Raw genomic sequence first — 50,857 nt, forward strand, 5'->3', positions numbered from 1 at the left:
ATCGCGCCCACCGACGGCCGGTCCGCGCAGGCGGCCGACGCGGGAGCGCTGGGCGCCGTGGTCCCGCGGCCCGCCCTCGTCCGGCCGAACGCGGCCGCCGAGTACGCCCTCACCTCCACGACGGTGATCCGCACCGCCGACGGCTCCGCCGAGGCCGCCCGGATCGGCGGCTACCTGGCCGACCTCCTGCGCCCCGCCACCGGGTACCCGCTGCCCGTCCGGCCGGCCGACCCGGCGGCAGAGCCGGGCGACGGGATCTCCCTGCTGCTGACGGGCGCGGACCCGTCCGTCGGCACCGAGGGCTACCAGCTGGACGTCACCACGACCGGTGCCGTGGTGCGGGCCGCCCAGCCGCAGGGCCTCTTCAACGGCGTCCAGACGCTGCGCCAGCTGCTGCCCGCGCAGATCGAGGCGGCCACCGCGCAGCCCGGGCCGTGGCGGCTGCCCGGCGGCCGCATCGTGGACCACCCCCGCTACCCCTACCGCGGCGCCATGCTGGACGTGGCCCGCCACTTCTTCACCGTGGACCAGGTGAAGCGCCACATCGACGGCCTCGCCCGCTACAAGATCAACTACCTGCACCTGCACCTGACGGACGACCAGGGCTGGCGGATCGCGATCGCCGGCAGGCCCGCACTGACCGAGATAGGCGGCTCCACCCAGGTCGGCGGCGGCCCGGGCGGCTACTACACCGAGGAGGACTACCGGGAGCTCGTCGGCTACGCCGCCGCCCGCAACATCACCGTCGTCCCCGAGGTCGACCTGCCCGGCCACGTCAACGCCGCCCTCGCCTCGTACCCGCAGCTGAACTGCGACGGCCAGGCACCTCCCCGCTACACCGGCACCGACGTCGGCTTCAGCTCGCTCTGCCTGTCCACCCCGGCCGCACTGCAGACCGCGAAGGACTTCGCCGACGCCGTGATCGGCCGGCTCGCCGCCCTCACCCCCGGCCCCTACCTCGCCATCGGCGGCGACGAGGCGCACCGCACGGATGCCGCCCAGTACGCCGAGTTCATGACCTGGGTGCAGCAGGACGCCGCCCGGTACGGCAAGGCCGCCACCGCCTGGAACCAGGTCGTCGGCTCGACCCTCCAGCCGTCCACCCTGGTCGAGTACTGGGACACCGCCCGCGACAACACCGCGGTGGCCGAGGCCGCCGCGCACGGCACCGGTCTGGTCCTGGCTCCCGCCGACCGCGCCTACCTGGACCAGAAGTACACCGCCGACACCGTGCTCGGGCTCTCCTGGGCGGCCTCCTCCGGCCTGGACGTCCTGGCCGCGTACGACTGGGACCCGGACAGCCACCTGAACGGCGTGCCCGCCGCCGCCGTCCGCGGCATCGAGGCACCGCTGTGGACCGAGACCGCCGCCACCCCGCAGGACCTCGACTACCTGACGTACCCCCGGCTGCCCGCCTACGCCGAACTCGGCTGGTCGCCCGCGGCCGCCCACGACGTCGCCGACTTCGCCGACCGGCTCGCGGCCCACGGCCCGCGCTGGGAGCTGCGCGGCATCCGCTACCACCGCTCACCCGGCATCCCCTGGCCCGCCCCCACCGGCCCGACCGGCCCCACCGGGCCGGTGACCGCAGGCCCGGACGGCACCTGCCTCGCCGTCACCGGAGACACGGCCGCCGACGGGCCGGCCGTCGACGGAGCGGCGACCTGCGACGGCAGCCCCGCCCAGACCTGGACCCTCGGTGACGACGGCACCCTGCGCGCGCTCGGCAAGTGCCTGGACGCGGCGGGCGGCGGCACCGCCGACGGAACCGCGGTCCGCCTCTGGCCCTGCAACGGCACCGCCGCCCAGAAATGGCAGTGGGCCTTCGGCGCCGGGCCGGCCCTGCGCAACCCGCAGTCCGGCCGCTGCCTCGACAACTCCGACCCGGCCGCCACCGGCCTCCCCCGACTCCGGCTCCACGACTGCGAGAACACCCCGGCCCAGGTCTGGCACCTGCCCTGACGGGCCGCCGCCCCCGGAAGACCGGGCCCGGGCAGAGCGCCACGTGCTGATTCCGCGCGCGGCCGTCCGCTCCTCGCGATGTGACGCGGGTCATATCGGCCCCATGTCACGAACGGGAGGGCAGCTTGCGTCTGGTGGTCGTCCGCACAGCGGGAACGACCGCCACGAAGGAGACAGCAGAGCAATGAACGCGACAGCAGCGCAGCAGCACGAGGTCCTGGTCCTGGGCGCGGGCTATGCCGGGCTCTCCGCCGCGATCCAGCTCGCGGCCCGCACCAGGAGGCGTGGGAACCTGCGTGTGACGCTGGTCAACCCCTACAGCACCTTCACCGAGCGGCTCCGCCTGCACATGACCGCCACCGGCCAGGAGACGGCCGAGATGAGCATTCCGGAGCTGCTGAACGGCACCGGCGCCGCCTTCGTCCGCGGCTGGGTCACCGCCGTGGACGCCGAGGCGAAGACCGTCCGGATCGACGACGACCGCATCCTGCACTACGACACCCTGGTCTACGGCCTGGGCAGCATCGCGGACACCGTCGCAGTCCCCGGCGTGGACGACCACGCCTTCACCCTCGACAGCCCTGAGGACGCCGTCCTCCTCGCCGAACGGCTGACCCGGCTCGACGGCGGGACCGTCGTGGTCGGTGGCAGCGGCCTGACCGGCGTCGAGGCCGCCGCGGAGATCGCCGAGCGGCACCCGGAGCTCCAGGTGGTGCTGCTGGGCCGGCGGGAGCCGGGCGCGGGCATGCACCCGAAGGCCAAGGCGTACCTGGACGCGGCGCTCGCCCGGCTCGGTGTGCGGGTGCGCAGCGGCGTCGACGTGGTCAAGGTGCTGCCGGACAGCGTCGAGCTCGCGGACGGCTGCAGCATCCCGGCGGTCGCGGTGCTGTGGACCAGCGGTACCCGCGTCTCGCCGCTGGCTGCCGCCGCGGGCCTGAGCGTCGACGAACGCGGCCGTGTGGTCACCGACAGCGCGCTGCGCTCGGTCTCCCACCCGGACGTCTACGCCGTGGGCGACGCGGCGGCGATCCGTCAGGGCTACGGCGTGATGCACGGCACCTGCCAGAGCGGCATGCCCACCGGTGTGCACGCGGCCCTGTCGATCCTGCGGACGCTGGCCGGCAAGGAGCCCAGGCCCTTCCGCTTCGGCTATTACCACACACCTGTCAGCCTGGGCCGGAACGATGCCGTCGTGCAGTTCACCCACCCCGACGACAGCCCGCGCCGGATCGTGCTGACCGGCAAGCGGGCCGCGAAGTACAAGGAGACGGTCTCCGCCGCGCCGTGGGCGACCTTCGCCCGCATGAAGAAGATGCCCGCCTCGGGCGCGTTCTGGCCGCACGGCGGCCGCTACACCCGGATCAGGAGCGCCAAGTGACCCAGCCGCAGCAGGCCGGCCCCGACCAGCTCGCCTTCCAGCAGTACCGCACGCTGCTCTTCTCCGTCGCCTACCGCATCCTCGGTACCGCCGCCGACGCCGAGGACGTGGTCCAGGACGCCTGGCTCAAGTGGTCGTCGGCCGACCGTTCCCAGGTTGCCGACCCCAAGGCCTATCTGACCCGGATCATCTCCAACCTGGCGATGGAGCGGCTTCGTTCGACCCGCCACCAGCGCGAGACCTACGTCGGTCCATGGCTGCCCGAGCCGATCCTCACCGGCCCGGACACCGCCGACGGCGTCGCCACGGCGGACTCGGTCTCCATGGCCCTGCTGGTCGTCCTGGAGACGCTGAGCCCCCTGGAGCGGGCGGTCTTCGTGCTGAAGGAGGTCTTCGCGTTCAGCCATGCGGAGATCGCGGAGGCGGTGGAACGTTCGGAGCCGGCCGTCCGGCAGGCCGCGCACCGCGCCCGCGAGCACGTCCAGGCCCGCCGGCCCCGTTTCACCGCGGACCGCGCCCGCCAACGCGACGTCACCGAGCGCTTCTTCGCGGCGACGGCGGGCGGCGACATCAACACCCTCATGGAGCTGCTCTCCCCGGACGTGACGCTGTGGACGGACGGCGGCGGCAAGGTCCGCCAGGCCCTCAAGCCGGTCGTCGGCCTGGAGACCGTGGCCCGCTGGTTCTCCGCGCTCGGCACCGTGACCTACCAGGGCATCGAGCCCGGGCAGATGCGGGCAGAGCTCACCTGGATCAACGGCGGCCCGGGCGTGGTCTTCCGCGGCCCGGACCGTGTGGTCGCCACGCTGACCTTCGATTTCGATCCGGAAGGCCGTATCGCGACCATCCACAACGTGGCCAACCCGGACAAGCTCCACGCCGTCGCCGACGGCACTCGGCTCGAACTCTCATGAGCCGCACGATCGTTGTGCCGGACGGTCGTCCGCACTGCGGCTACTGCTGCTGCCACTGCTCCTTGGTGATCTCGTACCGTACGCCTCCGTGCTCGGAGCCCTCGATCATCTCCATGTCGGAGGGGGTGGGGATGGTGTCCGCGAGCGTCATGTCGAGCTTCTTCATGACGTTGCGCGAACCCTGGTTCACGGACATCGTCTCGGCCCAGACCATGCGCACACCGAGCTCCGTGAACGCCTTGCCCAGCAGGGCCCGCGAGCCCTCGGTGGCATAACCCCTGCCCCAAGCCGCCCGCCGCAGCCGGTAGCCGAGTTCGACTTCGTCCGGCGGGCCCTCCGGCTCGGGGCGCAGGACGAACCAGCCGATGAACGCGTCGCCGTCCTTCTCGTGCGCGGCGAACAGTCCGAGGTCGCCGCCCCACTTCTCGTAGCCGGCGAGGATGTTCGGCAGGTGGCGCTCGCGGACGAGCTCCGGCGCGGTCGGACGGCCGCCGGTCAGGTAGCGCATCACCGCCGGGTCGCTGTCCAGCTCGATCAGCAGGTCCGCGTCATCGGCGGTGAAGCGGCGCAGGGCCAGGCGCTCGGTCTCCAGGTAGGCGTCCACGAGTCGATCATGCCCGAAGCAGGTTGGGCAGCCCAACGGCTTTCCTCGGCAACTCGAAGGCGTTGCCGAGACGTCGCAGGATTCCTCCGCCCGTCTCGGGGCCTAGGCTGCTGTTGGGCCCGTGTCGGCGCGGCCGGGCCCGGCCGGGAGAGGCTGTCGGATGGGTGACGCGATCGGCTCGATGCTGGCCTCGGCCGTGGGTATCGCGATCAGCCCGGCGGCCCTGATCGCGGTCGTCCTCCTGCTGGCCACCCCGCGGGGTCGGACCAACGGGCCGGCCTTCGCCGCCGGGTGGGTGGTCGGTCTGTCCGGCGTGGTCGGCATGGTGGTCGCGGCCGGTACCGGGCTCGGCGGCGGCAGCGGGCGGCCGACCTGGGCGTTCTGGCTGCGGCTCGCGCTCGGCGGAGTCCTGGTGCTGCTCGCGGCCAGACAGTGGCGCGCACGGCCCCGCGCGGGCCACGTCACCCCGCCGCCGCGCTGGATGCAGGCCGTCGACCGGTTCACCGCCGGCCGGTCCTTCGGCCTCGCGGTGACCCTGGTCGTCGCCAAGCCCAAGAACCTGGCCCTCGCGGTCGGCGGCGCCGCGTCCGTGGCGGCGAGCGGCGCCGGACCCGGCGGTACGGCGGTCGCGGCCGCGCTGATGGTGGTGATCGGCTCGCTCTGCACCCTGCTGCCGCTCGGTGTCGGCCTGCTCGGCGGGAGCGGCGCGGCCCGCCTCCTCGGCGAGTGGAAGGCCTGGACGGGCGCCCACAACGCCGCCGTCACGGCCACCGTGTCGGCCGTCCTCGGTGTCGCCTACCTCGGCGACGCCCTCACCGGCCTGTCCTGAAGCCGGGCCCGAAGCCCCAGGGCGCTGTCAGTGGCGGCCCGTAGTGTCGCCGACATGAGCCCGATGACCGTCTCCGCCCACCGACCCGCCGCCCTCGCCGAGGAGTCCGCGCTGCCCGCCGACCGCCCCGCGCCCTCGCTCGCGGCCCCCGCCGCAGCAGCGGCCCGCGTGCTCCCGCTGTGGGCCTCGCCGCTGGCCGCCGCCCACCCCCGGCCCGCCGCGGTCTGAGCCGCCCGCCGGCTCGGTACGGCGCGTGAACCGTACGCCGACTCGCGTCGTACCCGAAGTACCCATACTGGGAGTGAAGGGTCCCCGACCGGTGGAGGCGCGGATGGCGGGAGGTCTTGACGGCGGCGGGGTCCTCGACGACGTCGTGACAGCCCTGATCGACGGCCGGGGCACGGTGCTCACCTGGTCCGCCGCCGCGGCGGAGCTCACCGGGCGGTCGGCCTCCGAGGTCTGCGGCCGGCCGCTCGCCGAACAGCTCGCGGGCACGGAGAGTGACGGGTCGCCCGCCGACGGCGCCCTGCACCTGCGCGGCCCCACCGGCGAGGCCGTCCCCGTGCACTGCCGCCTCCTGCCGCTGGACCGGCCCCCGGCCGGCGGGCACCGCCTGCTGCTGGCCGTCCGCACGGACCTGGCACAGGAACTCGAACAGGGCGCCGCGCTGCTGCGCGCCCTGCTCGCCCAGGACCGGATCGGATTCGTCCTGCGCGACACCGACCTGGTGGTCGAGCGGACCAACGCCTCGCCCGACCTGCCGAGCCTGCGCGGCATGCCCACGCTGCCCGTCGGCAGCACCCTCGGCGACGTGATGGCCGAGCCCGACGCCGACACCTCCGAGCACATCCTGCGGGCCCTGCTGGAGACCGGCCGCCCGCAGGCCGCCCACGAGCAGCGCGTCCGCTCGGTCACCGAACCCGGCCTCGAATGGTCCTTCCTGGTCTCCGCCGTCCGGCTGGACGACCGCCACGGGAAACCCGCCGGCACCGCCGCCCTGCTCACCGACGCCACCGCGCAGTGGCGGGCCGCCCGCCGGCTGGAGCTGCGCCACCGGGCCGTCGCCGGGATCGGCGTGTCCCTGGACGTCACCACGACCGCCCGGGAGATCGCGAACGTCCTCGCACCCGCCTTCGCCGACCTGGTGACCGTCGACCTCGCCGAGCCCGTCCTCACCGGCGACGAACCGCCGAAGACCTCCGGCGGCGGCGACCTCCACCTGCGGCGCGCCGCGATGCACTCCGCCGGCGAGATCGGCCCGCCGGGCGACCTGCGGACCGGCGACGCGATACCGCCGCTGCCGGACCGGCCGCAGGTCCGCCGCCTCCAGGCCGGCCACACCGTCGTCCTCGGCCGTGCCGAACTGCTGGAGGGTCTCCAGGACCCCGAGCTGATCCGGCTGATCGTTCCCGAGCGGGCCCACTGCCTCGCCGTCGCGCCGCTCTTCGCCCGCGGCCTGGTCCTCGGCACCATCGCCGCCTGGCGGATCAACCGCACCGACCGCTTCGACAGCGGCGACAGCGCCCTGCTCGCCGAGATCGCCGCGCACGCCTCGCTCAGCGTCGACAACGCCCGCCGCTACGCCCGTGAGCACCGTGCCGCGGTCGCCCTCCAGCAGCGCCTGCTGCCGCGCTCCGCGACCCGCACCTCCGTCCTCGAGACGGTCGGCCGCTACCTGCCCGCCGCCGACGGCGGCGAGATCGGCGGCGAGATCGGCGGCGACTGGTTCGACACCATCCTGCTGCCCTCGCTGCGGGTCGCCCTGGTCGTCGGCGACGTCATCGGCCACGGCCTGCACGCCGCCGCCACCATGGGACGGCTCCGCACCGCCGTGCAGACCCTCGCCGACCTCGAACTGCCCCCCGACGAACTGCTCACCCGGCTCGACGACCTCGTCGCCCGCCTCGCCGCCGAGGCCGACCCCGCGCACCGCGACACCATCGGGGCGACCTGCCTGCTCGCCCTCTACGACCCCGTCACCCGGCAGTGCACCCTGGCCAGCGCCGGCCACCCGCCTCCCGTCGTCGCCGAACCGGACGGCACCGCCCGCCCGCTCCCGGTGCGCCCCGGCCCGCTGCTCGGCGTCGGCGGCCTGCCCTTCGAGACCACCACGGTGGAACTCGCCCCCGGCTCGCTGCTCGCCCTCTACACCGACGGCCTGCTCGTCCGGCAGGGCGGCGACCTCGACTCCGCCGTCCGGACCCTAGAAGGCCGGCTCGGCCGGCTCGCCGCCTCCGGGCAGAGCCTCGACGCCGTCGGACGGGAACTGATCACCGGCCCGGGCGCCGCCACCGTCGCCGACGACACCGCCCTGCTGCTCGCCCGCACCATCGCGCTCGACCCGGACGCCGTCGCCGAATGGCAGTTCCCCGCCGACCCCGCCACCGTCGCCGACGCCCGGGCCGCGGTCGTCGCCCGCCTCTCCGCCTGGGGGCTCGACGACCTCGCCTTCACCACCGAACTGATCGTCAGCGAGCTGGTCACCAACGCCATCCGCTACGCCGGAGGGCCGGTGGGCCTGCGGCTGATCCTGGACACCGTCCTGATCTGCGAGGTCAGCGACCCGAGCAACACCCAGCCCCGGCTGCGCCGCGCCCGGATCACCGACGAGGGCGGCCGCGGGCTGTTCCTGGTCGCCCAGCTCAGCCACCGCTGGGGCAGCCGCTACGGGCCCACCGGCAAGACCATCTGGTCGGAGCAGCAACTGGAGGCGTGACGGGTGCGCGGCGCCGTGCACCGGCCGGGCCCACGTAGGCGCGGGCCCGGCCGGCGGGTCAGCCGAGCGTGCAGGGTGTGCCGTTGAGCGTGAAGGCGGTCGGCGCGCCGGTGTCGCCGGTGTGGGCGGCCTGGAAGCCGAGGGACACCGAGCCACCGGGGGCGACGGCCGCGTTGTAGGCGGCGTTGCGGGCGGTGACCGCGCCCGAGGCCGGGCTGTAGGAGGCGTTCCAGCCGGAGGTGACGGTCTGTCCGGCCGGCAGCGTGAACGCCAGCGACCAGCCGTCCACCGCGGTGCCGCCGGCGTTGGTGACGGTGATCGCCGCCGTCAGCCCGGTGTTCCAGCCGGTGACGGTGTACCCGACCCGGCAGGCGGCGCCCGTGGGCGGCGTCGTCGGGGGAGTCGGGGTCGACGGGGGACTGGTCGGGGGAGTGGTCGGGTCGGTGGAGTCCAGGCCGAAGAAGGCGATCGCCTGCGCCGCCATGCCGGACGTCGGCAGGGTGTGCCCGGCGCCCTGCACACTGACCGCCTCGACCGGGGCACGGGTGCCGGTGCCGCCGTAGCGGGTACGGGTCCAGCTCGGCTGCGGCTGGTCGGTGAGGACGGGTGTCCGGCTCACGCCCAGCACGTCCGTCCACTGCTTGATCTCCTCGGCGAGGTTCGGGTGGCGCAGCGTGGTGTCCTCGGTGCCGTGCCACAGCTGCATCCGGGGCCGCGGGCCGCCGTAGCCCGGGTAGGCGGCGCGCACCAGGTCGCCCCACTGCTGCGCCGTCCTGGTGACCGTGCCGTTGGCGCAGGCGCTGTTCCACGAGGAGCCGTCCGTGGTGGCGAAGCAGCCGAACGGCACCCCCATGAACGCGGCGCCGGCGCTGAACACGTCCGGGTAGTCGCCGAGCAGCACATTGGTCATCATCGCGCCGGAGGAGGCGCCGGTGACGAAGATCCGGCCCGCGTCGACGGCGTAGTGCTGCTGCACCCAGCCGACCATGGACCGGATGCCCACCGGGTCGCTGCCGCCGTCCCGCTTCAGCGCCTGCGGTGACGACACGTCGAAGCAGCCGCCGCTCCTGGTCGCCGACGGGTAGACCACGATGAAGCCGTACCGGTCGGCCAGCGCGGCGAACTCCGTCCCCGAGTAGAAGGCCGGACCGGAGCCCGTGCAGTAGTGGACGGCGACCAGTACGGCGGGCCGCGGCGCCACGTTCGCCGGCACGTACAGGTACATCCGGAGGGTGCTGGGATTGCTGCCGAAGCCGGTGACCTCGGTGAGGGCCGCCGCCCGGGCGGTCGGGGCCGTCACCAGCAGTGCGGCCAGCAGCGGGAGCAGCGCTCCCAGCAGCAGGGCGGGCAGTGCGCGCAACCGCTGTCCGGGCGGCGCCGATCGGTGGTGCAGGGGACTGTCGGGCATGTCCCTGTCCTTTCTAGACTGCGGGCTGTGAAGGGCTTGCTGCTGCGCCTGTCGGCCTTGGACCCGGACGCCGCCGCGGCCGTCCGGGTCATCGCCCACTACGAGGCGCTGCTGGCCGGCGGCACGCTCGACGCGGCCGCGCTGGTGCGCTCCACCGCGGGACTCGCCGAGTGCCCGGCCGGCTGGCAGCCGTCCGGCGGCGACCCGGTGCGCTTCGCGGCCGACGGCGGTGAGCTCTCCGGTCCGCCCGGCCGCCCGTCCTCCGCCGTGAAGCTCGGCGCGGCCGGCCGGGTCTGGCTGGAACGCCCGGGAACGGCGGGCCCGTTGGACGAGCTGCTGCTGGAGTGGATGGCGATCGCCGCCCGGGTGGTGGCCGGCGGCGCTGCGGCCTGGCAGGTTGCGGATCCGGCGCTGGTCGAGCTGGTGCTGTCCGATCGGGAGGCGGTGGCCGATCGGGCCCGGGCGCTGCGGCTGCTCGGGCTGGCGCCGGAACGGCCGCTGCGGGTGGTCGCCGTGGCGGGCGGTCCGGAGGCGGACGCGGGGTCGGAGGCGGCGGCGCTCTTCGGGTGCCTCACCGTGCCGGGCATCGTCCGGGTGGCGCGGCTCGGGTCGGTGGGCGCCGTCCTGCTCCAGCAGCGGGAGACGGCCGACGGGGCGTCACCGGCCGAGCAGCTGCGGGCGGCACTGGGCGTCCGCAGCCGTCGCAGCGGCGGGCCGCGGCCGCACCGCGGGGCCCCGGCGGCCGCGCACGGCACCAGGGTCGGGGTCGGCGGGCCGGTGGACGCCCTGGCGGCGGGGGAGTCCTGGCAGCAGGCCCGCGCCGCCCTGCGGTTCGCCGTCGCCGGCACCCCGGCCGAGGCGGTGGCCGACCACGAGGCGCTCGGCACGGTCGCCCTGCTGGCGGACCTCCCCGCCGAACGGCTCCGCGCCCGCCCGGACGTGCGGGCCCTGGAGCTGCTGGCGGCGCGCGAGGAGGGCGCACCCGCGGTCGCCGCGCTGGCCGCGTTCTGCCGGACCGGTTCGCTGCGGCAGGCCGCGGCCGAACTGCACCTGCACCACAGCTCGGTGGCGTCCCGGCTGGCCCGGGTCGAGGAGGAGACCGGCTGGCGGCTGCGCGACCCGCAGGACCGCTTCCGTGCCCAACTGGCCTGGTACGCGTGGCGGCTGATCTGCTCCGCGGCCGACTGACCCGCGGGTCGGTCGGGTCGCGGGGCGGTCGGTGCCGGCCGCGCGTTCACCGGCCGAGCGCCCGGCGGAGGACCGCGACGGCCTCGGCCCGGGCCCGCCGCACGACGCCGGCGTGCGCGACCATCCCGGCGCCGTGGAAGGTGCCCGGCAGGACGTGGAGTTCGGTCGGCACCCCGGCGGCCAGCAGGGCCCGGGCGTAGTCGATGCCCTCGTCCCGCAGCGGGTCGAACTGCATCACCGTCACATGCGCGGGCGGCAGCCCGACCAGGTCGGCCGGCTCGGCGCGGGCGGGCGCGGCGTACCGGTCCGCGATGCCGTCCGGGCCCAGGTAGGCCGCCCAGGAGAGCTCGGCGTTCCGGCGGTTCCACACCGGGGTGTCGGTGTACTCGACCGCGCTCGGGGTGGCCAGCCGGTCGTCGAGGGCCGGGCTGTGCAGCTGCTGCAACCGGACGGCCGGACCGCCGCGCTCCCGGGCCAGCATCGCCAGCGCGGCGACCAGCCCGCCGCCGGCGCTGTCGCCGCGCAACGCGACACGGGTCGGGTCCGCGTCCAGCGCGGCGGCCCGGTCGACGACCGCGCACAGGCCCGCCCAGCAGTCCTCCAGGGCCGCCGGGTAGGGGTGTTCGGGGGCGAGCCGGTAGTCCACCGACACGACCAGGGCCTGCAACTCCCGGCAGAAGTGGAGGTTCTCCTCGTGGTCGACCTGCGGCGAGCCGAGCACGAAGCCGCCGCCGTGCACCGTGTACAGCACCGGCAGCGGCCCCGGACGCTCCTGCGGCCGGTAGGTGCGCAGCAGCACACCGGGCCCGCCCGGAACCCGGACGTCCTCGACCTTCACCCCCGAGCTGTCCGCGCGACCGTCCACGTCCGCCAGCTCGGCGGCCTGCGCGGCCCGGGCGGCGGCCAGGTCGGAGATGTCGACCGGGGCCCACATCGCGAGGGCCGCGGCCAACTCGGGGTCGAAGGCGTGCGCCACGCCGACACTCCCTCCGGAACGGGGACTTGGGGGCGGTACGGGCGGCGCCCGCCGGAAACCCTCGTGATCCGGCGGGCGCCCGGGAAAACCGTCCCACGCCCCGCCCGGCCCCGGCATCCGACAGGCGTCGGACGATCCGCGGCCGCGGGCCGACACCCGCGCGGCCCGATCGCCAGGGTCCGAACGTCGGGGCCCGATCGCCAGGGTCCGAACGTCGGGGCCGACGGAACGTCAGGTCCGGTGGGGCGGTAGAGCGCCGTCGGCCGGGGGTATTCCACCGGGGCACGCGCGCCGCGCGGCCGGAGGAGGCAGACATGGACGGTGCTGGGCAGGGGTACCTGTGGCTCGCCGCGGAGGCGCCGTCGGCGGGGCTGTTCGACCTGCCGGTGGTGAGCGCGGCCACGCTGGTCGCGGTGGTGGTGGCGCTGGCCGTGCGCGCCGTCTCCTGGCCGCTGCTGACGCGCAGTCGCCAGGGCCTGCGCAACCGGGCGCTGGCCGCCGAGACGGCCGATCCGTCCGAGGACCTGCCGCTGCACCCCGGTGCGGTGGCAGGGGAGCGCCTGCTGGCGGTGGTGGTGGCTGCCGTCACCTTGCTGCTGGTGCTGAAGGTCTTCGACCCGGTCCACCTCTACCCGGTCTGGCCCGCCAGCCCGCTGTCGTTCGGCCCGGACTACTCGCCCGTCGGCGAGCGCCTGGTGGGTCACCTCGTGTCGGCCGTCCCGCTCCTGCTGGGCTGGCTGTGGCTCTGGTACGCCAACCGGCGCGAGCTGTGGACCAAGGGCACGGCTTCGGTGCTCTGGAACGCCCCGGCGACGCGCCGCACCATCGCCGTCGGCCTCGGGGCGGGCGCCCTGCTCGGCGTCCTGGTGCTGCCGCTCGGTGTCGTCGCGGCGCTGCTGGCCCTGCAACTCGCGGAGTTCGCGGTCGGCCGCCGCCGGCGGGGTGCCGCCGCGCCCGACCCGGGCACGCCACCCCCGGTCGCGCCCGACCGGAGCACGCCGTCCGCCGCCCCGGCGGCCCCGGTCCGGACACCGCCGCAGACCGCCGCGCCCGCGGCCTCCGCCGTGCCCCACCAGCTGCTGCGCTCGCACGAGCCGCGCCGGCTCGGCGACTACCACCTGCTGGGCCGGATCGGCGCGGGCGGCATGGGGACGGTGTACCTCGCCCGCCGCGAGGGCTCGGCCACCCACGTGGCACTGAAGACCATCAACCCCGAACTGATCGAGGACGAGCAGCTGCTGCGCCGCTTCGAGCGGGAGGCCGAGGTGCTCGCCATGGTGCCCGGCGCCTACACCGCCCGGGTCCTCGACGCGGGCGTCGCGGAGGGGCGGCCCTACCTGGCGATGGAGCTGCTGGACGGCCGTCCGCTCGACGCTCACCTGCGCGACCTGGGCCCGATCGGCTCGCCCGAGGCGCTGCGGGCGCTGGCTCTCGCGCTCGCCGCGGCCCTGGCCGGTGTGCACCGGCTGGGCCTGGTGCACCGCGACCTCAAGCCGGCGAACATCATGCTGACCTCGGCCGGGCCGCGGCTGCTCGACTTCGGGATCGCGGCGATCGTCGACGGCACCCGGCTGACCCGGACCGGTGGCGGCCCCGGCACCCTGACCTACATGGCGCCCGAGCAGTTCGGCGACGATCCGGTGGGCGCGCCGGCCGACGTCTGGGCCTGGGCCTGCTGCGTGGTGTGCGCCGCGCACGGGGCCAGCCCGTTCGCGGCGGCGAGCACCGGCGCCGTGATCCGCCGGATCGTCGACTCCGGGCCCGACCGGGCGGCCATCGACGCGCTGGCCGCCCGGGACCCCGCGCTGGCCGACGTGGTCCGCCGGTCCCTCGCCCCCGAGCCGGCGGACCGCCCGGCCGACGGCGCCGCCCTGCTCGTCCGGCTCAACGGCCCGCAGGGCCCCGGGCACACTGCCCCGGACGCCCGCGCGCTCGGCGACGAGATCACCCGCGGCTGGCGCACCCTCGTCCTCTGACCGCCGGGCGCGGGACGCATCCGGGGCGCGGCGGTCAGCGGAACGCGGCGGCGTTCCGCCGTGCCCAGGCGGCGAACGGCCGGGGCGCCCGGCCGAGGATGCGCTCGACATCGGGGCTGACCCGCTGCTCGTCCGGGGTCGGGGTGCCGAGGACGGCCAGGGTGCCCTCGACCACGGGCGGCGGCATGAACCGGGCCAGCTGCGCGCGGGCCTCGTCCGGGGTCTGCTCGGTGAAGGCGACCGGTGCGCCGATCGCCTCGGCGATGGCGGCCGCCCGGGAGCGCGGGGTGGTCGCCTCGGGCCCGGTGAGGACGTAGGTGCGGCCGTGGTGGCCGTCCTCGCGGAGTGCGGCCGCGGCGACCGCGGCGACGTCCTCCGGGTCGACGAACGGCAGGCCCACGTCGGCGAAGGGCCCGGTGGCGGTGCGGTGGGCTCGGATCGGCTCCGCCCAGGCGAAGGCGTTCGAGGCCAGGCCGCCGGAGCGCAGCACGGTCCATTCCGGGCCGCCGGCCGCGACCGCCGCCTCGAAGCGTGCGGCGTGCCGGTAGCTGTCCGGCCGGGTGCCGACCCCCTGCGAGGAGAGCAGCACGACCCTGCGGACACCCGCGTCGCGGGCCTGCTCCAACAGACCGTCCGGGTCCTCGCCGGCCACCAGCAGGAAGAGGGCGTCCGCCCCGTCCAGGGCGGGCCGGACGGCGGCCGGGTCGGCCAGGTCGGCGGCCACGTGCCGTACCCCCGGCGGCAGCGCGCCCTCGGGCGTGCGGCGGGACACGGCGGTCACCCGCTCGCCCGCCTCGACGAGCTGCCGGACCAGCGCCCGGCCGATGTTCCCGGTGGCACCTGTAACGACGATCATCTGATTCCCCCTGCGTGAGTTAGTTGGCTGACTCACTTGCTGAACGGCTGTGAGCCTAGCCCGGGCGGGACGGCTCTGTCTATAGTCAGTCGGGTGACTGACTCACAGGGCCTGTCGAGAGCCGAAGCAGCCGCCGCCAAGCGACGGCGCCTGACCGCCGCCGCCGCGAAAGTGCTGCACGAGAAGGGCGTCGAGCGCACCGCGATCGCCGACATCGCCCAGGCCGCCGGCGTGCCGGTGGGCAACGTGTACTACTACTTCAAGACCAAGGACGAACTCGTCGAGGCCGCCCTCGCCGAACAGACCGGACACCTCGACGCCCTCACCGCGCGGCTCGGCGAGCTGCCCGACCCCCGCGACCGTCTCAAGGGCCTGGTGACGGCCTGGGTCGACCAGCGCGACACCACCGCCCGCTACGGCTGCCCCACCGGCACCCTCGCCGCCGAGATCGACAAACGTCCTCCGGGCGGCCTCGACGAGTCCGCAGCGCGGGTCGTCCGCCGGCTCCTCGACTGGGCCGCCGACCAGTTCCGGCAGCTCGGCCTGCCCGATCCCGACGGACAGGCCGTCACCCTCATCGGCGCCTACCAGGGAATGTCCCTGCTGGCCAACGCCCTGCGCGACCCGGAGATCATGACGAGGGAGGGCGCCCGCCTGCTCGACTGGCTGGACGGCCTGCCCGTCGGCACCCCCCGGCTGAGATAACCGCCGCGCGGCTGCACCGAGCCGCCGCCGGTGTCGCCGCTCATCCGGCGGAGCACTCCGAGGGCGGTGGCACGGCCGGCGCCGTCGCTGCCCCTGCGGCTCCGCCCCGCAGGTCCCCGTCGGCGGCCCCGTCGGCGGCCGACCGCAGGCTGTCGGTCGCGATGCGCTCCGCGAGAATCGGCACGAAGGCGCGGATCCGACTGCCGTCGAAGCGGTGCAGCGCCTCGTCCAGGGCCCGGTCCACGGCCTCGGCGCCCGCGGTCGCGTCGAAGCGCTGGTGCAGCCGCCGGCCGGCCGCCGCCCAGGTGGCCCGCTCCTTGCCGTCCGCCTGTCCCGGTTCGGCGGACTCGCCGGACTCGCCGGGCTCGGCGGGCTCGCCGGACTCAGCCGGGTGCTCGGGCTCCGCCCGGCCGGCGGGAGCGGCCTCGACGGTGGGTTCCGGATCCATGTCGGCCTCGCAGGGGAATCGGGGGGGTCGGCCGGGTGCCCGGCTCAGGCCCGCGGGAGGCGTACGGCCGCGGCCAGGCCGGGCAGCCCGGCGACGGCGAGGGTGCTCATCGCCGCGCCGTAGCCGCCGCGGTCCAGGCCGGCCACCAGGATGGTGCCCGCGATCGCCGTCCCCCAAGACGAGCCCGGGTTGGACGCGCTCCGGGACAGGCCGGAAATCTCGCCCTGCTGCGCTCCGGGCTGCGTCCGCGGCGGTGCTCCCGTCACGCCGGTCCCGCTCATGCGTGCCGCCTTCTCCCGAGACCGGGGCAGCACGAGACCCCGGATGTTCCGCCCGACCCGCCGCGCGGCGGGTGCGCCGGGCCCGTCCCTGCCAGCTTGGCACGCCCGGGCGAGGGGATCCTGTCGACGGCGCGGCCGCACTCCGGATCCGCCGCCCCGGCCGGTGCGGCGGATCAGTGCGCGGCGGTGGCGGAGGCCGTGGCCGAGGGGTGGACGGTGTCGGGCGACGGACAGCCGGTCGGCACCGTCGCGGACGGCGACGGCGAACCCGACGGCGAGGGGGCGGCCGTGGGCGAGCCCGAGGGCGAGGGTGCCGCGGTCGGCGACGGCGTCGCGCTCGGTGCGGGGGAAGCCGTGGGAGTGCCGGTCGGTGACGGCGTGGCCGTGGGCGACGGCGAGGCGGTCGGAGCGGGCACCGTCGGGCAGGAACTCGGCGACGGCGAGGCCCCGCCGCCCGGCGTGGCGACGGGAGTGGGCTTCGCGGTGGTCGGCGACGGGCTCGGCTGCGCCGTCGGCGAGGGCGAGGGCTGTCCGGCCGGGGCGGTCGGCGAGACGGAGGGGCTGGGTGCCGGCGCCGGCGTGTGCACCGCAGGGCGGGGCGGCAGCACGACGTCCGGGGTGGCGACCGCGCCGGAACGGTAGTGCGCCAGCCAGCCCTTGACGGTGCGCAGGTACTCGGCAGAGTGGTTGTAGCCGAGGATCGCCGCATCGAGCTGCGCCGGCTCCGCCAGGTCGCGCGAGCCGGCGCACAGGTAGCGGCCGGCCGCGAGCGCGGCGTCGTGGACGTTGTTGGCGTCCCGGCGCCCGTCGCCGTTGCCGTCCGCACCCCACTGCGCCCAAGTGGAGGGGATGAACTGCATCGGGCCGACCGCGCGGTCCCAGCGTCCGTCGCCGTCGACGGCGCCGCCGTCGGTGTCGGCGATCGCCGCGAAGCCGTTGCCGTCCAGTGCCGGGCCGAGGATCGGGGTGGCCGTGGTGCCGTCGGAGCGGACCCGGCCGCCGTCCGCGTGGCCGGACTCGACCCGGCCGATCGCGGCCAGCAGCTCCCACGGCAGGTGACAGCCGGGATCGGAGACGGCGACGGCGGCCGCCGCATTGCGGTAGGCGGCGAAGACGGTGGCCGGCAGGCCGGCCGGACCGTCGGCAGGCTCCGGCACGGCCGCCCGGTTTCCGGCCGGTGCCGCGGGCGCGACCGGCGCCGCGGCCGCCGGGGGCTGCGGCCAGGCCCGGCGCCCGCCGCCGTCCATCGGCAGCGCGGTCGACTCGGCGGACACCGCCGCCCCGACCGCCCCGACCGGCTCCGCCCGCTCCGGACCGGCCGGTCCGCTCGGCGCGGCCACCGCCGCCAGTACCACCGCCGCGGCCGCGGCCCGCAGCAGCCCCGCCCACTTCCGCCCCACCGTCATGCCGGTCCCCCTCCCATGATCACGACTGACGCATTAGATCATCACCGCACGTCGGCCCGGTGAACGCAGTCCTTCCCGCAGCAGCCCGGGCGTGGTCGGTCAGGGCCGCACGGCGCCCATGTACGGCATGTACTCGATCGGCGTGATCTCGATGTTCTTGCCGGTGCGCGGGGCGTGGATCATCTTGCCGCCGCCGATGTAGATGCCGACGTGGTGCAGGTCGGAGTAGAAGAACACCAGGTCGCCCGGCTGCAGGTTGGCCTTCGACACGTGCTGGCCGGCGTTCCACTGGTCCTGCGAGACCCGCGGCAGCGAGACACCCGCGGCCCGCCAGGCGCCGCCGGTCAGCCCCGAGCAGTCGAAGGTTCCGGGCCCGGTGGCACCCCACTCGTAGGGCTTGCCGAGCTGGGCGTAGGCGAACTGGACGGCCGCCGCCGCTCGGCCGGTCGCCGGGCCGGTGTACGTCTCCCGGGCGGAGGCGCGGGAGGAACGCGGGTCCTGGCCGTTGACCTTGGCACGATCGGCCGCCGACAGCGTGTTCAGCAGTCGGGTGGCCTCGGACAGCCGCGACTGCACCTGCTTCTTCTCGGCGGACAGCGCCCGGTCGGCCTGGTCGAGCTGGGCCAGGACGGTGGTCGCCTCGGCGCGCCGCTGGTCCAGCCGGCGCTGCTGCTCCTGGAGCAGGTGCAGCAGGTCGCTCTGGGAGCTGGCGGCGATGTCCTGTGCGGAAGCCCGCTGGAGATACTTGCTCGGGTCGGCGGAGAGCATGAGGGCGACCGTCGGGTCGACGTTGCCGCTGCGGTACTGGTCGGCGGCGACGGCCGACAGGCGCTCACGAAGACCCGTCATCTTCTCCTGGGCCGCGGCGACCTGGTCCTGCAGCTGGGCGGCATCCTTCTGGAGTCGCTGCTGGTCCTCCTTGAACTTGTTGTACTTCTCGGTGGACGCCTCGGCCTGCTCGTTGAGGTCGTCGACCTGGGCCTTGACGGTGGCCAGGTCGGCGGTCGGCTCGGCCTGCGCGCCGCCGGCCGAGCCGAGCAGCGCGGATCCGGCGGCGGCCGTGGTCAGCAGCGCCATGCGGGTGCGGCCGGGCTGGGCGGGCTTGCGTCGGGTCCCCATCGTCTGCGGTCACTCCCTGGCTCGGGCGGCCGGCCGCGGTGGCGGCGGGCCGTCGTCGGCTGTGCGGCGGCGACCGCCGACCGCGCATGTGCGAAGTAACTTAGTAGATCGGGGTGGGGTTCTGGCAAGCGCCCCCGGAGGGACGGGACGGCCGTTGCGCCGAGAGCGGCCTGATGACGGGTCAGCCGGCGGACGGGTTCCTGCCGGCGGTGAAGGGTTTCCCCGGACGCGGGCAGGGTGGCCCGAGGGCCGTCCCGCAGAGGCGGGACGGGGCCGGGAGTGCCCCGAGGCCCCGGTGGGGTCAGGGGCCGCAGCCGATGAGCAGGGGGAGCACGGGCAGGGTGGCCACCGCGATCCAGCAGGCGGTCCGGGCGGGTGCGGAGAGGGCGGTCCGGGGGTGGGTCAGCCGGCGGACCCGTTCGAGGGCGGCCTCGGCGCCGGCGGCGAGGGTTCCCTCAGGTGCGGGGTGGGCGGCGACCCGGCAGAGCGCGCGGGCCACGGCGTCCCGGCCGACGGAGCGGACCGCCGCGTCGTCCGCGGCCATCTCGCACAGCACCGGAACCCGGCGGGCGGCGGCGCGGGCCAGCGGCACCCAGGCCAGCGGGCGGCCCAGCGCGCGGACGCCGGCCACCAGGAGGTGATGGTGGCCCGCCAGGTGGGCGCGTTCGTGCGCGACGACGGCGGCCCGCTGCCGGTCGGTGAGCGCCACGGCGGCGCCCCGGGTGAGGACGATCCGACCGCCGCGGCCGGGCACGCACCAGGCGGCCGGCCGTGGGTCCTCGACCAGCAGGGTGCCGTCGGCGTCGGGGCGGGCGACCAGGTCGAGCAGCCGCCGGTGCCTCGCCCGGGCCCGGGCGGCCCGCGCGCAGCCCGCGGCGGCGACGCCCCCGGCCGCGGCCATGACCAGGGCGGCCAGGGCGAAGGCCTCGGTGTGCCCGGCCAGACCCTCCGCCCGGTACGGGCCGGGGGCGCCGGTGAGCGGGCCGAGCAGCCAGCCGGAGCCGTGCCCGCCGGTCAGGGCCTGGTGCAGCCCCATGGCGAGGGCGGTCGCGCAGAAGCCGAGCAGTGCGCACCACAGGGCGGCGGCGGCCCGCGGGGCCCGCAGGGTCCAGGCGGCCCGCTCCAGCCGGGCCGGGGCCCACCAGCCGGCGGCCGCGGTGAGTGCGGCGAGGACCGCGGCGGCGGTCACCGGTCGCCGTCCGCAGGCCGGTCGGCGAGTGCCTCGCGCAGCACGGCGGCCTGGCCCTCGTCCATGCCGTCCACGAACAGCATGAGGGCGGCGCGCGGGTCGCCCGCCCCGCCGAGCACCTCGCGCATCACCTCGGCCGTGTAGGCCTCGCGGGAGCGGACCGGTTCGTAGACCCAGGCCCGGCCCTCCTTGGCGCGGTGCAGGAAGCCCTTGCGGAACAGGATGTCGGCGACCGTGTTGACGGTCGTGTAGGCCACCGGGCGCACGGCGTTCAGGTCGTCGACCACCTCCCGGACGGTGGCGGGCCTGCCCCAGGACCACAGCCGTTCCATGATCTCGGCCTCCAGCTGACCGAATCCGCGCACCGATCCACCCGAACCCTTCACCACCCCGCCACGACGACGCAGCACAGCGTGCCAGGCCGGGCCCCTGCCGCCAACTCGCGGGGGCCGCCGGGTGCGCACCCCCGTCAGGAACCGGAGGCCGCGACGGTCCGGCCGTGGGCACGGGCCGTGCCCACCGACGCCGACACCGGCCTCCCCGACCCGGACGGGCCCGCCGCGTTCAGCCCCTGCGAGGCCCGGCGGCGCCACCGACTGATCTCGTGCGCCCCCGCCCGGGCCGCGGCCGCCCGATCGATGATCACTAGACTGTCGCCGTGAACGACAGCACACAGCGGATACGGATCCGCCCGGGCGGCCCCGCCGACGTGCCGGCCGTCCTGGGCCTGCTCGACGCCGCCGTCGCCTGGATGAACGAACGCGGCAACACCGAGCAGTGGGGTACGACGCCGTACTCGCAGCAGCCCGGCGCGGCGGAGCGGGTCGAGCGGTACACCACCGAGAACTCCCCGTTCATCGCCGAGGCGGACGGCATCCCGGTCGGCGCCCTGGTACTGGACTCCGGGCCCAGCCCGCAGCTGCCGATCGCCCCGGCCGGGGAGCCCGAGCGGTACGTCCGACTGCTGGTCTCGGACCGGCGGCAGGCCGGCCACGGCATCGGCGCCGCGCTGCTGGCGCACGCCGCCGAGGAGACCCGGCGGGCCGGTGTGGCCCTGCTGCGGGTCGACTGCTGGGCGGGCGGCGGAGACGAACTGGTCGCCTACTACGAACGGCACGGCTTCACCCGCACCGACCGCTTCCTGTCCGGCTCCTGGCCGGGCCAGGTGCTCGCCCGCCGGGTCGACTGACACCGGCCCCGACCGCCCTCGGCCGGCTCGCCGGTCCCGGCCGGCTCACCAGTCGCGAGTGGCGATCAACTCCTCCACGTCCGCGTCGGAGAAGCCGTAGGAGGACGCCACGAACCAGAAGTCCTCGGCGATCGCCTCGCGCGCAACCGTCTCGATCTCGCTCCCGGCCGCGTGGAACTCGTCGGCCAGCACGTTGAACTCGTCGGTCGCGGCCCGGGAGAGCGCGTACAGCGCCGGCAGGTCGGCGGGCCGCTCCGCCTCGATCCGCTCGCACAGCCGCAGCAGGATCGCCCTGCCCAGGTCGACGACGTGATCGGGGTAGTACGAGTCCCGGTACAGCTGCCGCAGGAAGGCGTACTCCGCCACCCGGCGCTCCGTGATCGGCACGATGTGCTCCCGTTCCCTTCGAGGAGTTCGACGGGCCGATCATGCGTCACCCCACTGACAGCGGCGCGGCGGTACCGCGGTCAGCGCTGCGCCCGGGCCGCCGCGGCCCGGCCGAGGGCGGCGAGCACGAGGGCGGCGGCGATCAGGACGGCCGCCACCGCGAAGGTGGTCCGCATGGCGGCGGCCACGGCGGCGGGCCGCGCCGCGGCGAGGTCGGCCGTCCCCGCCGCGGCGGAGAAGACGGCACCCATCACGGCCGTGCCGGTCACCAGACCGAGGTTGCGGGACAGGTTGAGCACGCCCGAGACCAGGCCGCGCCGGTCCGCCGGGACGTCCGCCATCACCCCTGTGTTGTTGGCGGTCTGGAAGGTGGCGTAGCCGACCGTGACGACCACGATCGGGACGAGGTAGCCGACCGTGCCGAGGCCGGTCGGGGCCGTGGACAGGGCGAGGCAGCCCGTCGCGATGGCCGCCAGCCCGGCCACGGTCGTCCGCCGGGTGCCGAGCCGGTCCACGATCCGCCCGGCGGGCACCCCGGTCAGCGCGGTGACCAGCGGCCCGACCGACAGCACCAGCCCGACGGCGGCCGCGGGCAGACCGAGCCCGCCGGACAGGTAGAACGGCCCGACCACCAGCGTCGCCATCATCACCGTCGACACCAGCGCACTCATGGCGAGGCTCGCGCTCAACGCCCCGTCCCGGAACATCGCGGGCCGCACCAGCGGCGCGGCCGTCCGCCGCTCCACCAGCACGAAGAGCACGGTGCCGGCCCCGGCGGCCGCCAGCAGCGCCAGCCCGAGCAGGCCGAACCGGCCGCGGCCGACCGTCATCGCGAGCGCGTACGCCGCAAGGGCCAGCGCGAGCAGCAGCGTGCCCACCCGGTCGAAACGCGGCCGTTCCCCGGCCGGCACCGCCCGACCGGACGGCAGGTGACGGTACGCCAGCAGCAGGGTGACGAGGCCGAGCGGCACCACGACGAGGAACACCGCCCGCCAGCCGGGGCCGGCGATCAGCAGGCCGCCCACCGAGGGGCCGAGGGCGGTGCCGATCGCGGACATCGTGCCGAGCAGCCCCATCGCGCTGCCGGTCCGCTCCTTCGGCACCGTCTCGCCGACGAAGGCCATCGTGAGCGCCATCATCACGGCGGCCCCCAGCCCCTGCGCCGCCCTTGCGGCGATCAGCACCCAGAGGGCGGGCGCCGCGCCGCACAGCAGCGAGGCCGTCGTGAACAGCAGGATGCCGCCAAGCAGGAGCCGGCGGCGGCCGGTGAGGTCGCCCAGCCGGCCGGCGCCCACCACCAGCGTGGTGGTCGCGAGCAGATAGGCGAGCACGACCCACTGCACCGCCTGGAAGGAGGCGTCGAACGCCCCGGCCAGGGTCGGCAGGGCGACATTGGCGATGCTGATGCCGAGCGAGGGCAGCAGCATCGACAGCGAGAGGCCGGCGAGCGCCCACCCGACCGACGGCGGCCGCGGTGCGGCCTCCGGGGCGGTGGAGCCGCGGAGCACGGCGGACTTCGGCATGCGGAGTTCCCTTCTCACAGGTGCGGGCTCAGGCGGGCGGGGGAGCCGGACAGGCGGCGCTGCGCGACCAGCACGGCGTCGTGGACGGTGACGGGCCGGCCCTCGCGGTCCTCGGCGGGGCGCGGGCGGGTCTGCGCCGACCGCACCCGCCAGTCGGCCGGATCCAGGTCGGCGGCGATCTCCTCGGCGGTGAAGAGCATCTCCGGCAGCAGCCGCGGACCGCCGCCACCGGCCAGGTCGCGGGGGTGGTGACCGGTGATGAGCAGGGTGCCGCCAGGTGCCACCGCGGCGGCCAGCCCCGCGAACAGCGCGGGCCGCACCGCGGCCGGCACATGCAGATACTGGGCGGTGACGAGGTCGAAGCCGGCGACGGCGGGCGGCTGTTCGGCCAGATCGGCGCGGAGCCAGGTGATGCGGCCGACGAGCCGCGGATCGGCGTCGGCCCGGGCGGCGGCCCGCTGCAGGGCGGTGTCCGCGAGGTCGGCGGCGGTGACCCGCCAGCCACGCCGGGCGAGCCAGAGCGCGTCGGCGCCCTCGCCGCTGCCCGCGTCCAGGGCCCGGCCAGGGGCCAGGTCGGCCGCCTCGGCGAGGAGTTGCGGATTGGGGCGGCCGCTCCAGAGCGCCGGGCGGGCCCGGTACCGCTCCTCCCACGCCTCCCGGCCGAAGGGGTTCTCGTACTGCGCCGGGTCGGCCGTCGGACCGGGCGGGACGTTCGTCTCGTTCATGGCCCCGAGACTGGCTCCGGCCCCGGCGGAGCGGCAACATTCGTTGCCATTTCCGGGACGGACGCGGTGGAATGGGTCGCATGGACCACACACCCGCCGTCGCCGCGGCCCTCGCCGAGGTCGGCCCGCGGCTGCGCCGCCTGCGCACGCAGCGGGGCGTCTCGCTCGCCGGCCTCGCCGAGGCCACCGGCATCTCCAAGTCCACGCTGTCCCGCCTGGAGTCGGGCCAGCGGAGGCCCAGCCTGGAGCTGCTGCTGCCGATCGCGCAGGCCCACCACGTGGCACTGGACGAGCTGGTCGGCGCGCCCGAGACCGGCGACCCCCGGGTCCGGCTGAAGCCCCGGCAGGTCAACGGCCGGACCGTCCTGCCGCTGACCAGGCAGCCCGGCTCGCTGCAGGCCTGGAAGGTGATCGTCCCTGCCGCGCAGAGCGAGCCGGACTTCCGAGTCCACGAGGGCTACGAGTGGCTCTACGTGCTCTCGGGGCGGCTGCGGCTGGTGATCGGCGACCGCGACGTCGTCCTCGGCACCGGCGAGGCCGCCGAGTTCGACACCCGGCTGCCGCACTGGTTCGGCAGCACCGGGGAGCACCCCGTGGAGATCCTCAGCATCCTCGGCCGCCAGGGCGAGCGGATGCACGTCCGGGCCCGCCCGCACCGCGCCGGCCCCGACGGCGGGACCGGCCACGGCGGCGGGACCGGCCACGGCGGGCACTGACCGCGGTGGCGGAGGTCACGCGCTCCAGGTGCGGGTGCACAGGACGAGGCGGTAGCCGTCCGGGTCGGCGACCGTCACGCCGTACTCGTCCCAGTAGGGGTTGTGGGCCGGCACCCGGTCGCCGCCGTGGGCGGTGAGCCGGTCGACCAGGGACTCGTCCACGGGGGCACCGAGGTAGAGGACGAGGAGGTCGTCCGCGGTCGGTGCGGGCGGCACGGGCCGCTCGGGGTCGCGGGTGAGCTCCAGGTGCCAGTCCGCGCCGGGCAGGCCGACCATGAGGAGGTCGTGCTCGCCGGGGACGTGCTCGGTGGTGCGCCACAGCACCCGCATGCCGAGCCCGTCCACGTAGAACCGCTCGGCGGCGGCGAGGTCCAGCGAGGGGCGGGCGAGCCGGATACGGATCTTCGGGTCGATCACGCCGAGCGCTCCAGGGCCGCACGCCAGACCGGGCTGTCGACGTAGTGGTTGTCGTACTGCTCCGAGGAGGCGGCGATCTCGGCCGGGTCCGCCTCGCCGCGCATCACCCGCCCGAGCAGCCGCAGGTAGTCGAAGCGGCCCATGCCGGGGGTGAAGACGAACAGTACGTCCGCCTGCTCGCCGGGGGCGGCGGCGAAGGCGTGCGGGGTGTGCGGCGGAACGGCCAGGAAGTCGCCCGCGCCGAGGACGCTGACCTCCTCGCCGACCAGCACCTGCAGGGACCCGCTGATCACGAAGAAGAGCTCCCACGCCCTGGTGTGGAAGTGGGCCGGCGCGCCCACCGCGCCCTTGGCGAAGGTGGAGCGGTAGCTGGTGAAGCCGCCCGCGGTATCGGCCGAGTCGGCCAGCAGGGTCATCACGCTGCTCGGGTCCGCGCAGGTCTCCGCGTCGGCGCACCGGGTGAGCACGGGAAGGGCGGGCTGCGGGGTCTGCGGGGCCTGCACTGCGGTGTTCTGATCCGTCGTCATGATGATCACTGTAGTCCACAAAGGCCTGCTGATCCGGGGCATTTGACGGTCAGAATCATGGGCCAATCACGGGCGGGCGCGAGGCGTCGCCGCACCGTCCGGCGACGCCCGGGTCTGGTCGGAGCGGTCCTCTCAGGACGGTGCCCGTGGTGAAGCCGTTGCCCGCGAGGTAGGTGATGGCCTGTGCGACGTCCTCGGGGGTGCCGATCCGGCCGACCGGGAGGGCGGCCGCGACGCCCGCGAAGAAGGCTGCGCGGTCGGCCTCCGGCGCGCCGTTGACCGCGGCGAGCCCGGCCGAGCCGGGCAGGGCGGCCCGGGCGGAGGCGGCGGTGACGAAGGTTGACCGAGCCGTCCCGCCGGAGCAGCGGCAGCGCCGCCCGCAGGTCGTCCTCGGTCAGCTCGACGACGGTCACCGGCCGGCCGGCCGATCCGTTCGGCCGCGGCGTCGAGGCGGGCCTTGGAACCGCCGGTGACGACGACGTCCGCCGCTGCCGGCGCATGAACGGTGGGGGACCGCCACCGGCTACCAGACGACCGGCAGCTCGTGCACGCCGTACACCACCATGTCGGCGCGGTAGCGCACCTCTTCGTACGGGACGGCCAGGCGCAGGCCGGGCAGCCGGCGGAACAGCGTCTCCAGGGCGATCTGCAGCTCGGCCCGGGCCAGCGGCTGGCCCAGGCACTGGTGCACGCCGAAGCCGAAGGCGACGTGGCGGCGGGCGTCCCGGCCGAGGTCGAGGCGGTCGCCGTCCGGGAAGAGCCGCTCGTCGCGGTTGGCGGTCGACACCATGCACAGCACGCCCTCGCCGGCCCGGACCAGGGTGCCGCCCAGTTCGACGTCCTCGACCGCGACCCGGGGCACGCCGAGGTGCACGACGCTGAGCCAGCGCAGCAACTCCTCGACCGCGCCCTTGACCAGGCCCGGCTCGGCGCGCAGTCGGGCCGCCTGCTCCGGGTGGCGCAGCAGGGCGAGGGTGCCGAGCGCCGTCATGTTCGCCGTGGTCTCGTGCCCGGCGACGAGCAGCAGCACGCCCATCGCCGCGGCCTCGTCCGGCGTGATGTCGGGACGGGCGGCGAGCCGGCCGAGCAGGCTGTCGTCCGGCTCGCGGCGCTTGCGGTCGGTCAGCTCGGCCAGGTAGCCGTTGAGTTCGCGCTGTGCGGCGCCGACGAGCTCGGCGGGCGCGGCGAGGTCCAGCAGGGCGCTGCTGCAGCTCTGGAAGAAGCCGTGGTCCTCGTAGGGCACGCCGAGCAGGTGGCAGATCACCAGCGAGGGCACCGGCAGCGCGAACGTGCCGACCAGGTCGGCCGGGGAGCCCGCGGCGATCATCCCGTCCAGGGCGTCGTCCACGATCCGCTGGATCGACGGGCGCATCGCCTCCACCCGCTTCACGATGAAGTCCCCGGTGAGCATCCGTCGTTGGCGGAGGTGTTCGGCGCCGTCCAGCCGCAGGAAGCTCGGAGTCGCGCGGTTCACCAGCTCCCGGCGGCCGGGGGAGAGGAACGGGAAGCCGGGGTGCCGGGCGTCGGCCGAGAAGCGCTGGTCCGCGAGGACCGCGCGGACCTCGGCGTGGCCGGTGACCAGCCAGCACGAGGTGCCGTCCCACAGTTCGGCCCGGCTCACGGCCGCGGAGCGGAGCGCCTCCCCGTAGACGGGCGGCGGGGCGAACGGGCAACCGGCGGCGCGGGCGGCGGGGAGGGTCGGTCCGGTGGTGCGGTGCGGGGTGGTGGTCATGCCGGTCCTTCCATGTGGGGGATGGCGGTCACTCGCCGAGCACGGTGATGGCATTGCCGGGGCAGAGGGCGGCGGCGAGCCGGACGGCGGCGCGCTGGTCGCCGTCCGGACCGGGGTGGAGCAGCCGGACGAGCCCGTCCTCGTCCGACTGGTCGAAGACCGCGGGGGCGGTCAGGACACACTGCCCCGAACCGCAGCACCGGTCCTGATCGACGGTCACCTGCATCACGCACCTCCACAGGGGCGGGGACGGTTGCCTCAGTCAACCGATAGCACGCCAACCAACGCCGTGAGTGCGTACCCGGAGAACTTTCGAGACGTGTCCGAATCCGTGCACCCGCTTTCGGCCGACCCGGACCGCGACCCGGCGGGCGGCATCACGTTTCGGCGGATGTTTCGTTCCCGGAGTGATCGCAACAGCGTCGACAGCCTGCGGATATGAGCGCCCTCGTTTCGATGCCGGGCCATTCACCCGCGCGGCCCGAGTGAAAACCGCGCGCGGTAGCCGACCATGGCCGGGCACAATCCGGGCATGCCCCAGCACGCCGATCTTTCGCAGACGACCGACGACACCCGCGCCGTGCTCGAACGTCTCGACACCGCCGTCCGCACCGGGGAGCTCGTCCGCATCCGCCGGCACATCCGCGGCGCGGACCGCATCGAAGGCTTCGTCGTCGCCGTCGGCCCCGCCTGGACCCTGCTCGCCCCCTGCGCGGACACCCGACTCGACGGCTGGACGGCCGTGCGGACCGCCGACATCGCCACGGTGCGCCACCGCGGCGACGAGACCTGCCTGACCGTCAGAGCACTGCGTCGTCGCGGCCGGTGGCCGGTCCGCCCACCCGCACCCGAGGTCCCGCTGGGCGAGCTGCCCGACCTGGTGGCCGCCGCCTGCCGCGGCTTCGGGCTGGTCGCCCTCCACCTGGAACGGCACCGGACCGACACCTGCTGGATCGGCGCCCTCACCGAGGTCCGCCGCAAGTCGCTGGGCCTCCACGAGGTCGACCCGGCTGCGCGGTGGCACCGAAGCCCGACGAAATTCCGCTTCAAGGACATCACCCGCGTCGACTTCGGCGGCCACTACGAACAGACCCTCGACGAGTTCGCCGGTCCGCGCCCCGGAGCCGAACCCCTCGGCGAGCCTTCTTCGTGAGGGCCCAGGCCGGCGACAGGGGCCCGGTGGCTGAATACCCGGATGGATCGTGACGCGATTCGGGCGCTGCTGACGGACGAGGGCCGTGAACTGCTGACGGTGCTGCAGGAACGCGAACCGGCCGACGTGCCGGCGACGGCCGCCCGGTTCCGGCAGGCACTGCCCGCCGCCGTGGTGGACACGGCGGTCGAGCAGGTGGGGTTGCGGGCGGCAGGCCTCGGCGAGGTCATGGTGATCACCGCAGAGCTTGATCGACTTCTGAAACGCGCGACCGCTGTCAGCTCGCGATCCGTGCTCCAGGCCACAGTCCGGAGATCGTGGCCGATCGCACGGCCGCCGCGCCACTCCATTCCGGCGCGGCGGCCGTCGGCGGTCAGCGGCCGCGGAGCACCGCGCCCAGGACGGCGGGCCGGAACAGTGCGGTGGGCGGTGCCACCAGGGACAGCACCTCGTGGAAGGCCGCGGTGACCACCGGGTTCCGGGCAGCCCCGGCCAGTACCCGGTCCAGGAAGCGGTGTTGGGCGCGCAGCAGCAGGCCCGACGGGCCGCCCGTGGTGGCGGCGAACCGGACGTCCTCGGTGGAGGACATCACCCACGGGTTCTTCGACGCGGCCGCGAGCGCGCGTCGGGCGTCCCGGGCCGCCGGATGGCCGATCCCGCCGTGCCGCAGCACGGTGCGGCGCAGCTCCGCTGCACCCAGCACGGCGACGGTGACGCCCTGGCCGTACACCGGGTTGAAGGTGCAGGCGGCGTCGCCGATCGCCACCAGCCCCTCCGGCGACCGGCGCTCGTAGTGCCGACGGACACCCGGGCCGGGTACGAAGCCCCGGACCTCGCCGGCCGGTTCGGCGCCGGCCAGCGCCTCGCGGATGCTCGGGTCGCGCAGCTTCGCCAGGTGTGCGGCGAACCCGGCCTCGCCGGGCGCGGGTTCGGCGCCGCGCATACCGGCCAGGCTGACGATCCAGCGGTCGCCCTCGACCGGCAGCAGCACGCCGAGATGTGGCGCGTCGGGCGCCCTGGTCTGCAGGTAGATCGCCGAGCAGCCGAGGTCGGCCCCGGCCGGCCGGTGGAACAGCCGGGAGCTGTAGGCGACACCCGCGTCGACCCGCTCTGCCGGGACGGGGCGGCAGCCGAGCGCCCGCAGCCAGTCGGCAGTGGCCGTGGAGCGTCCGGCTGCATCGACCACCAGTTCGGCGGCCAGCTCGCGGACGTCGCCCCGGTCGGCGCCGCGTCCGCGCACCCGGACCCCGGTCACCGCCCGCGCCGTGCCCAGCAGTCCGACCGCCTCGGTGCCCTCCAGGAACTCGATCGACGGCTCGGTGCGGACCCGCTCCAGCACCGCCCGGTCCAGCACCGGGCGGGTGCAGGAGAGGAAGGCCAGCGGGGAGTCGTACTCGGCCATCCAGCCGGCGGAGCTCAGCCAGCGCAGGTCCCCGGAGACGGCCACCCGCACCGCCCCCGCCGCCGCCAACTCCTGCCGGATGCCCGGCATCAGCTCGTCCAGCATCCGATGCCCGGCCTCCAGGACGAGATGCGCGTGCCGCCCCTGCGGCAGTCCGGCGCGGAACTCCGCCCCCGCCGGGTAGCGGTCGCGCTCCACCACGACGATCCGCTCGGCCGCTCCGCGCAGTGCCCAGGCCGCCAGCACCCCGGCGAGCCCGCCACCGATCACCACCGCGACACCCCGAGCGGGGGCCCTCTCCGAGACAGTCATGGCACGAAGCGTAGCCGTGCGGCCGTACCCCTGAGACCGGCGCACCGGAGCGAACCCGGCGCACCGGCAGTGCTCCTGACGGTCCGTCCGGCGATTGAGGGGCTTCCGCCCGACGGGAGAACGGCCGACGGTTCGAGCAAGTACCGGCTACCGTGGCGGACCGACCAACCGACCAACCGACCACGGACCGGACGACGGAAGGACGCGCATGGCCGACGGGGAACAGATCGACATGGCACGCAGTCAGGTCTTCGGCGAGGCGGCCGACCTGTACGACAGAGGCCGACCCGGCTATGCGGACGCCCTCGTCACCGAGGTACTGGAGTACGCGGCGCTCGACGGCCGCCCCGCCCTGGAGATCGGCGCGGGCACCGGCAAGGCCACCGCGCTGCTCGCCGCCCGCGGCACCGAGCTGGAGTGCGTCGAGCCCGACCCGCGGATGGCCGCCGTCCTGCGTCGCAACACCGCCGCCCACCCGGGCGTCCGGGTCCGGGTCTGCACCTTCGAGGAGTGGGATCCCGAGGGCCGCCGCTTCGGGCTCGTCCTGGCGGCCACCTGCTGGCACTGGCTCGACCCGGACCGGCGCCGGGACGGTGTGCACGCCGCGCTGGTACCGGGCGGCGCGGTCGCGCTGTGCTGGAACCCGCAGGGCGTCCGCGATCCGCGCCTGCACGCGGCCCTGGCCGAGGTGGACCGCCGGCACGGCCTCGACGACACCCCGCACGGCGTCCTCGCCTCCCACTACGGCGAACTGCCCGGCGACTGGGTGGGCCTGCCCGGCTGGCCCGAGGACGAACTCCGCCGGGACGGCCGCTTCACCGACCTGCGCACCCGCCGCTTCCGCGAGGAACTCCACTACGGCACCGACCGCTACCTCGCCCACCTCGCCTCGCTCTCCCGCTACCGGATCCTGCCCGCGGACCGGCGCGAGCAGGCCCTCTCCGACACCGCCCGGGTCCTCGACGCGCACGGCGGCGGCATCACCATGGGCCACCTGAGCGACCTCCTGCTCGCCCGCGCCCGGTGACGACAGCCCGGTGACGACAGCCCGGTGACGGCACCCGGGGCGGGCCCGAACGCCCGCCCGGGTGTCGGGAGGGGAATCCGCGTGGTCGATCTGCGGACCGGAACCGTCGGCCGCGAGCGTGCCGGCGAGGCGTTCTCGCACGGTCAGGCGTGGAAGCGGATGCGGACGATGAGGGCGTCCTCGGCGAGCGTGTCGAGGTAGCGGTCGGCGAAGTCGAAGTACGTGTTGCCGACGAGAGCATCCGGGTCGGTGGACCGCGCGGTGCCGTCGAGCCACCTGCCGTCGAGGGTGAGCAGCACGTTGGTCGGCACCACGCGGGAGACCCACCGCCGCACGTACTGCTCGCGACTGCCCGCGTAGCGGGCGACCGGATCGACCACCCGCGCCCACGTGGGGGCCTGTTCGCCGTCCCGCGCCCGCAGGGCTGTCACAGCCCGGATGACCGGCTGTTCGTAGAAGGCCGCCCGTCCGGCCCGGCCGTCCGAGGCCTGCTCGATCACGGCGGGTTCCGACAGGGCCGGGTGGTGGTCGGCGCTGAAGGCGGTCCAGCCGTCCCAGTCGGCGCCGAGCGCCTCCGCCACCGGCACCCGATCGAGGTCCAGGTCGAGCAGGCCGCGCGGCCCGCCGTCGCACCGGTCCGCCGGCTGCGGCGGCCGCGCGGTGCCGTCCAACCAGAACGGGTGGCGCACCAGTCGCGGATCGTCCTCGTGACCGGTGCGGACGGGCAGGCCGTGCGGGCCGTCACCTCCGAAGATGTGCCACCAGTCCCACTCGCCCTGCCAAGTGCCGTCCGGCGCCGGCTGGGCGTCGTACCAGAACGGGGCCATCGCGACGGACAGCGCCTGCGGCACGTCGTCAGGATCGGTGGGTGGCAGGCAGACCGTGAGCATGTCCCTCGCCATGGGCTCGCTTTCATCGGTGGCGGCCCAATGGCCCGGACCGGCGCAGCGTAGTGGGACGCGACCCGGACAGCGAGGCGATATCGATGCGTCGACGGTCGCGAAAGGCGGGTCAGGCCTGCGGCCGGCTCGGTCGGCGGGTCGGCATGCCGCCGTGCGGGCTGTTGACCACCAGCGGCAGCGACCCTTCGGCGAGGTAGAAGTGGCCGGGGAAGTAGTCGATGTGGAGGTGCCCTCCGTCACCGGCGCACGCCATCTCCCGCAGGTTCTCCGCGAGTCCGGCCCGGCCGGCGGAGTCTCCGCTGATCACGAGGGTCCGCCCTGCGGAGTCCAGGTGGAGCAGGACGCCGGGGCCGGGAGTCGTCCGGACCTCGACCCCGGCCAGCTCGTGGTCGCGCGGGGGAGTGGTGGCACCGAGCAGCCCCTCGCCGTCGGCCACCGCTCCGGCCAGGCGGCGCAGTTCCTCCGCCGTGGCAGTGAGGTCGATTTCGCCGTACAGGGGGTCGGAGACAAGTCGCACGGGCAGCACTCCTTCGCGATCGGACCCCCATGATGCCGGGCACTCCACGGCACGTGGTCATCCGGTGCGGTCGGTGCCGCGCAGGAGGGAGGTAGACGGCGGCCGCGACGGTGAGGAGGCCGGCCAGGGCGATGGCGCGGCCGGTGCCGACGGCCTGGACCTGCTGGTAGGCAGCGGTGATGGCGTCGCGGGTGGCCTGGTCCACCGAGGAGAGGATGCTGGAGGCGAGCTGCGAGTCGGTGACGGCGTTGCCCAGGTCCCGGGCAACCGAGTCCGAGAGCCCGGCCGCCTTCGCCCGGTCGACGGCCTGGTTGGTCTCCACCGCCTGCTGGACGGCCACCATCACCGCGACGCCGAAGGCGCCGCCCAGCATGCTGGTGACCTTGAACATGCCGGAGGCGGTACCCGCCAGTTCCTTCGGCGGCCCGGCCACCGCCGTATCGGAGAGCGGGATCGACATCAGCCCGAGGCCCGCGCCGAGCACGAGCAGGCCGAGGGCGAGCACCGGAGGTCCGGCAGGGACACCGACAGGTCCTTGGCGATGGTCGGGACGGCGACCCCGAAGTCGGCGAACGACAGTCAGACCGAGTCGGCCCGCGACGCACATGCCGGTCAGGGCCCGCCAGCGGTGCTCGGAGTAGCCGCGTGCTGCACCGGTCGAAGCATCCATGGGCCGACTCCCGTTCGGGCCGGCCGGCGGTCGGGCGGACCACGCCACTGTCCGCGCCGGAGCCGTCCGCCGTCGCGCGACACCCGCAGGGGACGGCGCCGCGTCACCCGAACGGCATGCCGCACGGGCGCCGGTCGCCGTCCCCGCCGGTCGCGTCCGGCTCAGACCAGGCAGCCGAGGTGGGCCAGCGCCCGGTTCAGCAGCACCTCGTGACCGCCCGGCATCTCCTGCTGCACCACCGCCGAGGCGGCCTCCTGCGGGGTGAACCAGACCAGGTCGAGCGCGTCCTGCCGCGGTCTGCAGTCGCCTGCCACCGGCACCACGTACGCCAGCGAGACGGCGTGCTGCCGCGGGTCGTGGAAGGAGGTGACGCCCTGGGTGGGGAAGTACTCGGCGACCGTGAACGGCTGCAGCGAGGCCGGGATCCGGGGCAGGGCCACCGGGCCGAGGTCCTTCTCGAGGTGCCGCAGCAGCGCGTCGCGGATGCGCTCGTGGTGCAGCACCCGGCCGGAGACCAGCGTGCGGCTGACCGTGCCGTCCGGCCCGATGCGCAGCAGCAGCCCGATCTCGGTGACCTCGCCGGTGTCGTCGACGCGCACCGGCACCGCCTCCACGTACAGGATCGGCAGCCGCGCGCGGGCCGCCTCCAGCTCCTCGGGCGCGAGCCAGCCAGGCACGGTTTCCGTCATGTCAGCCATTGCCCGATCGTACGGTCCGCAGCCCGCCCGCGGGATCATCCTGTGGGCGGGCCGACGAACTCTGCGTGTCGTCCGGCCGATCTGACCGGCGGTCAGGCCCGTGCGGAGCGGCGCCGGGTGCGGAAGGCCAGGTAGCCGGTCAGGGCGCCCAGCGTCACGCACAGCGGCGAGTACAACTGCAGGTCCCAGTGCCGGAACTCGGCCGGGGCGTCGGCCAGCCGCAGTCCGGAGACCAGCAGGCCGCCGACGCCGCGTACCGCCAGCACCCCGGAGACCGTCCACACCCCGGACCGCACCAGCCGCGAGCCGGAGAGCCGGCTCTCCGGCCGGGCCGCGGTGACGACCAGCCAGGCCGCGGCGCCCAGCAGCCCCGCGACCGCGACCGTCGCCGGGCCGGACGGCAGCTGTGACTCCTCCACCCCCACCACCGCGGCCGCGAACTCGGCCCGCGAGCCGAGCGGCCAGGGCGAGAACGCCCAGACCGCGTGCAGCGCACCCGCCGCGGCCAGCCCCGTGGCCGCCGCGACCGCGGCCGCCCGCGCCCCGGCGCCGACCTGCGCGCGCTCACCCTCCACCGTGCCGAACAGCCACTGCCTGGTGTCCACCGTGCCACCCCCACACTCGTCGAGACAGATCCGTACACCACTGTACGGATGTTCCGTACAGTACTGTACGGAACATGGCCAAGGGGAGAGTCACCAAGGACGACTGGACGATGGCGGCGCTGCGCGCACTCGCCCGCGGGGGCGTCGCGGCCGTCGCGGTCGACGTGCTCGCCAAGGAGCTCGGCGTCACCCGGGGCAGCTTCTACTGGCACTTCGACAACCGCGAGGCGCTGCTCGTGGCGGCCCTGGAGACCTGGGAGCTGCGCGCCACCACCGAGATCGTCGAGGCCGTCCGGGAGCTGCCCGACCCCCTGGCCCGGGGCAGGGCCCTGCTCACCGAGGCCCTGGGCAGCGAGAAGATCGCCGGACTCGAACCCGCCCTCGTCGCGCAGACCGCGCACCCGGCCGTCGCCGCCGTCGTCACCCGGGTCACCCGCGCCCGGCTCGCCTTCCTCGCCGAGATCTTCTCCGACCTCGGTCTCGGCCCGCAGGACGCCCGCCACCGCGCCCTCGCCGCCTACGCCGCCTACCTCGGCTGGCTGGAACTGCGCCGCACCGCCCCGGAGCCGGCCCCGGAGGCCCAGCCGGACGACACCGGCGCACCGGCCGCCCTGGACCACCTCGTCGACATGATCCTCGCACCGGTCAGTTCCTGACCTGATGTCAGAGGCCGTGGGCGGTGGGGTGGCGCGGTTCGTAGAGGGGGAGTTCCGCACCGCTCGGGAGGCGGACGGCGGCGAGCAGGCCCCATCGCTGCTCGCTGGGCTCGCGGGCGATCTCCACGCCGCGGGTGCGGAGTTCGGCCAGCAGCGCGGTGATGTCCTCGCACATCAGGTACAGCTCGTGCGCGGCCTCGCCCTCGGTCGGGTGTACGGCCACCTCGGCCGGCGGCAGCTTGAAGATCAGCCAGCCGCCGCCCGCGTCGACCCCGGGGAAGCCGAGGACGTCGCGGACGAACTCCCGGTCGGCCTCGGCGTCCCGGCTGTACAGCACGATGTGAGCCCCGAGGATGCCTCCGACGCCGCCGCTCATCTGCCGCCCTCGCTCCCGGGTCCGCACGCCGCGGCCTCGCGCCGCCACGGCATGCTCGCATCGCTGACGGCGTGTCCGTCCGTCGACACGCGGAGGGGTTCGCGGTGTCCGTCGACCGGGGTGTTGATCGAGGTCGCCGATGGGCTAGGTTAGCCTTACCTAAATTCGCGTGGCTGGAGGGTGTCATGGGGCACGGCTGGGAGGGCGTCGTCCTCAAGCTGATGCGGGGCAGGGACTTCGAGTTCACGGTGACCGCGGTCGAGGAGGTCACCGAGCACTACCGAAGGGTCCGCTTCACCGACGGGGGCATGCTCGCCGAGACCGGCGTGCACCCCACGATGTGGGTGCGCGTCTGGTTCGACAACGCCGGCAAGCCGCACCAGCGCGCCTACACGCTCGTCGACCCCGACGCCGCCACGGGAACGTTCAGCCTCGAGTTCGCGCTGCACGACGGCCGCGCCAGCGACTGGGCGCGCGAGGCCGTACCCGGCGACACCGTCCAGGCGACCGTCCAGGGCTCCGCCTTCACGGCGCCGGACCCGCTGCCGCGGCGGATGTTCGTGATCGGCGACTCGGCCTCCGTCCCCGCCGTCAACTCGCTGCTGGCGGCGCTGCCCGAGGTGCCCGCCACGGTCTGGCTGGAGACCCAGCACGACTCGGACGAACAGCTGCCGCTGCGCGCCGACCCGGAGTGGCACCAGGTTCACCGGCTGCCCAGGCAGGAGGCCGGCGCCCACCTGGTGGCCGAGGTGCGGGAGGCGCTGCCGCCCCTGCTCACCGACCCGGCCGACGCCTTCGTGTGGATCGCCTGCGACACCGCCACCACCCGCACCCTCACCCAGTTCGCCCGCAAGGAACTGGCCCTGCCGAAGCAGCGCGTCAACGCCCTCGGCTACTGGCGGCCGTGAAGACCCGTGGTGCCGGCGAGGGGGCGGTCCCGCTCGCCGGCGCCACGTCTGTCCGGACCGCCCGCCGCACCCTTCACCCAGACGTCCCCACCGGAGGAGAACCATGACCGCGCCCGTCACCGCCCCCGAGGCCGTCCACCGGCAGACCGTGCCCGGCTTCGGCACCGTCACCGTCCGCCCGCTGGATCCGGCCGGCGACGCCGCCCTGGTGCACGGCTGGGTGAACGAGGAGAGATCCCGCTTCTGGGGGATGGTCGGCCACTCCCAGGACGAGGTCCGGGAGATCTACGCCTACGTCGACTCCCTCGACACCCACCACGCCTACATCGTCGAGCGCGACGGCACACCCGTGGCCCTGTTCCAGACCTACCAGCCCGAGCACGACCCGGTCGGCGAGTGCTACCCCGTGCAGCCGGGCGACCTCGGCGTCCACCTGCTCCTCGCGCCCGCCGGCGGCGAGCCCGCCCCCGGCTTCACCGCCGGCCTCGTCGCCGCCCTCATGGGCTACGTCTTCGCCGACCCGGCCCATCGGCGCGTCGTCGCCGAGCCCGACGCCCTCAACGAGAGGTCGATAGCCCGGGTGCTGCGCACCGGCTTCGAGCTCGGCCCGCTGATCGACCTGCCGGACAAGCGTGCCCAACTGGTCTTCCTGACCCGCGAGTCCGTCGCCCACGTCCTCGCGGCCCGCCCGTAGCACTCCGGCGGCAGGGTTCCGGCCGCGGTCCGGCGCCGGTCCGGGTGGGGCCGCGCGGGTGACGGATCGTCACCGGATCGGCGGAGCCCGGGTGTGCCCGGCGGCGGTCGCACGTCCATCTGCTCGACGCTGCCCTCATGCGTATGATCACCAGACTGCTGACCGGGGCGGCACGGAGGGCGGGAACAGCGGCGATTCCCTGCACCCTGCTCGCGGCCGCGGTGCCCGTCCTCGCACTTGGCTCCGCCGCCACCGCCGCAGCGGCACCGCTCCCCGGCGGCCTCGGCCCATGCGTACCGCGAGAGTCCTCCGACCCCTACCCCGGCACGCTCGGCAACGGGCCGTCCGCCGGCCGGGAGAACGGCATCAACGGACGGTTCTTCACCACCGGCCCGCTCACCCACACCAGCGCCGCCTCGGGCGGCGGCGGCCAGGAGTTCCACGCCTACCCCTTCAACGGTGACCTCCCGGAGTGCATCGGCCTCCACGTGGTCACCGGTGAGGTGCGGGTGGTGAAGGAGGACTCCGCGACCGGTGCGCCGTTGGCGGGTGCGGTGTTCCAGTTGTGGGAGGAGACCAACGGCGTTCCCGGCCTGCAGACCGGCGGCGCCGACCCGGACACCACGGTCGGGCCGGGCGGGGGAGTGCGACTTCACCGACCTCCCGCTCGGCGTGTACTACCTGCGGGAGGCCGCGGTGCCCGAGGGGTACGCGGCCCCGCGGACGCCGGTCAGCGGGCCGTACGAGGTGACGGCCGAGAACGCCGGGCAGGGGCTCGCGGTCGTCCTCACCAATGACCGCGGCGATCCCTGCAAGGGCACGTCCGGTCCGTCCGCCCCGGCGGCCGGGGTCGCCTCCCCGCACACCGCACCGCTGCGGGAGCACACGTGGCCCACCGCCGTCTGTCCGCCCGCCGCGGCCTGATCGCCGCCACCACGCCGGCCGCCGTGGCCGCCGCCGTACCGCCCTCCCCGGCCGCGACCGCGGCCGTGGCATCCGCCCCGGGAAAGTGGCCGCACGGCCGGCCGGTGGACGGCGTGCAGTCGGCCGCGGACTGTTCCGCGATCCGCGACTTCCAGGCCGCCAGGGGGCTGGCCCGTGCCGACGGCTACGCGGACCCCGGCACCTACCGCACCGCGTCGCTGTGCCGGCCCGCGCTCGACATCGACGACGAGGCCTACGTGTGGGGCACCAAGCCCGGCACCGGGGACCGAACTCCGGGGTCCGGGGAAAAAGGAGGTGCACCGACGGAGGGCGGCCGCCTAGGGTCGGGCCGGTGAGTACCCGAGACTTCCGAATCACCGTCCGCGGCGTCTTCGACGGCCTGGACGAGGCGCAGCGCGCCGAGCTGCTGGCCCGCGCGGCCGAGCACGACGTCCTGCAGGCGGCCTTCACCCCCGAGGGCCACATGAGTTACGACATCGCCGCCCGGACGGCCTTCACCTTCCGCTTCGCGGACACCGGCGAGGCCGAGGAGGACATCCTGACCGCCACGGCGCGGGCCGAGGCAGCCGCCGAGTCCTGGCTGACCGCACGCGGCTACGGTTTCAAGAACCTCCGCTCCCAGGCCGAGGACCTCTCCGTCGCCGCCCTCGGCAAGCGCCGCCGCCGCGAGGCCGCCCGCGGGATCTGAGCCCCGGCAGCCTGCCCGCCATGGCACGGACCCCCGAGGACGACCAACCGTTCCTGATGCCGGTGAACGGCGTCTTCCATCCGATCCCGCGCCACCTCGCCGCCCTGTGGCCGGGCCGGAAGCTCGGCCGGGCGGTCCTGGTGACGGGGCGTGATTGAGCGCGGGTCCGTCCGGCCGGGTGACGAGGTGGCGGTGGTCGGCCTCGGCGTGGACGGCACCACGGCCCGAGTGGCCTTCGTGGCCGTGGGCAGGTCCGCCGTCGGATCGGCCGGTGCGGGCACGAACGCGGGCCTGGTGCTGCAAGGTCAGGTGGCGGGAGTGCTGAAGGACGGACAGGTGCTCGCCACCCCCGGCTCGGTCGTCGCCCGGTCGGTGTTCGCCGCGGACATGGCGCTGCTCCCGGAGGAGTCGAGCCCGGCGGACGTGCTGAGCGGGGACCGCCTCGGCTTCTACGTCCGCACCGCGAGCGTGCCGGGTGTGGTGACGCTGCCTCATGGTCTCGACGCGCTGCGGCCGATGCACACGGCCGCGGTGGAGATCGACCTCGACGAGCCCGTCGCCCTGGCGGTCGGACAGCGCTTCGCCTTCCGCCACCGCGGCCGCGCCGCCGGCTCGGGGACGGTGACCCGGATCCTGCCCGGCGCCCGCTGAACCCGCCCCGCGCCTGCCGGGGTCATCCGGGAGGACCGCCGGCACGGTCCGGCGGGGTGAGGGCCCGGGAACGGAAGGTGCGGCGGTAGGTGTCCGGGGGAACGCCGACCGTGCGGTTGAAGTGCCGGCGCAGGGTCGTGGCGGTGCCCATGCCGGTGGCCTCCGCGACGGCGTCGATGCTGTCGTCGGTGGTCTCCAGTAGTTCCTGGGCGCGGCGGATCCGCTGGGTCAGCAGCCACTGCAGCGGGGTGGTGCCGGTCACCGACCGGAAGTGGCGGCCGAGGTTGCGTGAGCTCATCCGGGCGTGGCGGGCCAGGTCGTCCACGGTCAGCGGCCGGTCGAGCCGTTCGAGGGCCCAGGGGAGGAGGTCGGCGAGCGGGTGGTTCCCGGGGGCGGGCACCGGGGTGGTGACGAACTGGGCCTGGCCGCCGTCGCGGTGCGGCGGCACGACCAGGCGGCGGGCGGCGGCGTTGGCGACCGACGAGCCGTGGTCGAGCCGGACGAGGTGCAGGCACAGGTCCATGGCGGCCGCCTTGCCGGCCGAGGTGAGCACCGAGCCGTTGTCCACCCAGAGGACGTCCGGGTCCACGGCCACCCGGGGGTGGCGTTCGGCCAGCGCCCGCGTGTGCGCCCAGTGCGTGGTCGCGCGCAGCCCGTCCAGCAGGCCGGCCTCGGCCAGGACGAAGGCGCCGGTGCAGAGCGAGGCGATGCGGGCCCCGGCCTCGTGGGCCGCGCGAACCGCCGACACCAGGTCCGCGGGCGGTGCCACGTCGATGTCCGCCCAGCCCGGGACGATCACGGTGTCGGCCCGGTCGAGCCGGTCGAGCCCGTGGTCGGGTTCCAGGCGGAACCGGCCGGCCCGGGCGGCGCCGGGGCCGCAGACGAGCAACTCGTACCAGGGGGCGGCCACTCCCGCCGGGGCACTGCCGAACACTTCGAGGGCCAGGGCCAGTTCGAAGTGCAGCATCCCGTCGGTGACGGCCAGCGCGACAGTCTTCACGCCCGGAAGTGTATGTCCGGAAGTGTTCGGGTGATGGCGTTCCGGACACTCGCGCGGTCCGGACCCGCTCGGCAGGATGGTCCTGACGGACTGTTCGAGGATTCGAGGCGGGGGAGGACCCATGGGGACGGGACAGACGGTGGCGGTGTTCGGCGCGTACGGCCACACCGGGCGTTTCGTGGTGGCGGAGCTGCTGGAGCGCGGGTTCGTGCCGGTGCTGTCCGGGCGCGACGCCGGGCGGCTGACGGAGATGGCGGGCGGGGACGGACCGGAGGTCCGGCCGGCGACGGTGGACGACCCGGCCTCGCTGGACCGCGCGCTGGCGGGTGCGGCGGCGGTGGTCAACTGCGCCGGGCCCTTCGCGGTGACGGCCGCGCCCGTGATCGAGGCGGCGCTGCGGGCCGGGATCCCGTACGTGGACGTGGCGGCCGAGATCGAGGCGAATGCCGACACCTTCACCGGGTTCGCCGACCGCGCCCGCGCCGCCGGGGTGCCGGTCGTCCCCGCGATGGCCTTCTTCGGCGGCCTCGGCGATCTGCTGGCCACCGCCGCGCTGGGCGACCGGACGGCGGCGGACGAGGTGCACATCGCGTACGGGCTGAGCGGCTGGCACCCCACCGCCGGGACGCGGAACGCCGGTGACGTCTCCCGGGAGCGGCGCGACGGGCGGCGGGTCCGGTACGCGAACGGGCGGCTGGAGTACCACCGGGACGACCTGCCGGAGCTGGAGTGGACCTTCCCGGAGCCGTTCGGCCCGCGGGCCGTCCTCGGGGAGTTCACCATGGCCGACGCCGTCACCGTGCCCAGCCACCTCGCGGTGCCCGAGGTGCGCGGCTACATGACGGTCGAGGCCGTCCGGGAGCTGTCGGCCGCCGACACGCCGGCTCCGGCCGCCGCCGACGAGCTCGGGCGGTCGGAGCAGACCTTCGTGGTCGACGTCCTGGTGCGTTCCGGCGGCACCGAGCGGCGGGCCGTGGCACGCGGCCGGGACATCTACGCCGTCAGTGCGCCGCTGGCGGTGGAGGCGGTCGACCGCCTCCTCACCGGGCGTGGCGCCGCGGCCGGAGTCGTGTCCGCCGGCGCGGCCTTCGACGCGGCGGACTTCCTGCGCTCGCTCGCCCCGCACGTGGCGGTGGAACTGCACCCCTGGGGCGCGTCTTCAAGGGATGCCGGGTAGTCGATTCAGGGGGCGCAGTTCCCCGCGCCCCTTGTGCGGCACCCGTGCGCGAAGACGCCCCGGCCCTCTGCTGCGCCGCCGCCCCCCGCTCGGGGGAGAGGGGGACGGCGGCGGGGGAGGGCCTGCCGGGGCTACTTCTGCCAGCCGACCGAGGTGATGACGGTGTCGGCGAGGCTGCCGGCGCCGAAGTTGGCCAGGCCCTTGCGGACGGCGACGATGCTCGGCCGCTGGTACAGCTCGACGGTGTGCCCGAGCTCCCAGATCTTCACGTCGGCCTCGTTGTAGAGCGCGGCCGCCTGCGCCGGGTCGAGGGTCGCCGCGGCCTTCCGCAGCAGCGTGTCGATGTCGGGGGTGCTCAGCTTCGAGTAGTTGCCGAAGACGTTGTCGCCCTGCGGCGCACGGTAGATCGGCACCGTCCGGGAGAGCGGGAAGGACCCGGTGTTGCGCCAGCTCGCCAGGTCGAACTTGCCCTGGTTGATGTACTTCGAGAAGTACTCCTTGCTGGGCACCTTGTCGATCGACAGCTTGACCCCGACCTGCTGCAGCATGCTCTGCACGGCCGCCGCGAGGTCCGCCTGGGCCTGCGTGGAGCCGTCGCTCATCACGTAGTGCAGCTCCAGCGGGTGGCCGTCCTTGCTGCGGGCGCCGCCGGAGTCCTTCCAGCCGGCCTCGTCGAGAAGCTTCCCGGCGGCGGCGGGGTCGAACGTCACCCAGTCGCCGGAGTTGGCCCGGTAGCCGTCCTGGTTGGTCATGAACAGGTGGTTGTCCAGCGGCTTGAACTCCACCGGCACGCCCTTGTTGGCGATCTTGATCAGCGAGGCGCGGTCCAGCGCCCGGCCGAGCGCCTGACGGACCTTCTGGTCGGCCAGTGCGCCGTTGCCGCCGAAGGAGATGTGCACCTCGTCCCAGGGCGTGCCGGTGCGGATCGCCGCGTCCTTGGCGTCCTTGAGCTGGCCGTACGCGGTGGCGGTGCCCGCCGAGGCGTAGTCCACCTCGTTGTTGAGGAAGGCCTGGGTGATCGCGGCGGAGTCCAGCACCCGGTAGGTGATCCGGTCCAGCTTGGGCTTGGGGCCCCACCACCGGGGGTTGGGCGCCAGGGTGATGGTCTGCGCGGTTTTGTCCGCGTTCTGCAGGACGAACGGGCCGCCGTAGATCGGCACCTTCTCGATCCAGCCCTCGTTGAAGGCCTGCGGGGTGGAAATCCCGGCCGCCGGCAGCAGCGGGTTGAACAGGCTCTGCCAGTCGGCGTACGGCTGCGCGAAGGTCACCTTGACCTCGTTCGGGCCGGCGCCCTGCTCGACGTTCGAGATCTGCTCGTAGCCCGAGGAGTCCGACAGGTTGTACGCCGGGTCCTTGCCGTTGGAGGACTGCCAGACCGCCTTGAAGTCCTGGTAGCCGAGCGGCTTGCCGTCCGACCAGACCGCCTTGGGGTTGAGCCGGTACGTCACCACCTGCGGCGAGGTGGAGGTGACCTCCGCCGACGTCAGGTACTCCGGCACCGGGTGGTAGACGCCCTTGGCGTCCGAGCGGAAGAGCTTCGCCTCCAGGTAGCCCATGATCTCGACCGCGTCGCCGTACGTGCCGTCGACCTGGTACGGGTTCCACTGGGTGATCCACTGCTGGAGCGGCTCGCGCAGCTCGCCGCCGTCCTTGATCCGGTCCAGCGGCTGCGCGTTGTTGTCCTCGGCGCCCACAGTCGGCACCACCGTCTTCGCCGCGTCCGCCGTGCCGTCGGCCTGGCTGCTGCAGGCCGTTGCGGCCAGCACCACGGTGAGGGCCGCGGCGGCGGCCCGGCCGAGTCTGCGGGTGGCGAGCGATGCGTCCATCAGGTGAAGTCCTCGGGTCTCGAAGAGTCGACGGCCGCCAGGTGTGGCGGCACTTGAACGTGGGCAGCCAAGTCGGTGCCGGCAGGCAGAACGTAACAGCCCTTCAGCTCCGACGACAGGGGTCCATGCGCAGAACTGATCGAAACGAAACGCGGCGCAATGCCGTGGCAACATGCTGTCCGCACCCGTCTGATCGACTGTGACCAGCGCGTTCGCCGACCCGGCCGAACCACGCGGCGCGGCACACCCTGGACGGACCGTCCGACGTGCCGTACAACTGCTGCGCGAAGCTGCGTCAAAAACCCTCCGAACGAAGGCGAAAGACCATGTTCCCCAGGTGTGCGAACCGCACCGGCGGTAGACCGTGACCCGTTACCTCGCAAAACGGCTCGGCTACTACGCCGTCCTCCTGGCCGCCGCGGTCTTCCTCGCCTACGCCCTCTCCTGCGCCGCCCTCGGCCCCCGCGCCTACTTCGAGGCCAAGCAGCCCCGGCCCTCCGCGGCCGCCGTCGACCGGCAGCTCACCGCGCTCAACATCAACGACCACACCCCGGTCGTCGAGCGCTTCGCCACCTGGGCCGACGGACTGCTCCTGCACGCCGATCTCGGCCGGACCATCCACAACACCCCGGTCAACGAGGAGTTCGGCCGCCGGATCGGCGTCTCGCTGCGCCTGCTGCTGGTCGGCAGCCTGCTCGGCATGCTGCTCGGCGTCGCCGGCGGCGCCTGGAGCGCCGTCCGGCAGTACCGCATCTCCGACCGGGCGCTGACCGTGCTCTCCTTCGTGCTGCTCTCCACCCCGGTCTTCCTGGTCGCGCTGCTCCTCAAGAACGGCGCCATCGCCGCCAAGAACGCCGCCGGCCACGAGGTGATCCCGTTCACCGGTTACGAGACGCCCGGCCTCGCCGGCGGCATCGGCGCCCACCTCGCCGACTGGGCCCTCCACCTGCTGCTGCCCACGCTCTCGCTCGCCCTCGGCGGCCTCGCGACCTACAGCCGCTACCAGCGCTCCACCATGCTCGACGTGCTCGGCTCCGACTACCTGCGCACCGCCGAGGCCAAGGGGCTCACCCGCAGCCGCGCCCTGCTCAAGCACGGCCTGCGCACGGCGGTCATCCCGATGTCGACGATGTTCGCCTACAGCTTCCTCGGCATCTTCACCGGCGCCGCCTTCACCGAGACCATCTTCGGCTGGCACGGCATGGGCGAATGGTTCATCCAGGCCGTCAACGAACAGGACATCAACGCCGTCGTGGCCGTCAACCTGTTCGCCGCCGTGGTCGTGCTCGCCGCCGGCTTCCTCGCCGACGCCCTGCACGCCGCCCTCGACCCCCGGGTGAGGTACTGATGGCCACCACCACCCTGACCGAGAGCGCGCCCGCCCCCGCCGAGGAGCACACCCCCGCCGGCCGGCTGCGCCTGGTCGCCACCCGCCTCGCCGCCTCCCGCGGCGTCGTCGTCGGCGCCGTCGTCCTGCTGCTGCTCTTCCTGCTCGCCTTCCTCGGCCCGCACCTGACGCCCTGGGACTACGCCACCCCCAACTACGGGGAGATCCGCCGTCCGCCGTCCGCCGAGCACTGGTTCGGCACCAACGGCATCGGCCAGGACGTCTTCGCCCAGACCGTCCGCGGCCTGCAGAAGTCCCTCGTCATCGGCCTGCTCGTCGCCGTGCTCTCCACCGGCCTCGCGTCCCTGGTCGGCGCCTGCGCCGGCTACTTCGGCGGCTGGACCGACCGGCTGCTGATGTTCCTCGTCGACCTGATGCTGATCTTCCCCGGCTTCCTGGTCATCGCGATCGTCTCGCCCCGGCTCCGCGGCACCGGGTGGCTCGCCTTCGTCCTGCTGCTCGCCCTCTTCAACTGGATGATCACCGCCCGGGTGGTCCGCTCCATGACGAGATCCCTGCGCGAGCGCGAATTCGTCGTCGCCGCACAGTTCATGGGCGTCAGGCCGTTCCGGATCATCTGGCGGCACGTCCTGCCCAACGTCTCCTCCTTCCTCATCATCGACGCCACCATCGCCGTCGGCGGCGCCGTGATGAGCGAGGCGGCGCTCTCCTACTTCGGCTTCGGCGTCCGCGCCCCCGACGTCTCGCTCGGCACCCTGCTCGCCGCCGGCACCGCCGACGCCCCCGTCTTCCCGTGGCTGTTCTACTTCGCCGCCGCCCTCCTCGTGCTGTTCGTCCTCGCCGTCAACCTGGTCGGCGACGGCCTGCGCGACGCCCTCGATCCCACCGCCGAGGCCGGCCGCCGCTCCGCCCGACTCGCCCGCGCCGCCCGCACCCCCGCCGGCGCAACCCCGGCCGACGGACCGGCCGGCGCCCCCGACACCAGCAGCACGCCCGCACCCCGACCGCGCCGGAGCACCACGTGACCCCCGCCCTCCTCACCGTCCGGGACCTCACCGTCGACTTCGGGACCGCCCCGGCCGTCCGAGGCGTCGACCTCGACCTGCACCGCGGCGAGACCCTCGGCATCGTCGGCGAGTCCGGCTCCGGAAAGTCCGTCACCGCACTCGCCGTCCTCGGCCTGCTGCCCGGTACCGCCCGGGTCGGCGGCTCCGTCCGCCTCGAAGGACGCGAACTCGTCGGACTCCCCGCCCGGGAACTCGCCGCCGTCCGCGGCCGCAAGGTCGCCATGGTCTTCCAGGACCCGCTCTCCGCCTTCACCCCCGTCTACCGGATCGGCGACCAGATCGCCGAAGCCGTCCGCATCCACCAGCCCGTCGACCGCGCCACCGCCCGCAAACGCGCCGCCGACCTGCTCGACCTGGTCGGCATCCCCGCCCCCGACCGCGCCCTCGACAGCTTCCCGCACGAGTTCTCCGGCGGCATGCGGCAGCGCGCCATGATCGCCATGGCGATCGCCAACGACCCCGACATCCTGCTCGCCGACGAACCCACCACCGCGCTCGACGTCACCATCCAGGCCCAGGTGCTCGACGTGCTGCGCACCGCCCAGCGCGAGACCGGCGCCGCCCTCGTGCTCGTCAGCCACGACCTCGGCGTCATCGCCGGCAGCGCCGACCGGGTCGCCGTCATGTACGCCGGACGGATCGTCGAGACCGCCCCCGTCGACGAGCTCTTCGCCGCCCCCCGCCACCCGTACACCCTCGGCCTGATCGGCGCCGTCCCCCGCCTCGACGGCCGTGGCGGCCCCCTGGTCCCCATCCCCGGCCGCCCGCCCGCACCCGAGGAGCTCGGCCACGGCTGCCCCTTCGCCGCGCGCTGCCCGCTCGCCGAGGACCGCTGCCGCACCGCCGAACCCGGCCTCACCGGCACCGCCGAGCCCGGCCCCGCCGAATCCGGCACCGCAGAACCGGCCGCCGACGGCGCCGCCGGTCACCTCGCCGCCTGCGTGAAGGCCGACGAACTCGCCGAACGCCGTCCGGCACCCGCCGAGGTCTACCCGGTGCCCGCGCTCCCCGCCCCCGCCGAGGAGACCCGGCCCCGCGCCGAACGGGACACCGTCCTCTCCGTCCGTGGCCTCACCAAGACCTTCCCGCTGCTCAAGGGCGCCGTCTTCAAGCGCAGGACCGGCGAGGTGCACGCCGTCGACGGCGTCGACCTCGACATCCGGCGCGGCGAGACCCTCGGCCTGGTCGGCGAGTCCGGCTCCGGAAAGTCCACCACCCTCTACGAACTGCTGCGCCTCACCGCGCCGCAGGGCGGCCGGATCGAGGTCCTCGGCCAGGACACCGCCGTCCTCGACCGGGCCGCCGCGCACCGGCTGCGCGCCCGGGTGCAGATCGTCTTCCAGGACCCGGCGGCCGGCCTCGACCCGCGGATGCCGATCGGCGACGTCGTCGCCGAACCGCTGCTCGCCCAGGGCGCCCCGCGCGAGGAGATCCGCCGCAGGATCCCCGAACTGCTCCGCCAGGTCGGCCTCGACCCGGCGCACGCCGACCGCTACCCGCACCAGTTCTCCGGCGGTCAGCGGCAGCGGATCTCCATCGCCCGCGCCCTCGCCGTCCGGCCCGACCTGCTCGTCCTCGACGAGCCGGTCTCCGCCCTCGACGTCTCCGTCCAGGCCGGCGTGCTCAACCTGCTCCAGCGGCTCAAGGCCGAACTCGGCCTCGCCTACCTCTTCGTCTCGCACGACCTCTCGGTGATCCGTCACCTCGCCGACCGGGTCAGCGTCATGTACCTCGGCCGCACCGTCGAGGCCGGCGCCGTCACCGAGGTGTTCGAACGGCCCCGCCACCCCTACACCCGGGCCCTGCTCTCGGCCGTCCCGCTGCCCGACCCCGCCGCCGAGCGCAGCCGGGCCAAACTCCTGCTGGCCGGCGACCCGCCCTCGCCCACCGTCCGGCACCGGGGCTGCCGGTTCCGCTCCCGCTGCCCCGTCTACACCGCCCTCGACCCCGACCGCCGCACCCGCTGCGAACAGGAGGACCCGCCCGCGGCCGAGGCCGCCCCGGGCATCGACCACGTCGCCGCCTGCCACCACCCGCAGGGCGCCTGAGCAGGCCCCGCGGCGGTCAACCGTCGAGCCGGGTGGCCCGCAGCACCTGCACCCGCCACTCGGCGACACCCGCTGCGGGCAGCCGCTCCCGCACCCGGGCGGCCAGCCCCTCCTCGAAGCGTCCGGCGACACCGCCGTCCCGGTCCGCCGCGCCCGCGGCGAACAGCGACGGCCCGAACGCCGCCACGAAGGACGCCGCGACCTCGCGCGCGTACGCGCCGGTGTCCCCGTCCGCCGAGAACCGCTCGAAGGCCGGGTCGGCGAGGACGACGAACCGCTCCTCCTCCAGACGGAACAGCTCGGCGAACCGACGACCGGTGAGCCCGGGCCCGGGGGAGGGGCACGCACCGGCGGCCACGGCCTTCAGTCGGTGCGGGGGGTGGGCAGGCGGAGTTCGGCGACGGCGCCGCCGTCGGGGTGGTTGCGGAGGTGCAGGCGGATGCCGATGGCCTCGGCGTGGCCTTCGGCGATGGTCAGGCCGAGGCCGTGGCCGTGGCCGCGTTCGCGGGCGCCGGTACGGAAGCGCTGGGGGCCGTCGCGGAGGATGTCCTCGGGGTAGCCCGTGCCGTGGTCCCGGACGGTCACCACCGGGCCGTCCACCCGGACGGAGACCGGCGGTTCGCCGTGCCGGTGGGCGTTGGCCACCAGGTTGGCGAGGACGCGGTCGAAGCGCCGCGGATCGGTGGTGACCGTGGTGTCGGCCGCGACCAGCACCTCGACCGGCCCGCCGGCGGCCGCCGCGGTGCGGGCCACCAGCCGGGCGAGCGGCAGGTCGGCGAGGTCGGGGGTCTCGGCCCGGGCGTCCAGGCGGGAGACCTCCAGCAGGTCCTCGGTCAGGTCGCGCAGCGCCCGCACCCGGTTCTGCACCAGCTCGGTCGGCCGCCCGTCCGGCAGCAGTTCCGAGGCGGTCAGCAGGCCGGTCAGCGGGGTGCGCAGCTCGTGGGCGACGTCCGCGGTGAAGCGCTGCTCGTTCTCCAGCCGGCTGCGCAGCGCGGCGGCCATGGAGTCGACGGCGGTGGCCAGTTCGGAGACCTCGTCGCGGCGGCGGCCGAGCGGCCCGATCCGGGCGTCGAGGTCGCCCGCGGCGATGGTGCGGGCGGTCCGGGCGGCCGTCCGCAGCCGGTGGCTGATCCGGTCGGCGGCGAGCACTCCGGCCAGCACGGTGACCGCGACCGACAGCGCCGCGGCGATCTGCACCGCCCGGTCGAGGTCCGCGACGGCCTGCTCGTCACCGGTGTAGTCGAGCCTGACGGAGACCACGTGCCCGGCGGCGCCGGCCGCCGCCCACATCGCGGTGCCGTCTTGGCTCCGGCCCAGCACCGAACCCTGCCGGCCGCGGGCGGCCAGGGCGCGCAGCTCGGCGGGCACCGCCGGGTCGTCCAGTGCGGCGTGCCAGCCGCCGACCAGTTCGCCGGTGCGGTCGTACCCGGTGAGGACGGCGTCCAGCGCCGCCTCGGCGGAGGTCCGGGCCTGGTCGGTGTGCTGCCCGACGGACGCCCGGTGCACGAGCAGCGCGACGGTGAGCGCGACCAGGCAGGAGACCAGCGCGATGACGGCGGCGATCTGCCGGCGGAGCGTCACCGGATCCGTCGCAGGCGGTAGCCGAAGCCGCGGACGGTCTCGATCCGGCCCGCCCCGATCTTGGCGCGGAGCCGTTGGACGTGGACGTCCACCACCCGGCTGTCGGCGTCCCAGGAGTAGTCCCACACCCGGGAGAGCAGGGTCTGGCGCTCCATCACCACGCCCGGCGCGGCGGTGAACTCCAGCAGCAGCCGCAGCTCGGTCGGGGTGAGCGGCACCGGCTCCCCGCCCACCGTCACCTCCATGGCGTCGGTGTCCACCGCGAGGTCGTCGATCACCCGCACCGCGGACGGGACGGTCTGCGCCTGCTCGGCGGCGGCGAGCACCGGGGTGTCCGGCGCGGTCGGCCCGGTGCGCCGCAGCACGGTGCGGATCCGGGCGACCAGCACGGCGATCTCGAACGGCTTCACCACGTAGTCGTCGGCGCCGGCCTCCAGCCCGGAGACGACGTCGACGGCCTCGCCGCGGGCCGACATCATCAGGATCGGCATGCTGCTCTCCTCGCGGACCCGCCGGCACAGGCCGACCCCGTCGAGCAGCGGCAGCATCACGTCGATCAGCATCAGGTCCGGCCGCCGGGCCCGGAAGCGCTCCAGCCCCTGCAGGCCGTCCGCGGCGGTGTCGACCGGGAACCCGTACCGTTCGAGCGCCATCTGGGTGGCCTCGCGGATCACCTCGTCGTCCTCGACGAGCAGGATGCGCGGCATGGGAGGGACGGTCATCGCTGCCTCGTCGGGGCCGTGCGGGAGGGGACGGGGACGGGGACGGGCGTCGCCGAGAGCCTCCGGCCGTCGGGCCCGACCACCGGTCCGTCCTGGTAGGTGGGCCGGGCCGACGGGACGGTCGGCTCGGGGCTCGGGCAGCCGGGCACGCCGTCGGCCGACCCGGTCGACACGGTCTGCCGGTCGACGAAGGCCATCCGCACCGCGTTCCAGCGGTAGGTGCTGCTGGTTCGGGCGGTCGCCCCGGTCGGCTCGTGCAGGACGAGGTCCCGGCCGACCGTGTCCGCGGTGAACCCGGCGGCGGTGGCGACCGACAGCACCGGCACCACGTGCCCGTCCCGCTCGCTGTAGACGTGCAGCACGGCCCGCCCGTCGGCCTCGGGGGTCAGTACGGCGGTGATCAGCTCGGGCCGGCCGTCGCCGCTCAGGTCCCGGTACCGAGCGGGCTGGACGGCGCAGCCGGTGCAGCCCGTCTCCACGGCGCGGTGCTCGATGTCGGTCAGCCCGGGGTCGTGCGCCAGGACGGCTTCGGCGTCCAGCTGCGCGAGTCCGGCGGTCGGGGCGGTGAGCCCGGGCAGCGGGGCGGGCGGCGGCTCCTCGGTCACCGCGCGGGGCGTGGCCGCGGCCGAGGTCGCGGCGGCCGGCCACAGCGGCTGCGGGCTCGGATGCTCCGCCACCTGCCGGGCCGGCCCGCCGTCGTGCAGGGTGCCCGG

General features: G+C 75.0%; 54 protein-coding genes. 25 read left to right on the forward strand and 29 right to left on the reverse strand.

Annotation, left to right across the window (positions count from 1 at the left end; genetic code table 11):
- From AB0P35_RS32015 to AB0P35_RS32025, 3 genes are all read left to right on the forward strand, one after another.
- The coding region (locus AB0P35_RS32015; RefSeq protein ID WP_363517885.1) for a family 20 glycosylhydrolase at positions 1 to 1,962 on the forward strand (1,962 nt) is incomplete at its 5' end.
- Positions 1,963 to 2,146: 184 nt separating this feature from the next.
- A complete protein-coding gene (locus tag AB0P35_RS32020) occupies positions 2,147 to 3,340 on the forward strand; it encodes an FAD-dependent oxidoreductase (protein ID WP_363517888.1) in 1,194 nt (397 codons plus the stop codon).
- Positions 3,337 to 4,254 carry an RNA polymerase sigma-70 factor gene (locus AB0P35_RS32025; protein ID WP_363517891.1) on the forward strand — a complete coding sequence of 306 codons (918 nt, stop codon included), beginning with the start codon at positions 3,337 to 3,339 and terminating at the stop codon, positions 4,252 to 4,254. The genes AB0P35_RS32020 and AB0P35_RS32025 overlap by 4 nt, the downstream gene beginning before the upstream one ends.
- Before the next feature lie 40 nt (positions 4,255 to 4,294).
- On the opposite strand, the gene AB0P35_RS32030 is transcribed toward AB0P35_RS32025, so the two are convergent.
- Positions 4,295 to 4,858 (reverse strand): GNAT family N-acetyltransferase, encoded by a 564-nt coding sequence (locus AB0P35_RS32030; RefSeq protein WP_363517894.1) that lies wholly within the window; start codon positions 4,856 to 4,858, stop codon positions 4,295 to 4,297.
- 160 nt (positions 4,859 to 5,018) lie between these two features.
- Here AB0P35_RS32030 and AB0P35_RS32035 point away from each other — a divergent pair, with 160 nt between their 5' ends.
- From AB0P35_RS32035 to AB0P35_RS32045, 3 genes are all read left to right on the forward strand, one after another.
- Entirely contained in the window at positions 5,019 to 5,687 is a 669-nt protein-coding gene (locus AB0P35_RS32035; RefSeq protein ID WP_363517897.1) for a GAP family protein, read from the forward strand.
- Between the two features lie 54 nt (positions 5,688 to 5,741).
- Positions 5,742 to 5,915 carry a hypothetical protein gene (locus AB0P35_RS32040; RefSeq protein ID WP_179419821.1) on the forward strand — a complete coding sequence of 58 codons (174 nt, stop codon included), beginning with the start codon at positions 5,742 to 5,744 and terminating at the stop codon, positions 5,913 to 5,915.
- Between the two features lie 103 nt (positions 5,916 to 6,018).
- The gene (locus AB0P35_RS32045; protein WP_363517900.1) at positions 6,019 to 8,403 is read left to right on the forward strand and encodes a SpoIIE family protein phosphatase; all 2,385 of its coding nucleotides are present in this window, start codon (positions 6,019 to 6,021) and stop codon (positions 8,401 to 8,403) included.
- A gap of 58 nt (positions 8,404 to 8,461) precedes the next feature.
- Here AB0P35_RS32045 and AB0P35_RS32050 read toward each other — a convergent pair whose 3' ends face one another.
- Positions 8,462 to 9,811 carry a PHB depolymerase family esterase gene (locus AB0P35_RS32050; protein ID WP_363517903.1) on the reverse strand — a complete coding sequence of 450 codons (1,350 nt, stop codon included), beginning with the start codon at positions 9,809 to 9,811 and terminating at the stop codon, positions 8,462 to 8,464.
- 27 nt (positions 9,812 to 9,838) lie between these two features.
- Here AB0P35_RS32050 and AB0P35_RS32055 point away from each other — a divergent pair, with 27 nt between their 5' ends.
- Positions 9,839 to 10,999, forward strand: coding sequence for a helix-turn-helix domain-containing protein (locus tag AB0P35_RS32055; RefSeq protein ID WP_363517906.1), 1,161 nt, complete (start codon positions 9,839 to 9,841; stop codon positions 10,997 to 10,999).
- Positions 11,000 to 11,045: 46 nt separating this feature from the next.
- Here AB0P35_RS32055 and AB0P35_RS32060 read toward each other — a convergent pair whose 3' ends face one another.
- Positions 11,046 to 11,975, reverse strand: a complete 930-nt coding sequence (locus AB0P35_RS32060; RefSeq protein WP_363517909.1) for an alpha/beta hydrolase — start codon at positions 11,973 to 11,975, stop codon at positions 11,046 to 11,048.
- 314 nt (positions 11,976 to 12,289) lie between these two features.
- Here AB0P35_RS32060 and AB0P35_RS32065 point away from each other — a divergent pair, with 314 nt between their 5' ends.
- Positions 12,290 to 13,951: a protein kinase gene (locus AB0P35_RS32065; RefSeq protein WP_363517912.1), complete on the forward strand. Its 1,662-nt coding sequence runs from the start codon at positions 12,290 to 12,292 to the stop codon at positions 13,949 to 13,951.
- A 34-nt stretch (positions 13,952 to 13,985) separates the two neighbouring features.
- On the opposite strand, the gene AB0P35_RS32070 is transcribed toward AB0P35_RS32065, so the two are convergent.
- A complete protein-coding gene (locus tag AB0P35_RS32070) occupies positions 13,986 to 14,807 on the reverse strand; it encodes an NAD(P)H-binding protein (protein WP_363517915.1) in 822 nt (273 codons plus the stop codon).
- 93 nt (positions 14,808 to 14,900) lie between these two features.
- On the opposite strand from AB0P35_RS32070, the gene AB0P35_RS32075 reads away from it, so the two are divergent.
- Positions 14,901 to 15,512: a TetR/AcrR family transcriptional regulator gene (locus AB0P35_RS32075; RefSeq protein WP_363517918.1), complete on the forward strand. Its 612-nt coding sequence runs from the start codon at positions 14,901 to 14,903 to the stop codon at positions 15,510 to 15,512.
- 40 nt (positions 15,513 to 15,552) lie between these two features.
- Here AB0P35_RS32075 and AB0P35_RS32080 read toward each other — a convergent pair whose 3' ends face one another.
- The 6 genes from AB0P35_RS32080 to AB0P35_RS32105 all read right to left on the reverse strand — a co-directional run bounded on the left by AB0P35_RS32080 (position 15,553) and on the right by AB0P35_RS32105 (position 20,320).
- Positions 15,553 to 15,960: a three-helix bundle dimerization domain-containing protein gene (locus AB0P35_RS32080; RefSeq protein ID WP_363517921.1), complete on the reverse strand. Its 408-nt coding sequence runs from the start codon at positions 15,958 to 15,960 to the stop codon at positions 15,553 to 15,555.
- A 44-nt stretch (positions 15,961 to 16,004) separates the two neighbouring features.
- Complete coding sequence (locus AB0P35_RS32085; RefSeq protein ID WP_363517923.1) at positions 16,005 to 16,241, reverse strand: hypothetical protein; 237 nt, start codon at positions 16,239 to 16,241, stop codon at positions 16,005 to 16,007.
- A 173-nt stretch (positions 16,242 to 16,414) separates the two neighbouring features.
- The gene (locus tag AB0P35_RS32090) at positions 16,415 to 17,647 is read right to left on the reverse strand and encodes a lytic murein transglycosylase (RefSeq protein ID WP_363517926.1); all 1,233 of its coding nucleotides are present in this window, start codon (positions 17,645 to 17,647) and stop codon (positions 16,415 to 16,417) included.
- Positions 17,648 to 17,746: 99 nt separating this feature from the next.
- Complete coding sequence (locus tag AB0P35_RS32095; RefSeq protein WP_363517929.1) at positions 17,747 to 18,766, reverse strand: NlpC/P60 family protein; 1,020 nt, start codon at positions 18,764 to 18,766, stop codon at positions 17,747 to 17,749.
- A gap of 301 nt (positions 18,767 to 19,067) precedes the next feature.
- Positions 19,068 to 19,955 carry a M56 family metallopeptidase gene (locus AB0P35_RS32100; protein ID WP_363517932.1) on the reverse strand — a complete coding sequence of 296 codons (888 nt, stop codon included), beginning with the start codon at positions 19,953 to 19,955 and terminating at the stop codon, positions 19,068 to 19,070.
- Positions 19,952 to 20,320, reverse strand: a complete 369-nt coding sequence (locus AB0P35_RS32105) for a BlaI/MecI/CopY family transcriptional regulator (RefSeq protein WP_095878232.1) — start codon at positions 20,318 to 20,320, stop codon at positions 19,952 to 19,954. Before AB0P35_RS32105 ends, AB0P35_RS32100 begins: the two co-directional genes overlap by 4 nt.
- 293 nt (positions 20,321 to 20,613) lie before the next feature.
- Between AB0P35_RS32105 and AB0P35_RS32110 the strand changes: the two genes are divergently transcribed.
- Complete coding sequence (locus tag AB0P35_RS32110) at positions 20,614 to 21,144, forward strand: GNAT family N-acetyltransferase (RefSeq protein WP_363517936.1); 531 nt, start codon at positions 20,614 to 20,616, stop codon at positions 21,142 to 21,144.
- 45 nt (positions 21,145 to 21,189) lie between these two features.
- On the opposite strand, the gene AB0P35_RS32115 is transcribed toward AB0P35_RS32110, so the two are convergent.
- The 3 genes from AB0P35_RS32115 to AB0P35_RS32125 all read right to left on the reverse strand — a co-directional run bounded on the left by AB0P35_RS32115 (position 21,190) and on the right by AB0P35_RS32125 (position 23,779).
- A complete protein-coding gene (locus tag AB0P35_RS32115) occupies positions 21,190 to 21,531 on the reverse strand; it encodes a DUF5713 family protein (RefSeq protein WP_363517939.1) in 342 nt (113 codons plus the stop codon).
- An 80-nt stretch (positions 21,532 to 21,611) separates the two neighbouring features.
- Positions 21,612 to 23,054, reverse strand: a complete 1,443-nt coding sequence (locus AB0P35_RS32120; RefSeq protein ID WP_363517942.1) for an MFS transporter — start codon at positions 23,052 to 23,054, stop codon at positions 21,612 to 21,614.
- A gap of 14 nt (positions 23,055 to 23,068) precedes the next feature.
- Positions 23,069 to 23,779 carry a class I SAM-dependent methyltransferase gene (locus tag AB0P35_RS32125; RefSeq protein ID WP_363517945.1) on the reverse strand — a complete coding sequence of 237 codons (711 nt, stop codon included), beginning with the start codon at positions 23,777 to 23,779 and terminating at the stop codon, positions 23,069 to 23,071.
- Between the two features lie 80 nt (positions 23,780 to 23,859).
- Here AB0P35_RS32125 and AB0P35_RS32130 point away from each other — a divergent pair, with 80 nt between their 5' ends.
- Entirely contained in the window at positions 23,860 to 24,495 is a 636-nt protein-coding gene (locus AB0P35_RS32130; RefSeq protein WP_363517947.1) for an XRE family transcriptional regulator, read from the forward strand.
- Positions 24,496 to 24,510: 15 nt separating this feature from the next.
- Here AB0P35_RS32130 and AB0P35_RS32135 read toward each other — a convergent pair whose 3' ends face one another.
- The 4 genes from AB0P35_RS32135 to AB0P35_RS32150 all read right to left on the reverse strand — a co-directional run bounded on the left by AB0P35_RS32135 (position 24,511) and on the right by AB0P35_RS32150 (position 27,397).
- Positions 24,511 to 24,912: a VOC family protein gene (locus AB0P35_RS32135; RefSeq protein ID WP_363517949.1), complete on the reverse strand. Its 402-nt coding sequence runs from the start codon at positions 24,910 to 24,912 to the stop codon at positions 24,511 to 24,513.
- Positions 24,909 to 25,439 (reverse strand): cupin domain-containing protein, encoded by a 531-nt coding sequence (locus AB0P35_RS32140; RefSeq protein ID WP_363517951.1) that lies wholly within the window; start codon positions 25,437 to 25,439, stop codon positions 24,909 to 24,911. Before AB0P35_RS32140 ends, AB0P35_RS32135 begins: the two co-directional genes overlap by 4 nt.
- Before the next feature lie 523 nt (positions 25,440 to 25,962).
- Positions 25,963 to 27,171, reverse strand: a complete 1,209-nt coding sequence (locus AB0P35_RS32145; RefSeq protein ID WP_363517953.1) for a cytochrome P450 — start codon at positions 27,169 to 27,171, stop codon at positions 25,963 to 25,965.
- 28 nt (positions 27,172 to 27,199) lie between these two features.
- The gene (locus AB0P35_RS32150) at positions 27,200 to 27,397 is read right to left on the reverse strand and encodes a ferredoxin (RefSeq protein WP_363517955.1); all 198 of its coding nucleotides are present in this window, start codon (positions 27,395 to 27,397) and stop codon (positions 27,200 to 27,202) included.
- A 306-nt stretch (positions 27,398 to 27,703) separates the two neighbouring features.
- On the opposite strand from AB0P35_RS32150, the gene AB0P35_RS32155 reads away from it, so the two are divergent.
- A complete protein-coding gene (locus tag AB0P35_RS32155) occupies positions 27,704 to 28,324 on the forward strand; it encodes a hypothetical protein (protein ID WP_363517957.1) in 621 nt (206 codons plus the stop codon).
- A gap of 373 nt (positions 28,325 to 28,697) precedes the next feature.
- Here AB0P35_RS32155 and AB0P35_RS32160 read toward each other — a convergent pair whose 3' ends face one another.
- On the reverse strand, positions 28,698 to 30,038 hold the full coding sequence (locus AB0P35_RS32160; RefSeq protein WP_363517959.1) for an FAD-dependent oxidoreductase: 1,341 nt from the start codon (positions 30,036 to 30,038) through the stop codon (positions 28,698 to 28,700).
- Positions 30,039 to 30,246: 208 nt separating this feature from the next.
- On the opposite strand from AB0P35_RS32160, the gene AB0P35_RS32165 reads away from it, so the two are divergent.
- Positions 30,247 to 31,065 (forward strand): class I SAM-dependent methyltransferase, encoded by an 819-nt coding sequence (locus AB0P35_RS32165; RefSeq protein ID WP_363517961.1) that lies wholly within the window; start codon positions 30,247 to 30,249, stop codon positions 31,063 to 31,065.
- A 143-nt stretch (positions 31,066 to 31,208) separates the two neighbouring features.
- On the opposite strand, the gene AB0P35_RS32170 is transcribed toward AB0P35_RS32165, so the two are convergent.
- From AB0P35_RS32170 to AB0P35_RS32185, 4 genes are all read right to left on the reverse strand, one after another.
- Positions 31,209 to 31,967: a hypothetical protein gene (locus AB0P35_RS32170; protein ID WP_363517963.1), complete on the reverse strand. Its 759-nt coding sequence runs from the start codon at positions 31,965 to 31,967 to the stop codon at positions 31,209 to 31,211.
- 109 nt (positions 31,968 to 32,076) lie between these two features.
- Positions 32,077 to 32,484 carry a hypothetical protein gene (locus AB0P35_RS32175; RefSeq protein ID WP_363517965.1) on the reverse strand — a complete coding sequence of 136 codons (408 nt, stop codon included), beginning with the start codon at positions 32,482 to 32,484 and terminating at the stop codon, positions 32,077 to 32,079.
- 831 nt (positions 32,485 to 33,315) lie between these two features.
- A complete protein-coding gene (locus tag AB0P35_RS32180; RefSeq protein ID WP_363517967.1) occupies positions 33,316 to 33,852 on the reverse strand; it encodes an NUDIX hydrolase family protein in 537 nt (178 codons plus the stop codon).
- A gap of 92 nt (positions 33,853 to 33,944) precedes the next feature.
- Positions 33,945 to 34,457, reverse strand: a complete 513-nt coding sequence (locus AB0P35_RS32185) for a DUF3995 domain-containing protein (protein WP_363517969.1) — start codon at positions 34,455 to 34,457, stop codon at positions 33,945 to 33,947.
- A gap of 74 nt (positions 34,458 to 34,531) precedes the next feature.
- Between AB0P35_RS32185 and AB0P35_RS32190 the strand changes: the two genes are divergently transcribed.
- Complete coding sequence (locus AB0P35_RS32190) at positions 34,532 to 35,113, forward strand: TetR/AcrR family transcriptional regulator (protein WP_363517971.1); 582 nt, start codon at positions 34,532 to 34,534, stop codon at positions 35,111 to 35,113.
- Positions 35,114 to 35,120: 7 nt separating this feature from the next.
- Here the strand turns inward: AB0P35_RS32190 and AB0P35_RS32195 are convergent, their stop codons facing one another.
- Positions 35,121 to 35,489, reverse strand: a complete 369-nt coding sequence (locus AB0P35_RS32195; RefSeq protein ID WP_363517973.1) for a VOC family protein — start codon at positions 35,487 to 35,489, stop codon at positions 35,121 to 35,123.
- A 185-nt stretch (positions 35,490 to 35,674) separates the two neighbouring features.
- Here AB0P35_RS32195 and AB0P35_RS32200 point away from each other — a divergent pair, with 185 nt between their 5' ends.
- From AB0P35_RS32200 to AB0P35_RS32230, 7 genes are all read left to right on the forward strand, one after another.
- Entirely contained in the window at positions 35,675 to 36,397 is a 723-nt protein-coding gene (locus AB0P35_RS32200) for a siderophore-interacting protein (protein WP_363517975.1), read from the forward strand.
- Between the two features lie 103 nt (positions 36,398 to 36,500).
- Positions 36,501 to 37,091, forward strand: coding sequence for a GNAT family N-acetyltransferase (locus tag AB0P35_RS32205; RefSeq protein WP_363517977.1), 591 nt, complete (start codon positions 36,501 to 36,503; stop codon positions 37,089 to 37,091).
- 549 nt (positions 37,092 to 37,640) lie between these two features.
- The gene (locus AB0P35_RS32210; RefSeq protein ID WP_363518005.1) at positions 37,641 to 38,015 is read left to right on the forward strand and encodes a prealbumin-like fold domain-containing protein; all 375 of its coding nucleotides are present in this window, start codon (positions 37,641 to 37,643) and stop codon (positions 38,013 to 38,015) included.
- Entirely contained in the window at positions 37,979 to 38,371 is a 393-nt protein-coding gene (locus AB0P35_RS32215) for a hypothetical protein (protein ID WP_363517979.1), read from the forward strand. The genes AB0P35_RS32210 and AB0P35_RS32215 overlap by 37 nt, the downstream gene beginning before the upstream one ends.
- Positions 38,368 to 38,724: a DUF6204 family protein gene (locus tag AB0P35_RS32220; RefSeq protein ID WP_095878251.1), complete on the forward strand. Its 357-nt coding sequence runs from the start codon at positions 38,368 to 38,370 to the stop codon at positions 38,722 to 38,724. The genes AB0P35_RS32215 and AB0P35_RS32220 overlap by 4 nt, the downstream gene beginning before the upstream one ends.
- Positions 38,725 to 38,744: 20 nt before the next feature.
- The gene (locus AB0P35_RS32225) at positions 38,745 to 38,882 is read left to right on the forward strand and encodes a hypothetical protein (RefSeq protein WP_363517982.1); all 138 of its coding nucleotides are present in this window, start codon (positions 38,745 to 38,747) and stop codon (positions 38,880 to 38,882) included.
- Positions 38,875 to 39,375 carry a hypothetical protein gene (locus AB0P35_RS32230; RefSeq protein WP_363517984.1) on the forward strand — a complete coding sequence of 167 codons (501 nt, stop codon included), beginning with the start codon at positions 38,875 to 38,877 and terminating at the stop codon, positions 39,373 to 39,375. Before AB0P35_RS32225 ends, AB0P35_RS32230 begins: the two co-directional genes overlap by 8 nt.
- Before the next feature lie 22 nt (positions 39,376 to 39,397).
- Here the strand turns inward: AB0P35_RS32230 and AB0P35_RS32235 are convergent, their stop codons facing one another.
- Positions 39,398 to 40,375, reverse strand: a complete 978-nt coding sequence (locus AB0P35_RS32235; RefSeq protein ID WP_363517986.1) for a helix-turn-helix domain-containing protein — start codon at positions 40,373 to 40,375, stop codon at positions 39,398 to 39,400.
- Between the two features lie 121 nt (positions 40,376 to 40,496).
- Between AB0P35_RS32235 and AB0P35_RS32240 the strand changes: the two genes are divergently transcribed.
- On the forward strand, positions 40,497 to 41,552 hold the full coding sequence (locus AB0P35_RS32240) for a saccharopine dehydrogenase NADP-binding domain-containing protein (RefSeq protein ID WP_363517988.1): 1,056 nt from the start codon (positions 40,497 to 40,499) through the stop codon (positions 41,550 to 41,552).
- 131 nt (positions 41,553 to 41,683) lie between these two features.
- Here the strand turns inward: AB0P35_RS32240 and AB0P35_RS32245 are convergent, their stop codons facing one another.
- Positions 41,684 to 43,378 (reverse strand): ABC transporter family substrate-binding protein, encoded by a 1,695-nt coding sequence (locus AB0P35_RS32245; RefSeq protein ID WP_363517990.1) that lies wholly within the window; start codon positions 43,376 to 43,378, stop codon positions 41,684 to 41,686.
- Positions 43,379 to 43,742: 364 nt separating this feature from the next.
- Here AB0P35_RS32245 and AB0P35_RS32250 point away from each other — a divergent pair, with 364 nt between their 5' ends.
- Genes AB0P35_RS32250 through AB0P35_RS32260 form a run of 3 tightly spaced genes read left to right on the forward strand, consistent with a single transcriptional unit; the run spans position 43,743 to position 47,841 of the window.
- Complete coding sequence (locus AB0P35_RS32250) at positions 43,743 to 44,726, forward strand: ABC transporter permease (protein ID WP_363517992.1); 984 nt, start codon at positions 43,743 to 43,745, stop codon at positions 44,724 to 44,726.
- Positions 44,726 to 45,751 (forward strand): ABC transporter permease, encoded by a 1,026-nt coding sequence (locus AB0P35_RS32255; protein WP_095878257.1) that lies wholly within the window; start codon positions 44,726 to 44,728, stop codon positions 45,749 to 45,751. The genes AB0P35_RS32250 and AB0P35_RS32255 overlap by 1 nt, the downstream gene beginning before the upstream one ends.
- Entirely contained in the window at positions 45,748 to 47,841 is a 2,094-nt protein-coding gene (locus AB0P35_RS32260; protein ID WP_363517995.1) for an ABC transporter ATP-binding protein, read from the forward strand. The genes AB0P35_RS32255 and AB0P35_RS32260 overlap by 4 nt, the downstream gene beginning before the upstream one ends.
- Before the next feature lie 16 nt (positions 47,842 to 47,857).
- Here the strand turns inward: AB0P35_RS32260 and AB0P35_RS32265 are convergent, their stop codons facing one another.
- From AB0P35_RS32265 to AB0P35_RS32280, 4 genes are all read right to left on the reverse strand, one after another.
- Positions 47,858 to 48,199: a hypothetical protein gene (locus tag AB0P35_RS32265; protein ID WP_363517997.1), complete on the reverse strand. Its 342-nt coding sequence runs from the start codon at positions 48,197 to 48,199 to the stop codon at positions 47,858 to 47,860.
- Between the two features lie 5 nt (positions 48,200 to 48,204).
- On the reverse strand, positions 48,205 to 49,422 hold the full coding sequence (locus tag AB0P35_RS32270; RefSeq protein WP_363517999.1) for a HAMP domain-containing sensor histidine kinase: 1,218 nt from the start codon (positions 49,420 to 49,422) through the stop codon (positions 48,205 to 48,207).
- On the reverse strand, positions 49,419 to 50,144 hold the full coding sequence (gene cseB, locus AB0P35_RS32275; protein WP_363518001.1) for a two-component system response regulator CseB: 726 nt from the start codon (positions 50,142 to 50,144) through the stop codon (positions 49,419 to 49,421). Before cseB ends, AB0P35_RS32270 begins: the two co-directional genes overlap by 4 nt.
- On the reverse strand, positions 50,141 to 50,857 hold a 717-nt coding region (locus AB0P35_RS32280; protein ID WP_363518003.1), incomplete at its 5' end, for a hypothetical protein. The genes cseB and AB0P35_RS32280, both read right to left, overlap by 4 nt.

The sequence above is a fragment of the Kitasatospora sp. NPDC085879 genome, assembly GCF_040686255.1.
Taxonomy (GTDB): Bacteria; Actinomycetota; Actinomycetes; order Streptomycetales; family Streptomycetaceae; genus Kitasatospora.

Excerpts from the sequence above, each read along its gene's own strand:
- AB0P35_RS32245 (WP_363517990.1), bottom strand. The coding sequence starts at position 43,378 with ATGGACGCATCGCTCGCCACCCGCAGACTCGGCCGGGCCGCCGCCGCG.
- AB0P35_RS32050 (WP_363517903.1), bottom strand. The coding sequence starts at position 9,811 with ATGCCCGACAGTCCCCTGCACCACCGATCGGCGCCGCCCGGACAGCGG.
- cseB (WP_363518001.1), bottom strand. The coding sequence starts at position 50,144 with ATGACCGTCCCTCCCATGCCGCGCATCCTGCTCGTCGAGGACGACGAG.
- AB0P35_RS32080 (WP_363517921.1), bottom strand. The coding sequence starts at position 15,960 with ATGGATCCGGAACCCACCGTCGAGGCCGCTCCCGCCGGCCGGGCGGAG.
- AB0P35_RS32140 (WP_363517951.1), bottom strand. The coding sequence starts at position 25,439 with ATGACGACGGATCAGAACACCGCAGTGCAGGCCCCGCAGACCCCGCAG.
- AB0P35_RS32125 (WP_363517945.1), bottom strand. The coding sequence starts at position 23,779 with ATGAACGAGACGAACGTCCCGCCCGGTCCGACGGCCGACCCGGCGCAG.
- AB0P35_RS32035 (WP_363517897.1), top strand. The coding sequence starts at position 5,019 with ATGGGTGACGCGATCGGCTCGATGCTGGCCTCGGCCGTGGGTATCGCG.
- AB0P35_RS32225 (WP_363517982.1), top strand. The coding sequence starts at position 38,745 with ATGGCACGGACCCCCGAGGACGACCAACCGTTCCTGATGCCGGTGAAC.
- AB0P35_RS32240 (WP_363517988.1), top strand. The coding sequence starts at position 40,497 with ATGGGGACGGGACAGACGGTGGCGGTGTTCGGCGCGTACGGCCACACC.
- AB0P35_RS32070 (WP_363517915.1), bottom strand. The coding sequence starts at position 14,807 with ATGATCGTCGTTACAGGTGCCACCGGGAACATCGGCCGGGCGCTGGTC.
- AB0P35_RS32095 (WP_363517929.1), bottom strand. The coding sequence starts at position 18,766 with ATGGGGACCCGACGCAAGCCCGCCCAGCCCGGCCGCACCCGCATGGCG.
- AB0P35_RS32160 (WP_363517959.1), bottom strand. The coding sequence starts at position 30,038 with ATGACTGTCTCGGAGAGGGCCCCCGCTCGGGGTGTCGCGGTGGTGATC.
- AB0P35_RS32020 (WP_363517888.1), top strand. The coding sequence starts at position 2,147 with ATGAACGCGACAGCAGCGCAGCAGCACGAGGTCCTGGTCCTGGGCGCG.
- AB0P35_RS32130 (WP_363517947.1), top strand. The coding sequence starts at position 23,860 with ATGGACCACACACCCGCCGTCGCCGCGGCCCTCGCCGAGGTCGGCCCG.
- AB0P35_RS32180 (WP_363517967.1), bottom strand. The coding sequence starts at position 33,852 with ATGGCTGACATGACGGAAACCGTGCCTGGCTGGCTCGCGCCCGAGGAG.
- AB0P35_RS32090 (WP_363517926.1), bottom strand. The coding sequence starts at position 17,647 with ATGACGGTGGGGCGGAAGTGGGCGGGGCTGCTGCGGGCCGCGGCCGCG.
- AB0P35_RS32155 (WP_363517957.1), top strand. The coding sequence starts at position 27,704 with ATGCCCCAGCACGCCGATCTTTCGCAGACGACCGACGACACCCGCGCC.
- AB0P35_RS32190 (WP_363517971.1), top strand. The coding sequence starts at position 34,532 with ATGGCCAAGGGGAGAGTCACCAAGGACGACTGGACGATGGCGGCGCTG.
- AB0P35_RS32170 (WP_363517963.1), bottom strand. The coding sequence starts at position 31,967 with ATGGCGAGGGACATGCTCACGGTCTGCCTGCCACCCACCGATCCTGAC.
- AB0P35_RS32040 (WP_179419821.1), top strand. The coding sequence starts at position 5,742 with ATGAGCCCGATGACCGTCTCCGCCCACCGACCCGCCGCCCTCGCCGAG.
- AB0P35_RS32255 (WP_095878257.1), top strand. The coding sequence starts at position 44,726 with ATGGCCACCACCACCCTGACCGAGAGCGCGCCCGCCCCCGCCGAGGAG.
- AB0P35_RS32085 (WP_363517923.1), bottom strand. The coding sequence starts at position 16,241 with ATGAGCGGGACCGGCGTGACGGGAGCACCGCCGCGGACGCAGCCCGGA.
- AB0P35_RS32065 (WP_363517912.1), top strand. The coding sequence starts at position 12,290 with ATGGACGGTGCTGGGCAGGGGTACCTGTGGCTCGCCGCGGAGGCGCCG.
- AB0P35_RS32150 (WP_363517955.1), bottom strand. The coding sequence starts at position 27,397 with ATGCAGGTGACCGTCGATCAGGACCGGTGCTGCGGTTCGGGGCAGTGT.
- AB0P35_RS32165 (WP_363517961.1), top strand. The coding sequence starts at position 30,247 with ATGGCCGACGGGGAACAGATCGACATGGCACGCAGTCAGGTCTTCGGC.
- AB0P35_RS32120 (WP_363517942.1), bottom strand. The coding sequence starts at position 23,054 with ATGCCGAAGTCCGCCGTGCTCCGCGGCTCCACCGCCCCGGAGGCCGCA.
- AB0P35_RS32200 (WP_363517975.1), top strand. The coding sequence starts at position 35,675 with ATGGGGCACGGCTGGGAGGGCGTCGTCCTCAAGCTGATGCGGGGCAGG.
- AB0P35_RS32205 (WP_363517977.1), top strand. The coding sequence starts at position 36,501 with ATGACCGCGCCCGTCACCGCCCCCGAGGCCGTCCACCGGCAGACCGTG.
- AB0P35_RS32145 (WP_363517953.1), bottom strand. The coding sequence starts at position 27,171 with ATGACCACCACCCCGCACCGCACCACCGGACCGACCCTCCCCGCCGCC.
- AB0P35_RS32195 (WP_363517973.1), bottom strand. The coding sequence starts at position 35,489 with ATGAGCGGCGGCGTCGGAGGCATCCTCGGGGCTCACATCGTGCTGTAC.
- AB0P35_RS32045 (WP_363517900.1), top strand. The coding sequence starts at position 6,019 with ATGGCGGGAGGTCTTGACGGCGGCGGGGTCCTCGACGACGTCGTGACA.